Source organism: Cutibacterium avidum ATCC 25577, assembly GCF_000227295.1.
GTDB classification, from domain to species: domain Bacteria; phylum Actinomycetota; class Actinomycetes; order Propionibacteriales; family Propionibacteriaceae; genus Cutibacterium; species Cutibacterium avidum.
In genome coordinates this window covers 274,628-330,597 of record NZ_JH165054.1, presented here as the reverse complement: position 1 = coordinate 330,597, position 55,970 = coordinate 274,628, and the positions used below count along the sequence as shown (strand labels likewise).

The window sequence follows — 55,970 nt, the reverse complement described above, 5'->3', positions numbered from 1 at the left end:
CCGAGACAGAGTCGCGCGCTGAATCTCACACGTGTAATTTGTGCATCGGCGCGGAACCCGCCGCGTCTGATCTCGAGGAGCTTCCCCCATGAACGAGATTCTGACTTTGTTTGCCGGAGGCGGTGACGACGAGCCGGAATGGCACGACAAGGCCTTGTGCGCTCAGACTGATCCGGAGGCATTCTTCCCTGAAAAGGGCGGATCCACCCGTGAAGCCAAGCGCATCTGCGAGTCCTGCGAGGTGCGTCAGGAGTGCTTGGAGTACGCCCTCGAGAACGACGAGAGATTTGGAATCTGGGGCGGGTTGTCCGAGATGGAGAGGCGTCGACTGCGCAAGCGGGCGTGACCATCCTGGCGGCACACCACGGTGGGGATGACGGCCCGTTAGAATTTCCTGTCTGCGCGGAGGTGTCGTCGGCGCGATTGGTATGTGTGATGATCAGTCGTGTACATATGACGTGCACGCCGAGCTCCATGACGTCGACGAACAGGTGGCCTGCCAGGTGAGTGACGAGAAGTACTCTGCGGAGACCGAGCCCGACGAGGGTCGTCGGCCTGACCTCGGCGATGCTCCACGCACTGCGGAGGGGCTCACGGACTGGACGATTCCCGTCATCCCATCGGTGCGTGTCGATCCGGGGGACTGGGCATGGGCGCATGAACGTCGTGAGCCTGCCGTCCCTGACATCACCGCTGACGAAGTCGCCGTCATCCTGCTCGTTCACCAAGCGGCAGATTGGTTGTCGCGAACTCTCAACGCCTTGCGTCGCAGCGACGAGAGGGCTGCGGTCCAGATCGCGGTTGACCTTGGTTCCACCGATGAATCCACGAACTTGTTGGAGGAGGCTGTCGGCGAGGGGCTGCTGGAAGAATGTGTCACGGCCAGCGCCGACACCACGCCTGGTCAGGGCGTCAACCTCGCCCTTGATCGTCTTCCCGACGATGTCACTCACGTTTGGATCTTGCATGACGACGTGGAGGTGGGTCGGGACTCCTTGAGTTCACTGCTCCATGAGGCTTCTCGCAAGCCTCACCCTGACGTCCTGTACCCGACCTTGCTCAAGCCGGCTCGGCACAATTACCCCGAGTTCATCGACGAGCAGGGCCAGAGCGTCAGTACTGGCGGTACTCGGGTTCTTCCCGTCGTTGACCGCGGTGACATTGACCAGAAGCAGGCTGATCCCGGCCCCGTCCTGGGGGGATCGACGGCTGGGATGTTCGTCCGGCTGGAGGCGTGGAGTCGGCTCCACGGATTTGATCCTGCCCTTCCGCTCTTCCGTGACGGCGTCGACTTCGGATGGCGTGCCAACGAGGCAGGCATGGTGGTGCGCACTGCGCCGACCTGCACCATCCATCACCGTCAGGCCGGTCGAGGGTGGCAACGTGAGTCGAATCTGGCCCCTCGCCCGGACGTCACCGACCGTCTCGCCGGCATGCGCATGGTCGCGGCCCGTACCGGTCACCCGACCCGCACCAGTTTCGCCTTGTTGCTGGCCAGCGTGTGGCGATTCATCGTTCTGCTGGTCGGCAAGGCCCCTTCCCGTGCTGCCGACGAGTGGCGAGCCGGCTGGCAGCTGTGGAAGACCCGTTCAGTCACCCGCGAGATGTCGCAGCGGTTGCAGGAATTCCATGCTCAGTGTGACCCCGACGATCTGGAGAACACCAATCGTCTGCTGCCCAGCCGACGCAGTGTGTGGGCTCGAGCCGTCGACCGTTACGCCGGGGATCTCTCCGACCGGATGCATCCGTGGCGAAACGAGGACGGAACGACGATCGACGATCTCACCGGCGACGATTTCACCGCCCGTGACCATCGCTTCGTCGTCAACCCGTACACCGTGATGGTCGGGCTCATGGTGCTCTGCGGGCTCATCGCCTGCCGGGGCCTCTATGGGCCGGGCAGTGTGACCTCGACGTGGTTGGCTCCGGCTCCGCATGGGCTGTCCGGTGCCTGGCACCGGTGGCTCACCGCTGTTCCGGGCGTGAGGGGAGCGAATGCCCCGTGGCTTGCCTGGCCGGCCTTCGGCTCGGTCCTGACGATTGGCGAGCCAGAAGTCCTCGTCCGCATCCTGCTCGTCCTGGCGCCGCTGCTCACAGCGGTGTCGGCACATCGTCTCTTCCGTCGCGTCATGGGCGTCGGCGTGACGACCGTGCTGCTCTCCAGCTTCTGGGGACTGTTGCCGATTCTCACCGGAGGTCTGGCACGCGGTTCGGTGACGGCCGTGGCACTGGGCGTCATCCTTCCCCACATGGCATTGCATACTTGGCGTCTGGTGAACTCCGAGACGATTGACGTCGCCGAGCTGCGTGGTGCTGGTATCGGTACCCGTCAGGTTGGGGGCGTCTCTTCCGCAGGTGGCCTGGCCCTGTGGTCAGCTCTGGCGATCAGTTTGGTCCCGGCGCTGTGGATCTACCCGCTGGCGGTTGCTGTAGGCATCCTCATGACCCGGCCGCGCCGTCCGCTGCTGGCAGCTATCGTCGCGGTGGGGCCGCTCCTGGTCATCTCGCCGTGGATTCCACGGCTGTTCAGCGAGCCCGGACGGATGGTGACTGGGGCCGAGCCGCTGTTGAGCCCCGTCGTCGAGACGCGGGCCGGGTTGTGGCTGTTGGTCGGACGCTCGATCGTCCCGGGCACGGCTCCTACCGCGTTCACCCTGATCGCTATGATCCCGTTGTGGATCGCCGCGTTGTGGGCGGTGTGGCGCCTCGTCATCGACCGGTCGGCCTCCATCGGATCCCTTACCGGACATCCGAGTGGCCGGGTGCTTGCCCTCATCCTCGTCTATTTGGTGTGCCTCACCCTTGCCGGTGTCGGATCGCGCGTCCTGGTTGACGTCTGGGGTGTGCAGGTTCATCCGGCCATTGAGCCGTGGCAGCTCGTAGGCGTCGGCGTCCTGCTCATGCTCATCGCAGCAGCACGCCAGTCCGCCCTGCTCAAGCGGGCTGAGGTTGATCATCATCCCGCTGACGAGTCGCCGACCTTGGGAGAGCTCCTCGTCGGTATTGGTAACCGGTGGTTGCCCTGGGTGATGGCAGTCTCCGTCGCCGCAGGTGGCGTCTGGTGGTTGGTCGGTGGCGCTCGTGGCCCGATGTCCACCACTGACGAGATGCGTCCCGCCTATGTCACTGCGGTGGAGGGCTCGCCGCGCCAGACTCGCACCCTCATGGTGAATGTGCATGGCAGCGATGCCCGCTGGGACCTCGTCGATGCCGAGAACCCGAGCTGGGGAAGTGGCGAGCGCCCCGCCATTTCCTCGGACAGCCGGATCGCCAATCCAGCTTCTGACCTTGCTCTGGCAGTGGCGACAGGTGCTGTCCCTGACGACCTCGCAAGCCGGCTGTCCGCACTGGGAATTGGCCATCTGTGGCTGCGTGGGGCAGGAGCCGACGTTGTGGCCCAGGTAGGCAATACGGCTGGTCTGACAGCCGCTATCACTGATCCGACGACGACCGTCTGGACGGTGGATGGGCAGCCGTCCAGGGCCGTCGTCGGCGCGCCCGGGGGAGACCAGGAGCCAGTGGTCGGGAAGGTCACCACGTCAGGCACCCTGACGATCCTCGAACCCCGTGACGACCGCTGGAAGGTCGAGGTGGGTGGCACGAAGCTTCAGCCGGCTGCTCAGCACGAGATCGGGGTGTCCTACCAGGTCGGCTCGGCTCGTGGCGACCTGACCTGGTCGATGCCGACCCAGGGATGGGCCTGCGCGATTGAGGTGGTGGCTCTGGTCGTGTTGATGCTGGTCGCCGGCCCCCAGTACGCCCAGCGCAACCGTGTCGCCGCCCCGCGCCGTTCCGTCCCTGCCCGTCGCCGGAAGGCGCGCCGTAACCATCGTCAGGAGGAATCATGAGCGATCGTCCACGCCGCGCCCTCACCGATGACGAGGAGCCCGAGGAGATCTTCGAGGCCGAGCCCGGCGAGGCTGGTCCTGCCCGACGAGCTGTGGATGCTGAGGATGCCGGCGACCAGCCGGTGGTTCGTGCTGCCCGGGCCATGGATCCTGACGACGTCGCCACTCCGGATGAGGACGACCTTGACGGAACCGACGGCGATCCGTCGACAGCATCAGCGGTTGAGAGGCCGACCATTGACGACAAGGCAGGACACCACTGGAAGGGTCCGGTCTGGGTGGTGACCTTGGCCGTGGCAGCCGTGGCAATCTCATTGTTGACGACGGCGATTCCGGAGTCCCGACGCACGGCTCCGGCGGCTCAGTTCGTCTCGTCCGGGCGAACCCTCGTGTGCCCGCCCTCCCAGGGGAAGGCCAGTCTCGCCGCTGGCTCCGTGGGCGGCAGTCTGCACGTCGGCACGTCCGCGGACAAGCTGTCCGAGACCTCGGTTCCTGCCGTGACGAAGATCGACAACTCGGCTGGATTCGTTCGTTCTATGGCAGGGCAGCATCCTCCGACGGGATCGGTCCTGTCTGCCGACCATGGCATGACGACGTGGGTTCCTTGCGTAGGGACTGCCACCGATGGTGCGGTGAGCCTCACCAATCCGTCTGCCTCCGATCTCGTGGTCGTCAACGCGGATACTCGGGTGGCGACTGTCGACGTCACCTTGTTGGGTTCCAAGGGAGAAATTGACACCGCCGGCATGCGTGGCATTCGGGTGTCTCCCGGCCAGACCAAGGTGCTGCCACTGTCAGTGTGGAACAACGACACCACCCCTGTCACCGCGTTGATCGGCTCCAGGGAGGGGAGAGTCGTCGTCGGCGCCCGTACCTGGGCTCCCAAGGGCCGCGAGACGATCGCGATGGCCCCAGCCTCCAAGACTGTCTACTTGCCAGCGGTCCCGGCGAAGGTGTCCACCGCAACCCTCGTCATCTCCAACCCCGGCACGACCCGGTTGGGTGTGTCCGTGACGGCACTGGCGGGGCACGGTCCGTTCACCCCTGACGGTGCTGACGAGATCGACATCGATCCGCGTTCGACGATTCAGGTCGATCTGTCAAAGGCGTTGGCGGGAGAAGCCGTCGGCCTCAAGCTGTCGGCCCATGATCCGCTGGTGGCCAGGTTGTTCGTGCAGGGAAAGCACGGCACCACCGATTACGCCCTCGTCGGACCCGGCTCGTCCAGCAAGGTGCTCGAACAGACCCTTGGCGCCGGCGGCACCCTCGAGCTGTCGAACCCTGGTGGGGAAGCCGTGACGTTCACAGGCACTCTGACAGCTGACGGCGGGAAGAAGACCGCGGTCAATGGGACGGTTCCGGCAGGATCCACCTGGTCAGGGAAGGTTCCAGCAGCAGGTCACCTGCACGTCGTCGGGTCGGCTCCACTCGTCGGCGGTGTGGTGTCTGGCAGCGGCCTGGCCGTCTTGCCGTTGGACGCCATCGCCACGTCGACGAACGGACGCCGCGCCACCGTCGACCCGCTGCTGCGCTGACAACAGTTGGCCTCAACCGTCGATATCCGGGTCGATCTTCTCCACCGGAAGGCCGGTCAAGGCCGACAACTGCTCGACCAAGGTGCGATGGACGAGGATGGCCAGTCCACGCCGACTGGCAGTCCTCAGTTCGAGGGGACGTCGGTAGATGACGACCCGGGCAGGGGAGTCGTCACTGCCGTCGACCGCCGACGACAGCGGAACCCGTTCCTCGGTCCAGTCCGGCATCGTGGGGACGTCCTCCGCCCCTACGACGACGTTGTCGAGAATCCCCGGACACGACCGCTGCACCTGGCGGACGGCTTCGGCCAGGCAGGCCGTGAAGAACTCAGCATCGTTGGGGTCGATGCGGTCGATACGCCCGCCATAGGCACGCGGCAGGACGACTGGCCCACGCTGCCCACGACCATGACGGTTTCGACGCTTGGACATGACACCACTGTATTGCGGATGTACCAATGGTGCGATCAGACGAGTCCGGGCCACCCCCTCCGCAGGTGCAGGTCACATGTCCCTGGTGCGCACACGCTCGCGCAGCCCCGACCGTATGTGTCGGTACCCGCGTGGCACCACAGGGAAAACAGGACTGTGGCGTACCGTGCCCTGGGTGAGAGAGTGCATTCGACCCGGATGTTCCCGACCGGCAGTCGCGACGCTGACCTACGTGTATGCCGAGCGCACCGCGGTCCTCGGCCCTTTGGGACCCAGCCGTGAGCCCGGCGCCTACGACATGTGCGCGGAGCACGCCGAAGCCCTCTCAGCCCCGGTGGGATGGGAAGTCATCCGACTCCCGGGCATCGATGATCCTGCGCCGGCACCGCCGGTGGACGACCTCATGGCCCTTGCTGCGGCTGTTCGCGAGGTGGGAATGCTGGAAGACGAGGTTGTCCCCGAGCCAGACCCCGCCTCGGTCCATGTCCTGGGTCGTCGTGGTCACCTGTCGGTGATCACGGACGCCAGCCACGACGTGCGAAGCCACTAGGATGACGGTCATGCCTGATCTACCGCTGGCCCCTGAGGCACTCGACCTCTCACCGGCATTCCTGGAGGTGGCAGCCTGCCCGGCGTGCCACTCCCGGTTCGCACTCGACTTCGACAGTGGGGAGCTGGTCTGTTCCTCGCCGTCCTGCGGGCTGGCCTTCCTGGTGCGCGACGGTGTGCCTGATCTTCGCCTTGACGCCGCCCGTCAGCGCGGGGCGACGAGGACCGCTGACGCGCAGGACGCCGAGGTCTTCGAGCCCACCCGTCGTCATGAGCTGAGACCTCGGTGACTTTCGACGACTCACGTCTCGACGCGCCGCTCGACCCTCTGACCGAGGGGGTCTTGCGACATCTGGCGAGCACCGGTGCACGTGTCCGTCGCGACTCGGCCAGCCTCGACGAGGTGCGTCGAACCGTCGGTGAATGGGGACAGCCCAGGGGGGTTCTCGTCGTCGGTCCGGAAGCCCGTCTGGTGCGCTCAGTTCTGGAGCCGGTGTGCCCGGTCCCCCTCGTCGCGTGGCCGTTCCGTCGTTTACCGGCATGGGTGGGTCCCCTGGATCTCGTGGCCGTCCTCGACGCCGATGGACGATGCGCTACCCAGGTGGCAGAGGCGCGCCGTCGCGGTAGCGCCATCATCCTGGCCTCCACCGGGGACAGCGAATCTTGGCGCGCTGCCGGTAACCATGGCACTGCCCGCATTCAGATGGTCTCTGAGGATCCCATCTCAGCCGCAGTTTCCGCACTGGCAGTGCTGGGCGATCTGGGGCTCGGTCCTGCCGTCGATCCCGGCCAGGTCGCTCGGGTGGCAGACATGGTGGCCGAATCGGCCTCACCGCATCGCGATCTGGCGGTCAACCAGGCCAAGGACCTGGCCTGTGCCCTGGCTGACGCCGAACCTCTGACCTGGGGCGGATCGGTGCTGGCCGCACGCGCTTCTCGTCGCCTGGCCGAGTTGATGCGTCGGGCCACGGGTCGAATCGCGCTGTCGGCTGACGCCGCCGCGCTGCGTCCCATCATTGAATCCGCTCCCAGACGAGATCCCTTTTCCGATCCTGACCTCGATGGTGAATCGCGTCGACCGGTACTTGTCGTCATGGATGACGCCGAGACCGAGCACGAGGTCACTCGTCGGAAGTTGGAGCAACTGTGTGCCATCCACGACGTGAGGGTGCGCAGCGTCACCCTGCCGTTGGGTATTGATGAGAGGTCCTCCTCGATGGACCGTTACGTTGCCCTCCTGCTGCAGGGAAGTTTCGCCACCGTTTACCTGGCCCTTGGGCTGGACCGTCTGGAGGAGATGTCATGAGTCAGTCCCACGTGGCTGGGGGGCCGGACGAGGCCGAGAAGCCGGAGAAGGAGGGCGGAGGTCGCAAGGCAATCATTGCCGCTGCCTCTGCCAACCTCGCGATCGCGGTGACGAAGGCCCTCGCATGGGCCCTGACTGGCGCATCCTCGATGCTTGCCGAGGCCATTCATTCGGTGGCCGACACCACTAACCAGGTCGTCCTCATGGTCGGAGGCAAGGCTGCCCACAAGAAGGCCGACGAGGACCACCCATTCGGTTACGAGAGGGCCCGTTACCTGTCCGGCTTCATCGTCGCCGTGGTCATCTTCAGCGTCGGTGGACTGTTCGCCCTGTACTCGTCGTACCAGAAGATCAGCGACACCCTCGCCGGCAAGCCTGAAGAGCTGCTCGACTCCCAGTGGTGGTGGGTGCCGCTGGTCGTGACCATCATCTCGGCATGTGCTGAGGGAGCCAGCCTGCACACCGCTCTCAAGGAGAGCAAGCCAGATCGCGATGGCATGACGATCCTGCAGTACATCCGCAAGGCCAAGGCCCCGGAGCTGCCAGTGGTCATGATGGAGGACGCGGCTGCCGTTCTCGGTCTGCTCTTCGCATTCCTCGGTGTCGGCCTCACGATCCTGACGCACAACCCGATCTTCGACGGCATCGGCTCAGCGTGTATTGGCGTCCTGTTGATCGTCGTCGCAGCCATTCTCTCGCGAGAGATGAAGTCCCTGCTGGAAGGGGAGTCGGCAACTCCGGAGTCACGCAAGGCCATTCACGACGCGCTCGTGGGCACTGACGGCGTCGACTCGGTCATCTACATGAAGACGGTCCACCTGGGTCCAGACACCATCCTGCTGGCTGCCAAGATCGCCGTCGACCCGGGCGACTCCGCACTCGAGGTGGCACGCATCATCGACAATGCGGAGGTGGCCGTCCGTGCTGCGGAACCGCTTGTCGGCCCGCTCTTCCTCGAACCTGACATTCGGTACGGCGATCGTCGCATCGGGGAGGACGAGAAGCGTCCGGAGGATCAGGTATGAGCAAGCCTGTCCTGGTGCTCAACGGCCCGAACCTGGGACGATTGGGTCGCCGTGAACCCCAGATCTATGGGACGACGACTCACGGTGACCTGGCGGCCCGGCTGATCGAGTACGGCCGCGAGCTCGGGCTCGACGTCGAGGTGCGTCAGACCGACTCCGAGGAGCGGATGATCGGGTGGATACATCAAGCTGCTGACGATCGCATCCCGGTCGTCATCAATCCGGCTGCCTGGAGCCACTACAACATCGCAATTGCTGATGCCCTGGCCCAGGTGGAGGCACCCTGCATCGAGGTGCACATTTCGAACATCGCCACCCGGGAGGAGTTCCGTCACCACAGCGTGGTCTCGGCGCATGTCACCGGGACGATTGCCGGCCTCGGGCTGAAGGGCTACGAGTTGGCCCTCGCCTGGTTGGCGACGGTCTGACGCCGACTCGCTCTCTCCGACGTGACCGAACCTGTGTGACGATGGTGCGGGGGACTCAGCGTTTCATCGACTCGAAGATCTCCTTGCACTCCGGGCAGACGGGGAATTTGTCCGGATTGCGGGAGGGCACCCACACCTTGCCGCACAGGGCGACGACAGGGGTCCCGTTGACCATGGCGTCGGTGAGCTTGGCCTTCGGGACGTAGTGGGAGAAGCGCTCGGCGTCACCGTCATCAAAGGATGGACGAGTCTTCTCCTCGACCGCCGTACTGGAACCTGGTGCCACCTGTGTGCTCATGGTGGACCAGTGTACGTGGCAGACATCATGCCTGACCACGGAGGACGACGAGTCCAGCTGGCAGCGGACGTAATTAGCATCATGGGCCCATCGTGGGAGAATGGACCGGTGACGAATGCGACTCCTCCCCCCATGGGCTGGTACCCCGACCCTGCCGGAAGTGATCAGGAGCGGTATTGGGACGGCGAACGATGGACCCGCAATCTGCGGAATTCGCCCGAACCCGAACCGCGTCATGTCACCGGTCATGTGCCTGAGACGCTGGCCCCGGTCTCACGGGTGCCCTCGTCCCCGCGTCAGACGACCACTGCGCCGCGGCACGGAGACGTGACGGCGCCGCGCAGCAAGTGGGGCACCACCGCTGACGGTGTGCCCCTGGCCGGGTGGTGGTGGCGAGCCTTGTCGACCGTCATCGATTTCGTCCTGGTGTGGGCCGTTGTCGGCGTCACCATGCACGAGAAGATCGCCAGCATCATGGCCAGCTACCAGGCGTTCCTCGACGAATCGATGCGCAGGATCAGCGCGGGGGCGAGTCCGTCTGACGTCATCACCACGCAGTCGCTGAGTGATGCAGGGTTCGTCTACGACATGACGAATCTTGTTGGTGCCGTCATCATCGCCCAGGCGATCTACCAGTTCATCATGCTGGCGACCTGCGCCGGTTCGGTTGGCCAGCTTGTCTGCGGGCTGCGCGTCGTGACCACCAATCAGGGCCAGGACCATCGCCGACTGGTGTGGTGGCGTGCTCTTGTCCGTGCCACGGCCTGGGCTTGTGTGGAGATTGGCAACCAGGTCATTGTGTTGTTGACTCCGTTCAGTTATCTCATGCCGCTGTGGCAGCGGTCTCGCCAGACCATCCACGACGCCATTGCCGGCACTCAGGTGGTTCGTCCGGTTCGCCAGCTCGACGCCGAGTGAGTTTTGTCCAGACGGGGCGACGATGTCGTCCCCACATTCCGTCCGCATTGATCCCGCCCCCACTCTGGGGCACCGAAAGGCCGTCATGTCCTTGACAGATCCCCACTTGACGACCCTGGCCGATTACTTCGGCATCGCTCGTGACTACCACGACTGGAAGGGCCAGTACATCGAGGTTGAGGAGGCGACCGTCATCGCCGTCCTTGCCGGGCTCGGGATCGATGCGTCGACCCCGGAGCTGGCCGAACAGGCATGCCGAGAGGTCGCCAACCGCACCTGGCGTCGCGTCCTGCCCGGAATCGTCGTGCTGCGCGAGGGCCAGGAAGGACGCGTCGACGTCCACGTCAATGCCGGGGAGTGGGTCGATGTTCACATCATCTGTGAGGACGGTCATCATCGCGAGTGTTGGCAGGTCGACAACTGGACCCCGGATCGCCAGGTCGAGGGGCGCTGGATCGGTGAGGCCACCTTCGGCATCCCGGCTGACCTTCCGCTGGGTTACCACACCATCGTCGCGACGACGGCTGATCACCGCGCCACGTCGACCCTGGTGGTTTCCCCGAACTGGCTCGGTCTGCCGAGGTCAATGGGTTCGTCCCGGGTCTGGGGCCATGCGGTGCAGCTGTACTCCACGCGGTCTCGGGGGTCGTGGGGAATGGGCGATCTGGCGGATCTGGCGGATCTGTCCACCTGGGCGGCAACCCAGGGTGCGGACTACATGCTCGTCAACCCATTGCATGCCAGCCAGGTTGTCTCCCCGATCGAGCCCTCACCGTATCTGCCCTGCAGCCGTCTCTTCCTCAACCCGCTGTACGTGCGCCCTGAGATCATTCCTGAGTTCGCAGACCTCGGCTCCTACGAGTGTTCCAAGGCCCGCTCCGCCCAGGCTCATGCGGCCGCGACCACTGAGACGATCGACCGTGACCGTTCCTGGGCGTCCAAGCTGCCGGTCCTCGAGGCCGTCCACGCCCTCGGTCTGGAAGGGTCGCGAGAGCTGTCCTACCAGGCCTTCCGCAGGCTGCGCGGCACCCGTCTGATCGATCTGGCCACCTGGTGTGCGCTGACCGAGGTCTACGGCAATGACTGGCACGAATGGCCCGAAGGGTTCCAACGTCCCAGCAACCGAGCCGTCTCGGAGTTCGTGCGCGCTCACGAGGATCGCGTCGACTTCTTCATGTGGCTGCAGTGGATTGCTGACCAACAGCTCTCGGCCGCCCAGTCGGCCGGACGTGACGCCGGGATGTCCCTGGGCCTCATCTGTGACCTGGCCGTCGGCGTCTCGGGTGCCGGAGCAGATGCGTGGATGCTCGGGAAACTCTTTGCCGACGGTGTCTCCGTCGGCTCCCCGCCTGATGCCTTCAACCAGGCCGGTCAGGAGTGGGGTCAGCCGCCGATGCGTCCGGACATGTTGGCCGACATGGCCTACCAGCCCTTCCGTGAGATGGTGCGGGCGGCCCTGCGACATGCGGGCGGTATCCGTATCGACCACATCCTTGGCCTGTTCCGGCTGTGGTGGGTCCCAGCCGGTCTTGGCCCGTGCATGGGAACGTACATCCGGTACGACCACGAGGCCATGGTCGGTATCCTGGCCCTGGAGGCCTACCGTGCCGGCGCCCTCGTCGTGGGCGAGGACCTGGGCACCGTCGAGCCGTGGGTGCGCACGTATCTGCGTGAGCGGGGGATCATGGGTACCTCGGTGCTGTGGTTCGAGAATGGCGAGGACGGCCATCCGCTGGCTCCCGAGCAGTGGCGTGAGTACGCCATGAGTTCGGTGACCACTCATGACCTCCCGCCCACCACCGGCTACCTCGCTGGTGACCATGTCGAGGTGCGTAACGAGCTCGGACTGCTCACAGAGTCCTTGGAGCACGAGCGGGCCGAGGCAGCCCGTCAGACGGAGACCTGGATCGGCATCCTGCGGGCGCGTGGAGTGTTGGAGGGGGACGATCCCTCGGAGGAAGAGATCGTGGTGGCGATGCACCGCATGCTCACCCAGACGCCGGCTAAGGTCCTCAACGCCACCCTCACCGATGCCGTGGGGGATCGACGTACCCAGAACCTGCCCGGCACGACCAATGAGTACCCGAACTGGCGGGTGCCTCTCAGTCATCCGGATGGCTCGCCGATGTGGCTCGAGGAGGTCTTCACCGATGAGAGGGCCGCGCGACTGTCTAGGGTCATGAACGAGAAGTGATCGGCTGACTTTGGTCGTAGGAGATGTGAAACCGGGGTCCGACGCCTGATGGCATCGGACCCCGAATGCTTGATCACGGGTCGACAACCCGTGCCAGTCGCTCAGTCGGCAACGGCCTTCTTGAGGGTGCTGGAGGCCGAGATCTTGACGGCCTTGTGAGCGGGGATGGTCATGGACTCGCCGGTGCGGGGGTTGCGGCCATTGCGAGCGGGACGCTCGACGGCCTCGGCGGTGAACAGACCGGGAAGCTGCACCTTCTCGCCCTTGGCCAGGGCGCCGGTGATGACGTCGGTGAGAGCCTTGACGGCCTCGTTGGTCTGGGCCTCGGTGAGCGAGGCCTGCTTGGCGACAGCCTTGATGAGCTCGGACTTGGTCATGGGGTCTCCTCAGATGGACTGTGTTCGGTTTTCGGCTTCTTGCCGTTTCCCTACTCAAAGACATTAGCGGGTGTCGGTCCTCAGTCAAGCCCAGATGCGCTTCAACAGCGGGTTTTCCACCCATTTCGGACCAGTGTTTACCCGGTTGTCACATTTCGAGTAGTTGGAGCGGCCGGTTGAGCCAGTGCCGGAATACTCAGGACAACGAGGCGCCGAGAACGGTATCGGCGCCGTCATCTCCCTGCTTCACCATGATGGTCGGAATGGCCTGGTCGCCGCGGGAGATACGTCGTCCGGAGATCGGCAGCTCGGCGATGGCAGCCTGGTGACGCTTACGTGCGGCCTCGAGAGGCTCACGGCCCACGACTTCGCCATCGACGACGAGGGGGACGATGAGGTTGCGGTCGTCAGCGTCGGCGGTCGGCTGCTGGCCCACCCCGACGACCTCGGCGGTGGCGGTACCACCTGAACCGATGCGTCGCACCGCGTACTTGCGTCCTCCCACGGTGTTCTTGTGAGACGACTTCTTGGCCACCGGCAACAGCTCGGCGTCCGGAGCGTTCGAGATCGCGCGGGCGACCAGCTTGTAGACGAAGGAGCAGGTCGGCGCTCCCGAGCCCGTCACGAGGGAGGTTCCGACGCCGAAGCCATCGACGGGGGCGCCACGCAGGGCGGCAATCTGCCACTCGTCAAGGTCGCTGGTGACGATGACGCGGGTGTTGGTGGCACCGAGGTCATCGAGCAGATCGCGGACCTGGCGGGCGGCGATGGACAGGTCGCCGGAGTCGATGCGGACCGCGCCGAGGCGTCCTTCGGTGAGGCGGACGGCCGTGCGCACGGCGTTCTCGATGTCGTAGGTGTCGACCAGCAGGGTGGTCTTCTCTCCGTAGGCGGCCAGCTGGGCACGGAAGGCGTCCTCCTCGGTGTCGTGGAGAAGGGTGAAGGCGTGGGCGGCGGTGCCGGAGGTGGGGACGCCGTAGCGGATGCCGGCAGCGAGGTTCGAGGTCGGGCCGAATCCAGCGATCCAGGCAGCGCGAGCAGCGGTGACGGCGGATTCCTCATGGGTACGACGAGAGCCCATCTCGATGATGGAGCGGCCCTCGGCCATCATGACCATGCGGGAGGCCGCCGATGCGATCGCGGAGTCATGGTTGTAGATGCTCAGCAGCAGTGTCTCGAGAACACAGGCCTCGGCAAAGGTGCCCTCGACGGTGAGGAGCGGCGATCCCGGGAAGTAAAGATCGCCCTCAGCGTAACCATGGATGGATCCGGTGAAACGGTAGTTCGACAGCCACTCGGCCATGTGCGGGCCGACGACCCCGGTCTTCTCCAGGAAGGAGACTTCTTCGTCGGTGAAGTGGAAGTCTTCCACCGCATCGAGGACACGCCCAGTGCCGGCGACGACGCCGTAGCGGCGGCCCTCGGGGAGACGCCGTGGGAACAGTTCGAAGACGCAGCGGCGGTCAGCGGTTCCCGATGCCATGGCAGCCTCGACCATGGTCAGCTCGTAATGGTCGGTGAACATTGCGGTCGACATGGGCCACAGTTTAGGGGGGATGGGGCGCCCTCGTCGGTGGGGTTGTGTGTCCTCGCCTGGTGACAGAATGGGCACATGTCTGCAGCCACCGTGGAACCCATTGCACGGACCGACCGTCTCACCGATGAGGAATCGACGTGGACGACGGTCGTCTGGGACGATCCGGTGAACCTCATGGACTACGTGACGATGGTGTTCATGAGGTATTTCGGCTACCCCCGCGAGAAGGCCGAGCAGCTCATGATCCAGGTCCACAACCATGGCCGGGCCACAGTGGCCGAGGGGTCAAAGGAGGAGATGGAGATCGCGGTGCACGCCATGCACGGCTACGGACTGCAGGCCTCGGTCGAAAAGGGCGGACGGGAATGAGGATCGAGGGCACCCGGGATCGGTGGGTCTGGTACTTGGAGCGTCGCGAGACCATCGGCATCGAGATCGCCCTGGGCCGCTACGTCGAGGCCTTGTCGCGGTTACGCACCGCTCCCGCCCATCGCACCTCGGGCGGAGATCCGTTCGTCTTCTGGGAGAGCCAGTTCTCCGGTCCCCAGGAGGACGACGAGGTGCGTCGGGCCATCCTGCCGAGCGCCTATCGCGACGATGACGCTGCTGACGCCCAGTTCCACGCCAGCCATGACGCCGAGGAGGTCGCCGCGCGTTGGGGAGATGCCCAGGCATTGCGGACTGATCTGGAGACCTTGCACCGAACTGGCCGTATCTCCATGAATCCGGAGACGACGCAGCGGTGGCTTCGTACTGTCAATGTGCTGCGGGGGATGATGGCGGCCAGGTTGGGTATCACTGACCAGATCACCGCTGAGGAGGTCGCCCGGGTCGCTCGGGAGGAGCTGGAGGCCGAGGAGGAGTGCGTTTACGAATGGCTCGGCTTCATTGTCGAGGTGCTCGTCGAGGTGGAGCTGTCGGAATAGGGGTCACACCTCTCGGACACTCACCGGCTCGCGCAACCTCAGGCTGAGCTGACGTTCCAACCTCTGGTGCAAGGTGATGATAGCTGCCGGACAACCCCGGCAGGCACCTTTCATGGCCACGTCGACAGTGCGCTGTCCGCGGTGGACCGTGACGTCGACCAACTCGATCGACCCACCGTGCATGGTGGCCACGGCACCGACGGGACCTGCGATGAGTTCGTCGGCGCACCGTCTCAGGGTCAGTACCTCGTCAAGGGCCTGGGCGTCAGGCCCACCGACCCAGTCGTCAGTTCGTTCGAGGGCGACGGTCAGCCCCGTCCGGAAGCCGGCGCCGATGCGCCCCCAATCGCCGTCGAGGGCGGTCGCGATGACGGCGCCAACCGTCACCTCGACGCGCACTCGATCCAGGAACTCGTCCAGACCTGGCGCACTCACCAGTTCGCCGGCGAAGGGCAGGCTCACACCAGAGATCATCCAACGCAGGGTCGCGGGGTCAGCCGTTGCCTCCGGGTGGACGGCCATGGAAGGTCGGGACGCAAGATTCATCAGATCACCAGATTCGTCACGAGACGCCCGATGAAGGCCATGATCCACGCCAGTGCGAACATGTATCCGAAGGCGATCGACGGCCACTTCCAGCCTCCGGTCTCCCGTTTCATGATCGCCACCGTCGACATGCACTGCAGGGCGTAGGCGAAGAAGAGGAGGAGAGCGACGACGGTCGCCGAGGTGAAGACCTTCTCACCTTGGTGCTCACCGTGCGTCCACGTCCAGCGGTCGAGTTGCTCGGCCACCTCGACGTCGTCCTCGGGATCAGTGGCCGAGGCCATCTGGCCCAGGGTGGAGACGGCCACCTCGCGGGCAGCCAGCGAGCCGATGAGGGAGACGTCAATGCGCCAGTCGAATCCCAGCGGTTCGAAGACCGGCTCGACGGCCTTGCCGACCCCCGCAGCCATGGAGTGATCCATGGTGTAGGCCGCCACCGCGACGTCGTCGCGCGGATCGACGCCGGCCTTGGACAGCTCGGCGTCAGAGCGCATCGGGAAGGTCGTCAGTGCCCAGATGACGATGGTCGTCAGCATGATGATGGTGCCGGCCTTGCGCAGGAAGGCCTTGGTCGGCTCCCACATCGCGATGCCCACCGAGCGCAGGGTGGGAATCCGGTAGGGCGGCATCTCCATGTAGAAGGGCAGCAGGACGCCCGACCGGTCGGTGATCTTCTTGACGACCCACGCCGCCGCCATCGCCGAGACCGCGCCGAGGAGGTAGAGCAGGAACATGGCCACGCCTCGACCGGAGAACGGGCCCATTCGGGTGGCCTCGGGGACGAGCATGCCCACGAGGAGCACGTAGACAGGCAGGCGCGCTGAGCATGTGGCCAGCGGGACGCCGAGCATCGTCGCGATACGGTCCTTGGCCGAGGGAATGGTCCTCGTGGCCATGATGCCTGGAATGGCGCAGGCGAAGGAGGACAACATCGCCACGAAGGCTCGTCCTTCCAACCCGGCACGGCTCATGACCTTGTCCATGAGGAACGCCGCCCGCGACATGTAGCCCACCGCGTCGAGCAGGGCCAACAGCAGGAACATCAGCAGGATCTGTGGCACGAAGACCAGCACCGAACCGACGCCGCCGATGATTCCGTCTCCCAGCAGACCGGCGAGGATGGGGTTGGAGACGTGGGTGTCGACTTCACCACCGAGCCACCCGAAGAACTCGTCGATGGCGTCCTGGAAGGGGGCTGCCCACGTGAACAGCGCCTGGAAGAACATGAACATCACCAGGAAGAAGACGATCGTTCCCCACACCGGGTGCAGCAGCACCTTGTCAATGCGCTCGGTTCGGGAGTCAGGGTGGGGGTCCTGGTAGCCGATGCTGGCCAGGATGGAATCGACCCAGCCGGCCAGTTCCTCGGCGTCGGTGGGCGGCAGGACGGGGGGACGGCTCCAGGTCTGCCACTCGCTGATGAGGTGGCGCAGTTCCCCGATGCCGATGCCACGATTGGCGACCACGGACACCACCGGCACGCCCAATGCCTGGGACAGGGCGGTGGTGTCGAGGCTGCCGCCACGGCGTCGCAGCTCGTCAGTCATGGTGACGACGACGGCGGTGGGCAGATTGCGTTGCAGAGTTTCGGCGAGGAGCAGCAGCGAGCGCCGCAATGCCGTCGCGTCGGTCACGACGAGGACGCCGTCGGGCGATTGCACGCCTTCGAGGGAGGAGTCCAAGGCTTCGGCGACAACGGCCTCGTCAGGGGAGATGGGGTTGAGGGAATAGGCGCCGGGGAGGTCCTCGATGCCGTATTCAACGTTGCCGATCCGGCAGACGCCGGTAGTGCGAGCGACGGTGACCCCGGGGTAGTTGCCAGTTTTGGCGTGCAGGCCGGTGAGTTGGTTGAAGATCGACGTCTTGCCGCCGTTGGGTGAGCCGACCAGGTACAGGCTCGGGGAGCCCTTCGTTGGCTCCGCTGTCGGGGCGGCGTGGCAGGACGTTGCGGTGGGTGTGGGCATCAGGAAACCTCGAATGGACGCACGCTGAGGTGCGCAAGATGAATGGGGAAGGTCACGCGGCGACAGCGGCGACGCACGGCTGAGCAGTCGGCTGCGGCTGGGGTATCGGGCGGACCATGATCATGTCGGCCTGGGCGCGTCGCAGGCACATCTGGACGTCGCAGACGTGGAAGACCATGGGGCCGCCGAAGGGTGCTTGACGGACCTTGGTGATCTCACGGCCTCGTCCGAAACCGAGCATGCGGAGTCGGTGTGAGATGTGATCGGCGCAGTCGGTGGCGATGTCCTCGATAGTCGCGCTCTGCCCAGTCGGCAGTGAACTGAGCGGTACGACGACGGCGTTGTTCGCGATGCTGCGGTTCATGTGCCTCGTCATGGTGCTCCTCCTCGATGGTCATGGCGACGCCGGAATCCCGACGCACGATTAGAGAATAGCCAAGCCTTACCTCATTGTCATCACTGGGGGTCGTTTTCGTCATGCCAGCGTCAGCAAAACCGTGCGCATGGCCGGTTTCCGGCGAGGGCGCGGTAGTCTTGCCAGCCGTGACCGAACCTGACCTCGACGTTGTCGACGCCCCGATCGGCATCTTCGACTCTGGATTCGGAGGGCTGACGGTGGCGCGATCCGTCGTTGACCTCATGCCCAACGAGGACATCGTCTATCTGGGTGACACGGACCGCGCTCCCTACGGCGAGAAGACGATTGCCGAGGTGCGTCGCTACGCCCTGCAATGCCTCGACCGTCTCGTCGCCCACGGCGTGAAAGCCCTCCTCATCGCCTGTAATACGGCGTCGTCGGCAGTGCTGAGGGATGCCAGGGAGCGCTATGACGTCCCGGTTGTCGACGTCATCATGCCGGCTGCTCGCCGTGCCAGTTCAGCCACCCGGAACGGTCGTATCGGCGTCATCTGTACCGAGGCCACGGCTCGATCCTTGTCGTACGAGGACGCGCTGGCGGCGGTGCCTGGCATCACCTTGACGACCCAGGCCTGTCCGAAGTTCGTCCCCTACGTCGAGGAGGGGGTCACCAGCGGACGGGAGTTGGAGGCCATCGCGCGGGACTACCTGGAGCCGATCCGGGAGGCCGGTTGCGACACCCTCATCCTGGGCTGTACCCACTACCCGCTGCTGGCTGGGCTCATTTCCTATGTCCTGGGCGACGACGTCACCCTCATCTCCTCCTCCCACCAGTGTGCGCGGGCCTCCTATTCCTTGATGGCGGACTCGGGGTTGCTGCACTCCGAGCCTCGCGAGTCCATCCGCTACTTCCTGACGACGGGCAACGCGGAGCGCTTCGAGAGATTGGGACGACGGCTCATGGAGGGTTTCGTCCACGACGTGCAGTCGGTGCACGCTGACCGACATCCTCTCGGGGACCGTGCGGTCGTGCGCGACTGAGTGACGCCGCTGAGCGACCTGGGGAGCGTACCGTGTCATAGCCCTGATTCGTGTCAGTCCCTCCCACTACCCTTGGCAGCGTGAGTGAGACTTCTCGAATTGATGGACGCCGCCTGGACCAGTTGCGGGACGTCAGGATCGAACGCGGTTGGTTGACCCAGGCTGAGGGATCGGTGCTGGTGAGTTTCGGACGCACCACCGTGCTGTGCAATGCCTCGGTCACCGAAGGGGTGCCGCGCTGGCGCAAGGGATCCGGACTCGGCTGGGTGACCGCTGAGTACGAGATGCTGCCGCGCGCCACCAACGAGCGCTCCGGCCGCGAGTCCCGCAAGGGCAAGATCGGCGGGCGTACCCACGAGATCTCCCGTTTGGTCGGGCGGTCTTTGCGCGCTGTCGTCGACGACAAGGCGCTGGGTGAGAACACCATCATCCTCGACTGCGACGTGTTGCAGGCCGACGGAGGTACGCGCACCGCCTCGATCACCGGCGCCTACGTCGCCCTCGTCGACGCCGTCAACTGGCTGCGTGAGCGTGGCGGCCTCGTCTGGGAGCCCATCACAGGTTCGGTGCAGGCCATCTCGGTTGGCGTCGTCGGTGGCACCCCGATGCTCGACCTGGCCTACGAGGAGGATTCCCGGGCCGACACCGACATGAACGTCGTCATGAGCGGCGACGGGGGCTTCGTCGAGATCCAGGGAACCGCGGAGGGAGCCCCCTTCAACCGTGGCCTCCTCAATGAGCTGCTTGATCTGGCTGCCGGCGGCTGCGCCTCGCTCAAGGCTGCACAGTCTGAGGCCCTCGGGGTGACGCTGTGAGCAGGGTTGTGCTGGCGTCCAACAACGCCAAGAAACTGGTCGAACTGCGGCGTACCTTCGAGGCGGCCGGGACTGACGTCGAGATCGTCGGTCTGTCGGAGGTCAGTGATGCTGCGGCTCCCGAGGAGACCGGCGCCACCTTCGTCGAGAACGCCCTCATCAAGGCCCGAGCTGCTGCCCGTGACACCGGTCTGCCAGCTCTCGCCGATGACTCGGGTCTCGAGGTGGATGCCCTCAACCGGATGCCGGGCATCCGTTCGGCGCGCTGGTCGGGACGCGAGGCGACCGACGAGCGCAATCTCCAGTTGCTGCTCGACCAGACCTTCGACCTTCCCCACGAGCGTCGTCGTGGTCGGTTCGTGTGCGCGATGGCGTTCGTGGACCCTGATGGCACCGAGATCACCAAGGTCGCCACGATGGAGGGGCGGATCATCTCCGAGGCGCGCGGGGAGAACGGGTTCGGTTACGATCCGATGTTCGTGCCTGATGCTCAGCCCGGTGACCTCACCAGCGCTGAGATGTCCGCTGAGGTCAAGGACGCCATCAGTCACCGTGGACAGGCCGTTCGCGCGATCGTCCCGGCCATCGTCACTCACCTGGAAGGGCGCTGACGTGCAGGTTTACCTCGACTTGTTGCGACGGATCCTCGACGAGGGCGTGCGTCGTGAGGACCGTACCGGCACCGGGACCCTGAGTGTCTTCGGCCATCAGATGGCCTTCGACCTGCGTGAGGGCTTCCCGCTGGTGACGACGAAGAAGATCTACACCCGTAGCGTGTTCGGGGAGCTGTTGTGGTTCCTGCGCGGGGACACCAATATCGGCTGGCTGCACGAGAACAACATCCATATCTGGGATGAATGGGCCGACGAGAATGGCGACCTGGGACCGGTTTACGGTCACCAGTGGCGTTCCTGGCCCGACGCCGACGGCGGCACGATCGACCAGATCGCCAAGGTCATCGAGCAGATCCGCACCAACCCGTGGTCGCGTCGTCACATCGTCTCGGCGTGGAATGTGGCCGAGGTCGACGAGATGGCCCTGCCGCCCTGTCACACCTTGTTCCAGTTCTATGTCACTCCTGACGAGAACGGGGATCCGGAATGGCTGAGCTGCCAGCTGTATCAGCGTTCCGGTGACACCTTCCTCGGTGTGCCGTTCAACATTGCGTCCTACGCACTGCTCACCCGTCTGGTGGCCTCGGTGACGGGATTGAAGCCGCTGAAGTTCGTCCACACCTTGGGTGACGCCCACCTCTATCTCAATCACCTCGATCAGGTGCACGAGCAGCTCGAGCGTGAGCCGCGACAGCTTCCTCAGCTGACCGTCAATCCGGAGATTCGTGACATCGACGGGTTCGAGCTGTCGGACATCACCTTGACCGGGTACGACCCCTGTCCGGCCCTTCCCGCCCCGATTGCCGTCTGAGCACGGCCGGATTGCAGGATTCGAAGTACCAGGAGGGATGATGAAGGTCGTCGCCATCGCAGCGGTCGCCGACAACGGCGTCATCGGGTCCGGCCAGGACATGCTCTGGCACATCAGCGAGGACTTCCGCCGCTTCAAGAGGGTGACGATGGGCCACACCCTGGTGTTCGGGCGGCGCACCTTTGAACAGATCGGCAAGCTCCCGGGACGGCGTCACATCATCTGCACTCGTGACCAGCAGTGGTCTGCCGATGGCGTCGACGTCGCAGCCAGCCCGCGTGAAGCCGTCGGAATGGCTCGTGACGCCGGCGAGGAGATCTGCTTCATTGCCGGGGGAGGGCAGATCTACGCTGATGCCCTCGACCTGTGCGACGAGCTCGACATCACCGAGGTCCACCAGAGACCGGAGGGTTCGGCACGATTCCCCCACATCGATCGGCGGGTGTGGGTCGAGACCCGACGTGAGCCCCGTGACGGGTTCGACTTCGTCGGGTATCGGCGCCGGGCATGAGATCGACGGCGTCGATCCTCCACCTGGACATGGATGCCTTCTTCGCCTCGGTGGAGCAACGGGACAAGCCCTCCCTGGTCGGCAAGGCCGTGATCGTCGGTGGGGTCGGTGGTAGGGGAGTCGTGGCGACGGCCTCCTACGAGGCCCGTAAATTCGGCGTCCACTCCGCCATGGCAGGGGCACAGGCTCGACGTCTGGCTCCCCATGCTGCCTTTCTCTCGGGACGATTCCAGGCATACCGGGAGTCCTCCAAGGTCGTTATGGCAACCCTGCGAGAACTGTCGCCCCTCGTCGAGCCGCTGAGCCTCGATGAGGCTTTCGTCGATCTGGAGTCGGGAGGGATCGACGTCGAGGATCTTGACGCGCTGCACCAGGTTGCTGTCGATCTCCGCGCCCGAGTCTTCGAGCGCACCGAGGGACTGAGTTGCTCGGTGGGGATCGGCTCGAGCAAGTTCATGGCCAAGGTTGCCTCCGAGATGGCCAAGCCGAAGCGCGGTCACAGTGACCAGATCGCCCTCGTCGCCCCCGGGACCGAGGTCGACACCATTGCTCCCCTACCAGTGCGGGCGATTCCCGGAGTCGGACCAGTCACTGCGGAAAGGCTGGACAAGCTCGGCCTGCGCACCATCGCTGATGTCCGTGCTGCTCGGGAGTCGGAGCTCGTCCATGAGTTGGGCCATGCGTCGGGGACGAGCCTTGTTGCCTTGTCACGGGCCTGGGATGACCGGCCGGTGGTCGCGAGCCGGATCGCCAAGTCGATCTCGGTGGAGGACACCTTCGAGCACGATCTCACCAATCGCGAGGAGTGTCGCCATATCGTCGAGCGCCATGCCGTCCTGGTGTGCGGGCGACTCAAGAAGTCCGGGCATTTCGCCCGCACCGTCACTCTCAAGGCGAAGATGGCGGACTTCCAGGTGTGGTCGCGGTCGGTGACCCTGACTGGCGCCACTGACTCGCCCGAGAGGATTACCCATCTGGCAGTGCGGATGCTCGATTCCCTCGACCTGCGTGAGGGGGTTCGGTTGCTGGGAGTCGGTGTCTCCAACTTCACGACCTCAGCCCAGGAAGAACTCTTCATCATCGACGACGACGGACATCTGCTCGATGAACCCGAGGTGACCGAGGATGTCACGCCTGTCCAACCCGGGCCCTTCGGCCGGCGGCGATCCTTCGACGGCAGGCGTTGGCCGCCGGGCGCCGACGTGGTTCACGATGAGTACGGTCGGGGCTGGGTGTGGGGATCGGGCCACGGCGTCGTCACGTGCCGGTTCGAGCACCGCGGCAGCCCGATCGGCAGAGTGCGGTCGGTTCCCGAGGACGACGCGGCTCTGCACCCGGCACACCCTCTGGGTCTGGCATGGCAGCCGGAGGACCGGGAGAGGCCCTCATCGGAGGATGAGCCTTCCCAGTGATCTCGCGGGGTGGATGCCCACAGGCCCGAATCCCGTGGTGAATGTCTGTGCCGATGCGCGTTTGATGCGCGTTTCCTGGGGTGGGTGTGGCATCTGTCGAAATGGGGTGTATCTTTTTCTCTGTCAGCCCAATGGGTGGGTTGATGCCCAGGTGATGTGGGGAAGTCGGTGGGAATCCGGCGCTGTCCCGCAACCGTGACCGCATCTCGTGTGTGGAAGTCGGAGTACCAGATCACCGTGGAGATTGGTTTCTGGTTCCGTCGAGGGTTACGGATCGTCACCGACGCTTGCTACGCCTGTGCTGCCCGCGGCTCCTCTCGGAACGCTCCAAGATTGAGGAGTAGCCATGGCAGTAGGAGCAAGGACGACGTGCAAGCGTGTGGTGGGCCCGGTGGTGGCCGCTGCACTGATGGTAGGCGCAGTGGGGGTGACGGCGGCCCCCGCCCAGGCAGCTCAGACGTCTGGGCCCGCCGATTATGCCTCCCAAGCCCAGAAGGCGGCCGACTACATCGATAGTCACCGGGCTGATCTGGTGAAGGGCGGTTTGGGTTCGCAGTTGGATGGGGCTCTGGCGTTGGTGGCGGCGGGCAGGAAGGATTCGCCTACCGTTGCCAAGGTCAAGGACACCATCAAGGCCCAAGGGCCGAGTTACTGCACTAGGGCGAATGTGGGTGGGTGTGCGAAGGTGACGATCACCTTGCTGGCTCTTGGTGAGTCGACCACCTATGACGGGTTCGACTATGCCAATCCGGTGACCTCGGCGTCGAAGTTCAATGAGTATGCGACGAATCAGGCGCTCGACATGATCGCTCTGGAGCGGTTGGGCAAACCGATTCCCAAGGCTTTGTTCGACAAGGTGACCGACGATGCGACCACGACTCCCAAGTGGGAGGATCCGGACACCGATGGTCTCACGCTCACGGCCCTGTCTCATGTGAAGGCTACTTCGGAGCAGCAGGGGAAGATCACGGCTGCCAAGGCGGCGCTTGTCAAGCGTCTTGACGCCGCTAGGCAGAATGATGGCTGGGGTTTCAAGGGCAAGGGCCCGAATGTGAACACCACTGCGTGGGTGGCACCAGGACTGTACCGGGCTGGAGATGCGGATCACAAGGCGCAGGCTGTGTCCGGCCAGACGTGGCTCGTTAAGCAGCAGAAGGACGATGGATCTTTCCCCGCATCGTATTCGCCGATGATGGCGACGACGCAGGCGGTTCCGGCGCTACGCGGTCTGCAGTCCTATGACAATGTGGGTGCCAACCAGGCCAAGACGGTGCAGATTCACTGATAGGTAGTAGCCCGAGTCATCTGTGACCAGATGCATATGTGGTGGGTATAACCCCCTGGGGCTATACCCACCACGGTTCATTCCTTTTCAGTCAAGGGGCTTGTGGACTTGAGTTGTTGGCATGGGAGAAGCTTGATGGATCGGCGGCGTTGGTGGGCGCTGGTGACGGCTGTTGTCGTGCTGTTGACCGGTGTGGTGTGTGGTGTGGCGCCACAGTCGGCGGTGGCGGGGCCTGACGGTAATCGGGTTGTGGGTGATGGGGGCAGGCAGGTCCAGGGCGATTCCCTCTCGGAAGTACTCCCAGGTACGTGGCGGGATGGGTGGTGCCGGAGTGGTGAGAAGGGGTTCTCGGTCGTCATTGACTATTCCGGTGTCTCAGAGTCGCTTCGCGGCTGGTTGACGGTGGCGCATACCAAGGAGTTTGGCCCTACTGCTGCTGATGGTTGGATTGTGCGCTGTCATCAGGGATTGTGGAACTATAACCCTAAAAAGCAGTACCGGCTGTTCTACTACGACGCTGTCAAGTCGGTGGGGATATCTACTGACTTGACCTCTGACTATGTAACCCCTAGAGGGATGACCCCAGGAGAAAACGACTATGACAATGCAAAGACGCAGATTCTGGGCGTGAAGCCGGTTAGGAATACCAAGCTAAAACCTCATACGTCTTTTGATCAGAACGTCTATACATGGACTGACATGTTGTGGATTCGTCCGGACATCACGGGGAGCCTTTCAGGTGGGTTTCCGCCAGATCGTTCACCGGCTGATGGGCCGTGGCCTTCACAGTCAAACAATCGAATTCTTCCCGCCTACACTGGTGCCCTAAATGAACATGCAGATCATATTCCGGCTGGTACGGTCGCATATCTCTCCTACGGAATAAAGGCAGATTGTACAGATATAAGCAGCCATGTGTGTTTGGGGGATGCAGCGTTGCATCCCAAGAATCATCAGGATCCGCAGACACATCAGCCGTGTCCGGGGTGGACGTTGACGCCGCAGTTCTCGGATGGGACTGTGAATGGGTGTGTGCCGAAGAATCCTCGGCCGCGGCCTTCTACTCCCACGGGTGGTCCCACGCGGGATCCGGGGTCGGGGAACGGGCCGCATCCGCACAGGCCGCGGCATACTCACAAGCCGACTCCCTCTCCCAAATCGCATCCTGCCCTGCACCATGATGGTTCGAACGGGCGTGGTGGTTCGGCTGGGGCTGGTCATGGTGCTGTCCGGCGTGGGGAGGTTCATGCGGGTGACCGGGTGAGCTCGCAGGTGCGCAGGGCTGCGCGTACACCGTCCCCATTGGCTTCTTCGTCCGCGTCGCCGTCTGCCACACCCTCGCCGTCCGTCTCGCCATCGACGTCGTCGTCTGTCACCCCGTCTCCGTCGACTTCTCCGTCGGTTTCGGCTGGTGTGGTGGTGTCGCCGTCTCCTGGTGATGGCCGGGTGTGGGGTTCTGAGCAGCAGGGTCCCTCGGCTTCTGGTGGTACTCGTCGTGTGCCTGGCTGGGTGTGGGGTGCCGGTGCGGGTGTGTTGCTGGTTACCGGTGTCGTGGCGTGGTGGATGACACGGGGTAGGCGCCGGGATCGTGAGGACGACGAGGTTGGTACCGATCTGTTCGAGTGAGGCGTCCGCACGGCGGGGCGCGTGTGTTCATGAAGGCTGCCACACGTGAAGGACACGTGTGGGTGAGAAAGGTGAAGGATCGATGGGACAGGCGATGATGAGGTGGGTGACGGGGGGTCTGGCTGCTGTGATGGCGGCTGGCGGTCTCGTCGTGCCGGCATGGGCCGATGATGATGTGGAGCAGATTCCGACGGCGTCGGCGGATCAGTGGCATCCGGGGTGGTGTGCCAAGGATGAGGAGGGTTATTCGGTTCTTATCGATATGGCGGCGTTGGATCCGAAGGACCGGGGGGATTTGAATCCGGCCACGACCACGTACACCGATGCGCATGTCAAGGATGGCTGGTTTGTGCGCTGTCACAAGGGTTTGGAGCCGGTCAAGTACGCCAAGGGTCATGATTTCAACTTTGAGATGGAGCCGGCGAACTGGGCGGCGAGTGTGGGTATTCCGGGGACGGTGGATCCGAATGGGTGGGCCAGTTTCTTGGGGATCAATTTCTACAGTGATAAGACTACGGCCTCGGGTGTGACGGTGGTGCCTGGTAAAGATGGCAAGCTGCCGTTATGGCCGGAGAAGGTTCACAATGATGAGGATTATCCGGGAAAGCCGGCGGATGTGGGTTGGCGCCCGTTGCCCGAGAAGCCTGTCAAGGGAATGGCTGTGGCCATTGCTCTTTACCCTGATGGGCACACAGACGATCCGGAGAATCCCGGGGCGGAGTTCTATTTCGCTGGCGACAACCCGAACCGGCCCGAGCACCGGCCCCAGTACGCCGATGCTCCCGCACCGACTCCGACCCCTACACCGAGTTCCGATCCGACTGTGAGTCCCACGCCTACCCTGACGCCACTGCCCACCCCGGACACGAAACCCAGTAGGACCACCACCCCTGCTCCGAATGCGTCTGTGAATCCCCCCGATTCGACGGTGCGGCCGGTGGATGGCCGAGATGGTCGCGATGACGCGAAGATACCTGCAGCCCCGGGGCCAGATGGCGGGTCACTGGCTGCTCCCGCACTGCCCGCCACCGGAGCCTGACCAGGCGACGGTGGTTGGGGCACCCGTAAACGTGTCATCTGTTGTGAAAGGAAGAGATGCAATGATGACAGAGAAGAAGATGGGAATGTCGACGATGAGCCGACGGATCGCTGGTCCGTTGGTCGCGGTGCTGCTTGCCGCTGGTGCCGTGACCGGAACGGGGGCGGCCCAGGCGGCTGGGCCAGCCTCCGGGCCGGGATGGCATGACGGAGCCTGCGCTGCCAATGAGGGGCAGACGGTGGTGGTGGATCATAGTGCCGACATGAGCCAGAAGCCGATCATTCCGGACAATTGGAAGGCCAAGCCGGGGATTCTGGTGCGGTGCAATGTGGGTGGCCAGTGGGCTGATTCACATGGTGATCCTCGAGTGGAGCCGCTCACGGCCGTCGGGATTACATTTAAGGTTGATGACGTTTCAGGTTTGGTCACCATAGTCAATGGTATTCATGACGTGGGTCAGAAACAGGCATATTGGATGTATTCCTCGGCCAACAAGGTCAACAAGAACTGGGATCTGTGGGCACCGCCAAAAGAAGGCGTTGACACGTGGGTGGGCGTCACCTTGGGCGGAAACAGAATTCCATCGATCAATCCCCCTGTCAAGAAGTAAGTGAGTGACGGAAGGGGATCGGCGAGGTCTGGGGGTCTCGCCGATCCCCTTCCGTCATGCCGGTCGTGTGCGACTGGGACTATGGAGAAGGACCAATGGTGAAGGTTCGCAGGACGATGTGCCTGGCAGCTGTCGTGGTGGTTGTCGGTGTGGTTTCATGGCCGGTGGTGGCCCAGGCCGACGATGGCGTCTCGGCCCAACTGTGTTCGGATCCGAACTATGAGTGCACCGTGAGCGTGTATGGAGGTGATGCACGGGAGGTGTCCGGGTCTGGAGTCGACGTGACCGGGAGGCCGGGCACCCGGGTGCGGTTGGCGGCCTACTACGTGCGCACCGACGACCACGGCAAGCTGATCAAGCTGGAACGCTTCGTCGTGGGTGACAAGCCGGTGGTTGTGGGCGAGACCGGGATTGTGGGTACCAGACTTGGTTTCCCGACGGTTCAGGATAGTCCGAAAAAGATTCCCAGCGCATGGATCTTCGTGGGGCCCGATGACGTGACCATGGACAACCTCGACAAGGCGGCAGGCAGCTTTGTGCCCTACGGGACGCTGAAACCCACCGTGCTGGGGGACGGCTGGGGACTGGAGAAACCCGTGGGACAGACGATCGGGGTACGCACCGTCGGGTCGATGCTGACGGGGGCGTACCAGATCGAGTACCAGAACGATGCAGGGCACTGGGTGAACGTGACCAAGGCCCAGAAAACTAATCCTGATGATCCTTTTTGCAGTGGCAGCCTTGGGGTGGTGGCGCGTTTCGATAGCCCCGACACGGCCCAGGTGTGTATGGACGACCCCTCCAAGCCGGTCGACATCGGCTACCAGCTGCCACGCGGGATGAAGCATCACCGCTACAAGATGCGGATGACCTCCTATGGCGGTGACGGGTTGATCGTGGTCCACAGCTGGGACGTCGTTCCCTCGGACCACCCCGTGCAGGCCCCCTACAAGGGCACGTTCCGCGAACCGCGCCACAGGGGCGCGTCGAGTCTGGCAGAAGCCGAGGAGAGGCATCCGAGCAACCGAATCCTGCAGGGGGCCGTTGGTGCAGGAGCCGTGGTGGCCGCAGCGGCGATGGCCGGTGCCGGATGGCGAGGACGCCGATCATGAGAGGACGAGCATGAAACGCGTGCATCCCCTGACGGCCCTGCTGTGGGTCGTCTCGCTGGTGGCCGTGGCGTGGATGGCAGATCAACTCGTGGTGTCACTGACGGCTCTGGTGGCGCTGTGCGTGGTCGCGGCGGTGGCAGGTGGTCCCCGACGAGCCGTGTGGCGGCCTGTCCGCGAGATCTGCGTGGTGCTGGTCGTCATCTGGGCACTGCTCCTGGCCGGTGTGCTGGGTCATGTGACGACCACCGGCGGCATCGTGGTGACGTTGCCGTCCATCCTGATCGGCAGCCAGCAGATCGGAGGTGTCGTCCACGTCGGCCCGACGCTGAACGCCGCCAATCATGCCGTGCAGGCGTGTGTGGCAGTGGTTGCCGGGGCGGTGCTGGTGCAGTTGCGTCCCGCCCACGACTGGCTCGACCTGGCCATGTGCTGGTTGGGCCGGGGAGCGCGGGTGATGGCACCAGGGATGTGCATGGCAGAGGGCGTCTCGGTGGCGGTGGCCGATCGGGTCCGGCTGCGCCGCGACGGCCTGCGCACCTCGCGTCTGCAGGCCCTGGTCGACGGCATTGATCGTGGCCGCGAGATCGAGGATCGATGGGAGGAGGCCCGGCTTGTGAGATCGCCACGGTCCTGGTGCCGGGTGCTGGCGGTGGCTGGCACACTCGCCGTGCTGCTGGCGTGCGTCCGCCAGACCATGACGGGCTGGACGCTGTGGCACGGTGCCGCCGTGGACCCCTACTGGGAGCGTGCCCTGATGATCGTTGCCGGTCTGTGGGCACTGGTCGGTTTGGTGGTGCTCATGGTGCACGGGCTGCCCGGGGTGGGGCGGCTGCGTCTGGTGGACGTCGCCCTCGTCCTCGCGGCCATCGCAACGCTCGTGGCATGGCTGGTCCGAGATCGCACGGGGGATGATGCTGCGTTGACGACGCCCAGCGGGATGCCCGTCGTGCTGTGTGTCGCCGTGGTGCTCGGTGCGGTCGCCGTGACGGTCACCTTCAACGCTGGAGGTCGACGTGCTCGAGGTTGAGTTGATGTGTGTGGATGTCTCGCGGGTCGGCCGGATCCTGGACGACGTCAGTGTGTGGGCAGGGCAGGGAATCACCCTTGTCGCGGGCCGCAGTGGCTGCGGGTCGACGACCCTGCTGCGTCTCGTCGCAGGCTACCGGGATCGACAGGTGGTGCGCCGACGTGGCGTGGTCCGACTGTCTGGGCGACGGATCGACCAGATGAGTCGTGCCGAACTGCGTCCCCTCATGACGATGGTGGGGCACCGTCCGCTGGGAGGCAATATCGACCCCGCGAACCTCACGGCCCATGACGTCGAGCTGCGCAGCATCATCGAGGAGCTGGGGCTCACCCGGTGGTGTGGCACACCGGCGGCACGGATGCCGGCCTGCGTGGCGGCCCGCATGGCACTGGTCGAGGGCATCGCCTCCGAGGCACCGGTGCTGCTGCTGGACCAGGTGTTGGCACCCATGACGTCGGTGTGGCGGTCTCGTGCCGCCTCCTGCATCGCCCGTGCAGCCCGGGCGGGTCGGATCGTTGTGTGGGCCGAGCATGCCCTGGAACACGCCCTGGGAGTCGCCGACAGTGTCGTGGAGATCGTCGACGGGCACGTCCAGCAGACGGCTGCCCCGTCGTGGTCGTCCAGCCAGCTGCCACCGACGCCCCTGCAACAGATGGCTGGACGGTCGGGCGAGCAGTTCTTCACCGATCCGGCCCAGGCCCACGACCACTTCGCTGCGGCGGCGGTCACCGCAATGTCGTTTCCCCACCCGCAGCAGTCCGAGGGGCCGATACTCGCCCGCGTGGACCCGGCAGACCTGCGGCTGTCCGGCGGGCTGGTCGACGTGCGTGCCGGGCAGGTGCTGGGAGTCGTGTCCCACGACCCGGTTCAGGCGCATCGGGTGGCACGCCGTCTGGCTGCCACGGTGAATCCGTCTGGTCCCGGCGATCGTCTGTTGCACACCCTGCTGCGTCAGACGAGTGTGCGGCGGGCCTGCGACCTGGTCGACCGTCGATCCGATCGCTCGGTCGGGGCGAGCATGGAGCTGGCCGACGAGGTGCTGGGGCCGGTGGGTGCGCGTCGCGGCGTCGAGCACGGCGAGGGCCAACAACGTCTGCTGGCCGACGTGTTGGCGTGCGCAGATGGTGAGGTCGTGCTGTGGATCGACCCGGGATGGGCGGTCGACGCCGCCAGCGGTGATCGTCTGGTGAAGGCGGTGCGGCAACGGGGGGCGGCCGTGATCATGGCGTGTCGGGACATTGACCTGGTGGCCCGATGGTGCGATCGGGTGCTGGTCGTCGATGAACATGAGGTCGTGGCCGACGGACGCCCCGGCTCCGTGGTGGACGATCTTCCCTGCCCACCTCAGGTGGCCCAGGTGTTTCCTGGCTGCCACGTTGTCAGAACAGCCGATCTGACCTTGGTCCCGGGGGCTGGTTCGGGGAAGGGCTGGGCCCATGCGCAACTGGTGTAGTGGAATCGTCACGGCGATACTGGCCGTGGCGACCGGGGTGTGGCTCGCCATCCCGCTCATCGACTCGATGCGAGCGGGGACCCGACAGCAGGCCACCGTCGAGGCCCAGGCGATGGCCTTGTTCCTCACGGCAGGTCTCGTGCTGCTGGCGGTGTGTCGATGGATCGATGACGGCCGTCGGGTCTGGCGGGTCGGGCTGCTGGTGTGCCTCGTCGTGGTGAACTCGCTGGTGCGGGTGACGATGTCGCCGCGGGTGTTCGGCGTGGAGCCGGTGTTCATCCTGCCCTTCCTGGTCGGGGTGTCTGCCGGGCCGTCGGCAGGATTCTTCGTGGGAGCCGGATCATGTCTGGTCTCCAGCATGCTGGTGGGCACGGTCGACGCGCCGCTGCCCGGACAGATGCTGGCGTGGGGGTTCACCGGGCTCATCGGCTCGGTGTTGGTGCGGGTGCCGACCAGACCGGCATGGTTGCTCTCGTGGCCACTGGCCGTGCTGTGCGGCCCCGTGCTGGGCGTGATGCTCAACCTCATCGGATGGCCCACCGACGAGGCCGGTACCGTCGGGCAGAACACGTCCGACGCCTTCGTGACCGGCCTGTCGAGCACGAAGACGATCCAACGGCTTGTGCGCTACTCGGTGCGCACCTCAATGGGGATCGACCTCACCCGTGGCGTGTGCACCCTGCTCGGCGTCATCATCATCGGCGCACCGACGATCCGGGCGCTGCGCACCGCCTGGGGCAGTCCCGACCGGCGCACCGACGAGGCCCCGACAAGCCGCAGCACACCGATCAGTTCCGAGGCAGTCGAGCGACGAGAACAGGCAAGGACAAGGACGAAGGCATGGTTCACGGACCAGGAGGACACAGCGTGAGCGCAGAGACGACCAGAAACATGGCGAAGGCGGGCTGGACGGCAGGAAACCGTCCCCGCCGCGGCGAACCTGACAGACGTGGCGAGTTCGGCGGACACGGTGGGCTCGGAGGAAACGGCACGCCCGTCGCGAGGGGCGAGTCCAGCACGACGGGGTCGAGGATCGATCCTGCAGAGGTGGACCGGGCACGTCGTCTCGTCAAGACGATCTCGCGAGCCTTCGACTCCAAGGTCGTGGGTCAGGAGGCATTGCGCACGGCACTGCTCGTTGGACTCATCGGCGGGGGTCACGTGCTGCTGGAATCGGTGCCGGGCCTGGCCAAGACGCTGGCAGCCTCCACCCTGGCCTCCACCGTCGATGCCAGCTTCTCGCGCGTGCAGTGCACCCCCGACCTGCTGCCCAGCGACATCATCGGCACCCAGGTGTTCAACCCCGGCAGCAGCACGTTCACCACCGAGCTGGGCCCGGTGCATGCCAACGTCGTGCTGCTGGACGAGATCAACAGGTCCAGCGCCAAGACGCAGGCCGCCATGCTCGAGGCCATGCAGGAGAGGCAGGCGACGATCGGGGGCAAGACGTACCCCATGCCCGACCCGTTCCTGGTGCTGGCGACCCAGAACCCCATCGACGAGGAGGGCACCTACGTCCTGCCCCAGGCGCAGATGGACCGTTTCCTGCTCAAGGTGATCGTCGACTACCCCTTGCCCGCCGACGAGGTGGAGATGCTGCGCCGCCTCAAGTCCGGCGCACTCGAGTCACGCACCGTGTCGGCAGTGGTGAGTCGCGACGACGTGCTGTGGCTGCAGGGTCTGTCGCGACGTGTCCACGTGGATGAGTCCCTGCTGCACTACATCGTCCAGATCGTCCATGCGACCCGGCATGCCGGCGAGTATCTTCCCCAGGAGCAGGCCCGCTACCTGGAGTACGGTGCCAGCCCACGTGCCACGATCGCATTCGTCGAGGCAGCCTGTGCCCATGCACTCATGCACGGACGTGACCACGTGATCCCCGACGACGTGCGGGCGATGCGCCACATGATCCTTCGTCACCGACTCATCCTCACCTTCGAGGCCGTCGCCACCCAGGTGCCCGTCGAGGAGATCATCGACGGCATCTTCGGCGCCGTGCCCACCCCCTGACCATGGCGTACCTCACAGCTGTCCAAGGACGCCTGGGGCTGTACCCGAGGCGTCTGGTCATGGGTCTGCTCGACGGCCAGTACGCGTCGATGACCACCGGGCGCAGCATGGACTTCGACGACCTGCGCTCCTACGTGCCCGGCGACGACGTCAAGGACATCGACTGGAAGTCCTCGGCACGTTCCGGGGAGCTGCTCATCAAGAGTTACCGGGCCGAGCGCAGGCACACCCTCGCGTTCGTCGTGCCGAGCGGTGGATCACTGGCCAGTGCCGCCACACTCACCCATTCCAAGATCGACGTGGTGCTTGCCACCATCGGGGTGCTGGCATGGGTGGCGTGCCACCAGGGCGACTACGTCACGGTCATCGCCCCGGGCAAGGACGGTCCGAGCGTGGCGCGACCGTCGTACCGGGACACACAGATCGAGCACATGCTCGCCGGACTCGACGCCGGATGCCGCCTGGAGACACCCGATCCCGATCTGGTGGAGCTGCTCGACCTGACCGCCTCGGGGCTGCGCCGTCGTTGCATCGTCGTTGTCGTGCTGGACGACTGGGATCCCCGTCCTGCAGACGTGGATGCCCTGGCGAGTCTGTGCGCCCGCCACGAGGTGCTCGCCATCGAGGTGTCCGACCTCGACCTCACCGATCCGGCCCTGGCCACCGTGCCCACCCGGGACCAGGCAACCGGTCAACCCGTCCCGGGATTCGTGGCCCGGGATCGGCAGGTGCGTGAGCAGGCCGTGGCCGCCCAGCAGGAGCGGGCCAGACGTCGCGGCCGCACCTTGGACCGGCTCGGCATCATCCACGAGTCCGTTGCCGACGTGGACGACTCGGTTGCCGCGATCGTCCGACTCCTCGAGAGGATGCGTCATGCCTCCCGTCACTAGTGCCTCGCCAGGGCTGCTGTCCGCCCTGGACCTGTACCCGCCCGTCTCCCACGACTCGAAATGGTGGTGGGTGGTCCTTGGCTGCCTGGTCGCGACCGCAGCCGTGCTGTGGGGGTGTCGTCGCGTCCTGACGAGAATCGACGCCGCAGCCATGGCAGGAGGGCCGGCAACGCTGGAGACGATCCGTGCCACCGCATTGCGAGACCTTGATGCCGCCGAGGGCGCCTACCGACGTGGCGAGCCAGACCGTACCGTGTGTCGAGGCATCAGCATGGCCCTGCGCAGGTTCGCCGCGCTCGCCTGTGGCAGCGACCTGGACTACGAGGGGTTGGACGAACTCTCCCGTCATGCCGAGGAGGATCCGCGGCTGGAACCGGTCGTCGCGGTCGTTGAACGGTGCTATGCGGTGGAGTTCGACCCGAGGGGCCACGGCGTCGATACTGACGAATTGCTGGCCGATGCCGTGAGGACGGTGCGCTCATGGACCTGATGTGGTGGTGGATGTGGCCGATCGTCGTCGTCGCGGCCGCTGTGACGGTCCTCATCGGGTTGGTGCTGCGCCGTCACGAGGGCGTCGAGCGGCTTGCAGTGGCGCATGCCGACCGACTGCGTGCCCTTCCTGCTTACCGGGACCACGCCCGGCGGCGAGTGCGATGTCTGGTGATAGCGGTGGTGTGTTGGGGAGTGGCCGTCTGCGGAGCCGGCCTGGTGGCCGCCAGATTGCAGGGGATCGACGATGATGATCGTCAGATACGCACCCGTGACGTCATGCTGTGCCTTGACGTGTCGGGTTCGATGGAGGGGGTGGACCGTCAGGTCATCAACACCTACATCCAGCTGGCCGACCACATCAGCGATGACCGGATCGGATTCGTCATGTTCGATTCCTCGTCGGTGACGGTGTTCCCCCTCACTCATGACCGTGACAGTGTCAAGGCCGGGCTGGAACAGGCCGGAGAACGGCTCGGTCGGGCAGATCTTGATCCGGGGGTGCGATACGGCCCAGGCGGCTCGCTGGTCGGCGACGGCCTGGCTTCCTGCATCAGCAGATTCGACCAGCTTGACCAGCCCCGTTCTCGAAGCATCGTGCTCGCCACCGACAACATGGTTGCCGGGTCTTCGGTCTACACCGTGCCCCAGGCCGTCGACTTGGCTGTGAAACGCCACATCATGGTTTTCGGCATCGTGCCCGCCAATGACGATCCCGACTACCGGGCGGCTCGTGACGAGCTGCACCAGCAGGCGTTGCGTACCCACGGCCAGACCTTGACGATCCCCTCCGATGGGCAGGCCGACACGGCAGACGTCGCCCACCGCATCCAGGCCCAGGCCAAGAGAGCAGTCATGGCCATGGCCAGCCATCGCTCCTACGACATGCCCTGGCCCGGGGCCCTCATGATCGGCGTTGGGGGACTGGGGGCCATGATCGCTCGACGACGGGAGGAACGATGAGCTGGCATCCTCACCCCATCGCGGTGGCACTCGCTGTCATCATGCTCATCGTCGCCGTGTGGTTCGGTGTGCAGGGCCGCCACACTCGCGGCAGGACCGCCACCACGATCCTGGACATCCTGCTGGCCGTGCTCGTCGGGCTCATCGGCCTGCACCCGGTGGTGGGCGAGTCCGGTCGTCAAAGTTCAAGCGTGGACGCCGACATCGTCATCATGGTCGACACAACTACCTCGATGGCGGCCCGCGACAACGGGAACAAGACGCGTCTCTCCGGGGCCATTCGCGACATCGCGCAGCTCGCCTCGGTCTTCAGGGGTGCCCGGTTCACCCTCGTCACCTTCGACAACGAGGCCCGGGTGGCGGTGGCCTCGACCACCGACACCGGCACGATCGTCTCCGCAGCGAACTCCCTCACCTGGCGTGAGGACACCAAGGGCACCGGCACCGACATCGGTGTGGGGGTGCCCACCGCCGTCGACGCCCTGCGGAAGGCCCGAGAATCGGCGCCTCAGGCCACCAGGATGGTCTTCTACCTGGGCGACGGGGAACAGACGGCCACCAAGGCCCCCGGCTCCTTCGCAGCACTCAAACCTCTGGTGACCAACGGTGCCGTCTACGGCTACGGCACCGCCAAGGGGGCACCGATGGCCCGCTCGGCCTTCGACTCCAACGACGTCACCTACCACGGTCGCAAGGCCATCTCCCACGCTGACCACACCACGCTGACCAGCGCCGCTCGTCAGGCGGGTCTGTCGTTCGCCGCTCGGTCACCTGGCAGGACGCTCACCCCGCCCCAGATATCGCTGAACCGCACCACCCATGAGGAGCAGGTGAACGCGGGTACGGACCTGGCGTGGATCCTCGGCCTCGTCGCTGCGGCCGACGTCGCCGTCCAGCTGACCATGAGCGCTCGCCAACTGCGCCGGGCACGAAAGGACGTCCTATGAGAGGCCCTCGCCACACACGTCAGACCGATCCGCGACGCTCCTGGCGAGAGGTGATGAGCCAGAGCCGGGCTCGCCGGGCACGCCGGCTCACCGTCGGGGTGACGGCGCTGCTCGTCGCCGTTCTCGTGCTCACCGCGTGCCGACTCGCCGCCACCTTGGTGTGTGACCGGCTCGGCAGCGGGGCCTTCACCTCCCAGCAGTACGACCAGGCCGAGCGCTACTTCGGGGCGAACATGAGGTTCAACGTCACCGAACCGTGGATCGCCAGCTACGACCGCGGAACGAGCCGGGCTGCTGAGAGCAAATACGCCGACGCCGAGAAGGATCTCCGTACCGCCCTCGAGCTGGCACCGGAAGGGCAGAGGTGCCGGGTGGGCATGAACTTGGTGTGGACCATGGAGGAGTCGACCACGATGCAGAACCTCAACCGTGGCACGGCCAAGGCCGGCACGTTGAGGGAGGCCAAGCACATTGCGCAACGGCTCAGGTGCCAGGGCAGAACCACTGCACCCCAGTCCCACACCCGGCAGACCTCAGCTGATCAGAAGACCGAGCAGTCCACCACCATGAAACGCCTTGACCAGGAAATGGATCAGGCACAGCAGGGCTCACAGTCCCAGGAAAAAGAGCCACCCAAGACGAAGGATTCCGAGCAGCAACGGCAGAAACGTCTGTTCGCAAGGAACCAGCAGGCTCTCAACGAGCAACGCCGTAGCAGCCAGGACCAGAACGGATCGCCCCAGCATGCTCCGAGCGCGTCCACGCCCCGGACGGCCGGTGGAGTCCCCGATAGAAAGGGTTGGTGAGATCTGCGGCGTCGCCAGAGCGTAGCCCCTTCTCTTGAACGGTGCTCATCAGAATCATTCTGTGTCTTGGCGGGGTTGCCTCCGGCGTGCCCACCACACCCCTGCACCCAAGGCGATGACCGCCACTATCACGCCGATGGTGGTGAGAGGACCCGATCCGTGCCCCCGTTCGGGAGGCATGGCGGGTGGTTTGCGAGCGGTGGTGATCTGTCGAGGAGGGACCCCTTTCCCGGTGCCCCATCTCCACCCCTCGACGGAGCCTGCGACAGGGTGATACTGCGCTGCCCCCTTCGAGGAGAACGTCCACCGATCCGAGGGGGAGGTGGCGTGCCAGTACGACCAGAATTGACGAGTGGACTTGTCATAGCCGCCATGCGAGCAGGCGTCCTCGGGACGGCCCTGGAGCTCGCAGACGAGGCCGGGCTGGGATGGCGGCTGGCGAACATCGACGCCGATCTGGTGCAGGGCATCCATGCCGTCGGAGGGTCGCTGCGCGCACCCCGCAGTGAGGGGTTCGTCGGGCATGTCCACGACCACCCACACTCCATTGTGAGCGGTGCAGTCGGCCGCCGTCGTTGGCGCTGAAGCTGACGGAGTTGGTTGTCCGAAGGCAGCCGGAGCCGGTATCCAGCAGGCCATCACAGTGGCCAACGCGATGACGGTACGAGATATCGCGGAAGCGCAAGAGTTTGTGTGAACTCGACGAAAACACATCATGGATCCAATATCTCCCAACACATCGTGACCAGGTGAATCCGGGGTGCGCTGGAACCCTGGTGTCACGATGATGAGAGGGGCCTTGCGCTCTGCTGTTGCGGTGTCGGGTCGGAAAAGATCGGCACTGGCCACTGCTCCGTCCTTACCGGGGATCATGAGGCCTTGGACACTGATGTGGCCGCCGCCAGTCTGGACGAGGCTTGATCCGACAGCTCCAACCACGATGAGTAGGAGACAGATAAGGACATGTACCGCTGATCGTGATCGTCGCATCGCGGTTGCTGAGTGCATCATTGCTCCTTGTTGTTGGTTCCTGTGGGCACGGACTGCACAGGAGGCGGCAGTGCCATCGAAAGCGGCGTCGCCAGCTGAGGCAATGTTAGTATTGTTTCTGTCAACGTCGATGACGTAGTTAAAGTTTCATAACGGTGATGGGTTGACGAAGGAGTCATCATGACAGCTGTGCTGGCGGTGTGTGCACTGCTCGTGACGGTTGCGGCCGGTTGGTTGCTGGTCAAGAGATACAAGCCAGTGCTGGTTTTGCTTGGAGCCGGACTGTTGCTGCTGCTCATCAGGGTGATTCTCAGGCCTTCGGTTCCGCTGCTGGAAGGCAAGGAGAGTTCTGGCAGCGTCTGGTTCGACATCGTCGGGATGATCGAATCCATCGCGAAGGATCAGCTCACTGGCGTTGGACTCATCATCATGGCTGCCGGTGGTTTCTCGGCATACATGAATCGGGTGGGGGCCACGGAAGCGCTTGTCCGACTCGTCATCACCCCGATCACCAAGCTGAAGCAGCCCTACCTCATCCTCGTGCTGGCCTACGTCATCGGACAGCTCTTGTTCATGGTCATTCCGAGCGCCGCCGGTCTGGCCATGCTGCTGGTTGTCGTCATGATGCCGATCATCGTTGCGGCTGGCGTGAGCCCGGCGGCCGGTGCCGCCGTCATTGCGACGACGAGTGCCATGCCCATCGGACCGGCCACTGGAACCGAGATCCTGGCCGCCCACACAGTCGGTCTCTCTCCTGCGGTGTACTTCGTCAAGCATCAGCTGCCCGTGGCAATTCCGACAATCATCGCGGTTGCCATCACCCATTTCTTCGTCCAGCGCCGTCTGGATCGCAAGGGTGAGGACGAGGCCGGAGAACGCAGTGATGAGCACAAGTCCTCGGGCCGCGTGGCGCCGACGTGGTACGCCCTCTTCCTGCTCCTGCCGATCATCCTGTTGGTCGTCTTCAGTCCGCTTGCTGTCAAATCCATCCAGCTCTCGACGGTGTCAGCGTTCCTGCTGGTGTGGGTGCTTGCCGTCATCGTCGAGCTCATTCGTAACCATGACCGTTCTGCAGTGCTGACCGACGCGAACACCATGTTCGTCGGCATGGGCAACATGTTCGCCAAGGTGGTGTCCCTCATCATCACGGCGCAGCTCTTCGCCGAGGGCCTCAAGCAGGCCGGCGTCATCAAGTTGCTCGTCAGTGGGGCCGAGGGGATCGGTCTGCCGTTGTGGGGAATGGCGATCTTGTTCACCCTGGTCGTCGGTCTGGTGACCTTCCTGACGGGTTCTGGCGTCGGGTCCTTCACGTCCTTCGCATCGCTGGCTTCCGGTATCGCCAGCGGCTTGTCAGGCAACGCGACGAACCTCGTGACACCGATGCAGTTCGCCGGTGGCTTGTTCCGCTCGGTGTCGCCCATCTCGGGTGTGGTCATCACGGTGGCTGGAGCTGCCGGGATCTCCCCGATGGCCGTCGTGAGGCGGACTGCGCTCCCGACGCTCGTCGGTTTCATCGTCATGATGGCCTCAAGTCTCATCCTCATCTGATCCACGGGTAATATTCATGGCTGCTAGGGCTGCGTCGGCGGTCCTAGCATGCTCTCAACCGCGGAGGAGATGACGATGGCTGAGTCGACGGGCTCGGCGTGCGACGGCCTGTACGCCCGGTTGGGGGAGTTGCAGGCGATGACGCCGACTGATGCTGTCATTGCTCAGTATTTTGAAGATTCATTTCCCCATCTGGCTCTGGAGAACCTCGACGAGATCAGTGCTGCGACAGGTGCGTCAACTGCGTCCGTGACCCGTTTTGTTCGCAAACTCGGGTACGCCAGTTTCCGTGACTTCTCACGCAGCCTCCGCGACGAAGTGGCCGTCAATTTCGATCTTCCCAGCGATCGCACCACGAATGGCCCCACCATCAATGAGCCCGGGGCGATGTGGCGCTCCAAGATGGATGCTGCTCGTCGCAGCATCGACGTCGGCCTCAATTCCATGGACGGGGAAGCTTTCGACCGCGTCGTCGAGGTACTTCGCGACGATTCACGCCCGCTCTACCTCGTTGCGGCTGCCAGCGGCCATCCGCTGCTCGATTACTTCCAGATGTTGGTGCGTTACTACCGTCGCGAGGTCGTCCTGTTGGAATCGACGGATCGGATGGCCCATCAGCTCATCGATCTTCCCGACGACGCCATCCTGCTGGCCTCGGTATTTGACCGGCATTCGCGGATGGTTGAGTCGGTCCTGCGGATGTTCCATCAGCGTGACATGACGACGATCCTGTTGACGAACCGTTCGTCGACCCCGATGCGTCGTTACGCAGATCATGTCCTGCTGGTCGCATCGGAATCCTCGACGGCCTTCCGCTCCCGGGCCTGCTATCTCATCCTGTTGGAGTCGCTGGTGGCCGCCTTGGCCCCTGCAGACCCAGAGATGGAACGCTCGCGGGTCGAGAGGATGCAGGAGCTCTTCGACGAGCTGGGAGTCTTCATCACTCCGTGACACCGGTTCCAGTGTGCGGCTGACCAGCAGCAACACGCCGTGACAGTTCCGCAGACAGACCGGTGTACGACGACGGGTCGGACAACTCGTCAAGGTCGATGCCATCAAGTTTTTCGGCGATCTCCGGTCGGGCATCGACGAACTCGCGCAGGCTGGTTCCGGCAGCTCGATAAGCGGCTGAGAATTCCTGGAGGAGGTCGTGTGCTCCTTCGTGACCCAACCGCGATGCAAGCTCCATCATGATTCCCTCGCTGACGAGCAGAACTCCTTCGCGACGGGCATTGACGTCGAGCTGGCCGGCGTTGAACTCGAGCACGTCGAGGAGTTCGAGGAGCTTCTGTCCTGCTCCGTCGACCGCCGCGAGGATGCGGGGGATGGCGTCGCGTTCGACCTCGAGCTGACGATGGTCTCGCTCAAAGTCGCCAGGGGGGTTGGTGAGGACGGTCGCGGCGGCACCAGCAGCCATACGAGCGGCTGCCGTGATTTTCATCGTGGAGAAAGGGTTGCGCTTCTGCGGCATGGTGCTCGACCCGGACAGATGGGGGTCGAGGGCCTCAGCGGCTTCCTGGAAGTCGGTGCGCTGCATGTCGTAGAGGTCCTCGGCGATCTTCGCGAGGGTCTGGGCGTGGATGGCAAGGTTACATGCCAGCTCGGTGAGTCCGTCGCGGGAAGCGTGCCAGGCGATGAGCTCGCACACCAGACCCAGCTCCTTTGCGACTCCCATGGCGACGGTGGTGCCGTGTTCCCCCATCGAGGCATAGGTTCCAGCAGCTCCCGAGAACTGCACCAGGAGACAACGTTGCCGGGTTTCGGTGAGACGATCACGGGAACGTTCGAGATCGGCGGCCCAGCGGGCGAACCGCATTCCGAGGGTGGTGGGGACGGCATGCTGACCATTGGTGCGTGCCACCATGAGGGTCTTGGCATGGACGCCGGCAAGGTCACGGATACGCGCCAGGAGCTTGTCGGTGCAGTCGTCGATGAGGTCCAGGGAGTCCCGGATCTGGAGGCCGCGGGCAGTGTCAAGGATGTCCTGGGTGGTGGCACCGTAGTGGACCCAGGGACGGCGGTCGTCGTCAAGGGCGGAGCGCAGCGCGTCGAGGCCAAGAGCGAAGGGATTGCCCGTCCCCCCGCCGAAGATCTGCTCCATGGCGGCATCGGTGGCCTGAGCTTGCTCGGTGATACGAGCCCCGGTTCCCTCCGGGATCATGCCGATCGCGGTCTGGACTCGAGCCAGTGCAGCCTCGACGTCATACCAGCTCTGCACTGTCGATCGTTCTGACCAGATCTCGTCCATCTGGGCTGTGACGTAGCCACGGCGGGTGATCTGGTTGTCGAAGGCTCCGAACGCCATTGTTTGCCACCTTTAATAACTAGCTGGGGTTGAAAGTTATTTTACAACGATGACGGGATGGGGGCATGCGGTTCGTCGTCATTGGTGCGTTGCGCTGGCCGACGTGGGAGGTCCATGGGCTGTCTCAGCCCTGGTGGAATGAATCGACGGTTACTTTCGCCCCTGCCAACGAGACGCCGGTACGTCTCTGCCGTGGTGACGACGACGATGTTCGTCACACGGTGCCGGAGAAGGGACTCGAACCCTCACACCACAAGGCACAGGAACCTAAATCCTGCGTGTCTACCAATTCCACCACTCCGGCATAGGGGGGCGTCGCGGCCCCCGGGCCACCGCAGGCCCTCGGTCTTCCCGAATCAGCAGTCGATCTTGAGCTCCCTGCAGAGCTTGTCGACATGGCCCTTGGCCCGAACATTGTACTGGGCTTCAATGATCCTGCACGAACCGTCCGCACCGACATCGACGACGAAGGTGGAACGGATGACCCCAACGATCTCCTTACCGTAGACGTTCTTGGCTCCGTAAGCGCCGTAAGCCTTCATGACGTCCTTGTCCTCGTCGGAGAGCAGGGTCAACGTCAAGGACTCCTTGGCGACGAATTTCTGGAGCTTGGCAACCGGGTCGGGCGAGATGCCCAGTATCTCGTAGCCGGCGCCCTCGAAGTCGTCCAGATGGGCCGTGAAATCGACGGCCTGAGTGGTACACCCAGGCGTCATGGCTGCGGGGTAGAAGTACACGATGACTTGCTTGCCAGCGAAGTCGGAAAGGGTGATCTGATTGCCGTCAGCGGCGGGCAGAGTGAAATCAGGGGCCGCATTACCGGGCTCAAGACGGGTGCTCATGGCCTCAACGATATAGGCTGTTGCCAGACCAGCGCCGCGCCTACGTCGGCGCAAAGCGCAGACACGGCACCAGGAGGGGTCACATGGCTGATAGCAAGTCGAAGGCGAAGGACGAGCGCTCCGCTGATGAGATCAGGCGGGACATTGCAGCGACTCGTGCTCGTCTGGCGGCCGGGGTGGAGGGCCTCGTGGAGGAGGTGCATCCGGCCACCCTCAAGCGCGAGGCCACCGATCGCGCCCGTGACTACGTGCAGGGCGAATTCGAGCAGGTCAAGGGCCAGGTCAAGGGCGAGCACGGCTGGCGGATGGATCGTATCGGCATTGCCGGGGGTGCGCTCGCTGCCGGCATCGTCGGCATCATCGTGCTGCGCGCGATCGTCGGTCGCGCCACCGGAACCACTGCTCGCCGCAAGCTCGAGAAGTTGCAGCTCTCCGAGGCCAAGCGGGTTCGCAAGGAGGCTAAGCAGCGTCGCAAGGACGATGCCAAGGCTGCCAAGAAGAACGCCAAGCTCGGTAAGAAGAATGCCAAGAAGTACGGCAAGCTCGACACCGATGACTCGTCGGTGAGTAACCTTGCGGAGAAGATGCTGAAGCAGGCTGCTGTGCTGCGTGCACAGGCCGCTGCCGAGCGTGAGGAGGGTGCTGCCTGATCGGATCGGTTCGGCATGAGCTGATCGACCGCACCGATCCAGTATCAATTCGGCCCCGGTCCGTCGTGGACCGGGGCCGAACTATGTTGTGTCCGGCAGGTATCACTTGAGACCACCGGCAGCCAGACCAGCGACGATCCGGCGCTGGAAGACCAGCACCATGATGACCAGCGGCACCGTCATGATGACGCCGGCGGCCATCTGGGAACCGAACGGGGTGTTGAACTGGGAAGCACCGGTGAACTTCGACAGCAGCACCGTGGCAGGTTCCATCTTCGGGTCGTTGATCATCGTGACGGCGACGAGGAACTCGTTCCACGCACCGATGAAGACGATGATCGCCGTGGTGAAGATGCCGGGGGCAGCCAGCGGCAGGATGATTTTGCGGAATGCTTGGGCGGGGGAGCAGCCATCGATCATCGCGGCTTGCTCCAGCTCGTCGGGCATCTGCTTGAAGAACGTCGTCAGGTTCCACACGGCCAGAGGCAGTGAGAAGGACAGATCGGGGATGATCATGGCTTGGTAGGTGTTGATCCAGTGCCATGCCGAGAAGTTCTTCAGCAACGGGACGATGATGGCCACCAGTGGGAACATCGACGTCGCAATGATGAGGATGAGGAATCCGCCCTTGCCACGAAAGTCCAGCCGTGCGAGGGCGTAGGAGGCGAAGGTGGCGATGAGCAGGGCAATGATCGTCACCGAGATCGAGACGATGAGCGAGTTCCCCAGCCCGCGCAGGAAGTTGTTGTTTGGCTGGAAGACGGCCTGGTAGTTTTCCAGCGACGGGTGAGCTGGCCACCACGTGTTGTCGAAGATCTCGTTGTCAGGACGCAGCGAGGACACGACCATCCAGTAGAAGGGTGCCAGGCAGTAGACGACGATGAGGACGATGCCGATGACCGGCAGTACCTTGACCCAGGCGTTCTTGTGGTGGGTCTCCTGATCGATGGCTCCCGGTGCAGTTGCAGTAGCGGTGCTCATGACGACACCTCCTTGCCACTCGAAGCTGCGGCTTGTGCAGCGTTGGCCTTCTCCCGGGCACGACGTCCACCAGGGCGTCCGCCATTGACGAAGGTGGTGGCCTTCATCTTCTTGCGCTTGTGCTCGTCACCGACGAGATCGGCGCCGAGGATCTTGATGAAGGCAAATGCGATGATGAACACGTAGAGGAACAGGATGATCGCGTACGCTGCGGCCGCACCGTACCTCAGGTTCGAGGCCTCGTCCTGGACCAGCATCGACAGCGTCTCGACCGACTTCCTGCGCGGGCCGACGAGGATGAACGGCAGGTCGAACATGCGCAGGGCATCGAGGGTCCGGAACAGCACGGCGACGACCAAGGCCGGTTTGACCAATGGCAAGGTGATCGAGACAAATCTCTTCCAGGCATTGGCGCCATCGACCTTGGCGGCCTCGTAGACCTCGGTGGGAATTACCTGGAGACCTGCCAGTGTCAACAGACCGATGTACGGGGCGGTCTTCCAGACGTCGGCGATGATGATCGACCACTTGGCCGTCCAGTTGCCCGAGGCCCACATGATGTGCTGACCGAGGATGGCGTTGGCGACACCGTTCTGGTTGAAGATCCATCCCCACAAAATGGCGGAGACCGCTGTAGGGATGGCCCAGGGGACGAGGATGGCGGCTCGGACGACGCCTCGTCCAGCGATCGCCCGATGCATGATGAGCGCCATGATGACGCCCAGGACGGTCTCGAGAACGACCGTGACGACACCGAAGAGGGTGGTGTTCCAGAACGCGTTCCAGAATCGATCTCCGGAGCCGGTGAAGATGTCGGTGAAGTTCTTCATCCCGACGAACGGCTCGGTGTCGTTGACGAATCCAGTTTCGGGATCCAGACCGGGCTGGCCATAGAGGGCCTGCTTCACCGATTGGATGACTGGGATGACGATGACGATCGTCAGGGCGATGAGGGTTGGCGTGATGAGAGCCAAGGCCAGGTGTTCCTGGGCCCTGGCCCGAGAAGACCGGTTGTTGGTCTTCTCCACTGCTGCAGTGGTCATGTGAAGCTCCTTGTCCCCGGCGTTGTCCGCCGGGTGGTGCGAGCGATGTCATGGATACGGCGGGGTGAGTGACCCGCCCCGCCGTACTCATGCGGTTAGTTCTGCGTGACGATCAATTCTTGATGATCGTCTTCAGCTTGTCGGCCAGCTGCTTGGCAGCACTTTCGGCGTCCGTCTTGCCCTGGAGAGCTGGGTAGATGGCGTCCTGGATGGCCGCGGTGACATCACCGTAGGCGACGGCATGCGGACGGCCCTTGGCGCTGTCCAGAGAGGCCTTCAGGGTCGGCAGGTACGGGAGCTTCTTGACGTTCTCGTCCTTGGTGTACAACTCGCCGTAGATCGGTGCGTTGGACTGCTTCTCGAGGTTGTACTGCTCGGACTCCTGGTTGGTCCACCACTTGACGAACTTGAGGGCCGTGGCCTTGTTCTTGCAGTTGGTGGTGATGGCGCAGTTGTGGCCGCCCAGGGTCGGCATGTAGTCCTTGCCGTCGATGGAGGGCAGCGGGGCGACGCCGAACTTGTCGGGTCCGAGCTCCTTCATGTTGTTGCCGTACTGGTAAGGCCAGTTGCGCAGGAAGAGGACCTTGCCGGACTCGAAGCCGTTACGGCTGTCCTCTTCCTTCCACTCCAGGGCTGCGGTCGGGATGAGCTTGGACTTGAAGGCGTCGACGGCGGTCTGGATGCCCTTGATGGACTCGGGGGAGTCGACGGTCACCTTTCCGGAGTCGTCGACGATCGCACCACCACAGGTGTTGATGAATTCAGAGATGTTGCAGGTGAGGCCCTCGTACTTGGCCCACTGGCCGCCGAACCCACCGATGTCCTGCATGCCGGGGAGCTTGCGGACGGCCTCGGTGGCCTTCTTGACGTCTTCCCAGGTCTTGGGAACCTCGACCTTGGCCTTCTCGAGGAAGTCCTTGCGGTAGTACATGATCGAGGCGTCAGTGACATACGGAACGGCGAACTGCTTGCCGCGGTACGAACCGGTCTCCCACACCGAGTCAATGACGCCTTCGGGCTTCATGTCCTGCGGGATCTCCACGATCCATCGGTTGGCCGCGAACTCGGCAACCCACACCAGGTCGAGGCCAATGACGTCGTAGGCGGCAGAGTTCGTCTGAGCGGCGTTGATGAAGGACTGACGCTGCTGGTCGGCCTCCGAGGACAGCTCGATGAGAGTGACCTTCTCCTTGGGGTACTTCTTGTTCCACTCATCAATGCGCTTCTGGACCATTCCACCGGAGAAGTCCTTGCCCTGCACCCAGCTGATGGGGCCCTCACCAGTGAAGTCTGCCCCCTTGGCTGCGGGCTTGTTGGATCCGGAGTCCTTCGAGTCTCCGTTGGAACAAGCTGCCAAGGCACCGAACGCCAGTGCTCCGACGGAGCCCTGGATGAAGGCCCGGCGGGAGTGTGTGTAGTGCGTCATGTGACTTCTTCCTCCTTGAACTGGGCGATGTCGACAGCGACATCACGTACGCATCAGCGATTTCCTGCAGGTGCGATAGGTCACAACCTCAGACAGGATATTACACCGACTGTCCGGCATGTGTGCACGTCGTTTTGTGATGAACCTGAATGATTGTGCACGACAAGTGGGATTGAGGGGCGTTCCCTCCACCGGGGTGGTCAGAGCGGTGTTGGTAGATGACTGGATCAGTCTGAATCGTTGTGGAAGGAGGGTATTGCTCCGATCCGAGCGGTGTCCTGGGATTGCCGTTTGCTGGTGGCTGGACAATCTCTGACATCGGGAGAAGGTAGACTAGGGGCACAGAATGTGAACATGAAGGAAGCCGTTCCACCCTGTCTCCAGGATGAAACGGCTTCCGTTCCGGTGCGCCGCCAGGGACTCGAACCCTGAACCCGCTGATTAAGAGTCAGCTGCTCTGCCAATTGAGCTAGCAGCGCCGGCGAGAAAAAACATTAGCGGACTTCGGCCAAGATGCAAAACCGAGGTGACGAGTTCATGGCCGGCCGGTGCGTGCGGCATCGATTCGACGCTGTCTCAACGCCGTGATCTCGGGCAGGTCGAGGGGCTCCAAATGGTGTCCTAGAGCTATTTCGAGCACATGGTCGGCGAGTTGAGGGTTGCGTGCGAGAACCGGTCCGTGCGGGTAGGTGCCGATGACACGATCCTGCACGGCTCCTTCGTCGCGACGGTTGCCGTTGCCCCAACCAACCTCGACAGCAGCCAGCGGCTTGGCGTCAGAACCAAGTTCTGTCCAGCCGCCGTGGTTCTCGAAACCGGTGATCGAGCAGGTGTTCCCGTCGGGCTGGGTCCAGATGTGTAGAACCTCCCCGACGGCACGCTCCGGGCCGCGTCGGGTCTCGGCGTCGAGAAGCCCGAGCCCCGCAATGACCTCGTCGCGGGCTCCGATGGTGAAGGACTTGCCACAGATCTGGTAGCCGGCGCACACCGCGAAGAGCATTGCGCCGTCGTCGAGGGCGGTGAACAGTCCGCCATCGGCCTTGAGTTCTCGGACAGCGGTGATCTGGGCGGTGTCCTCGCCGCCTCCTAGCAGATAGATGGCCCCGTCAGTGGGCACCTTCTGGCCGGGCTCGACGGTGACGAGCTCGGCGTCGATACCGCGCCATTGCAGCCTCTTGGTGAGGACGACGGCATTGCCGTGGTCGCCGTAAATACCCAGCAGGGACTGGTACAGCAGGACGATCTTGGGACGGTCGGTGTTCATGCCAGTCCTCCGAGTCGGCGCAGTTTCTGGAAGGGGGTGTAGGTCGACAGCACGTCGATGGGATGGTCAGAGTCCCATTTGCCGGCCAGCAGTGGGGAGCTGAGGGCCTGGGCGAGACCCTCGATGACGACGTGCTTCACACCGGCGTATTGCAGCCTTACGGCCAGGTCGAGGGCACGCGGGCCGGTGCAGATGACGGTTCGTCCGACCAGCTGCTCGTAATCAACGTCCCACAGCCAGGAGACGTCCTTACCGTCGGCGGCCACCGCATCGATGGCGAGTACCAGCGGATCGGAGGTCGTCAGCGGCAGGGATTCGGTCCAGCCGGCGGGATTCTTCGACAGCAGTAGGCGGCAATGGGTGCCGCTGATGGTGCAGGTGGCATAGCGGCCGGCGGGGGACTCCACCGTGGCGATCCCGCGCAGCGCGTCCTCGGGCTGGATGCTCATGTGGATGGCCGCGGCAAGGGCACAGGTGGCGTTGGTGAGGTTGAAGGAACCGGGCACCTGGACATCGAGGTGGAATCGTCTCCCGGAGGCCTCGACGGCGTCGTGGTCCTCTACCCACCAGTCGGCAGCAGGCTGACTCAGCTCACATCCGGGGCAATCCCATCCGTCCTCGCCATGGGTGAGGACGGCGTCGCAGTTGGGACACAGCGTCGAGTCAGCGGTCCAGCGAGGCTTGGTGTCCACCCAGATGACCTGACGAGCCTTCTGGCACACCCACACGATGAGTGGGTCGCAGGCATTGGCGACCACTGTCGGGCCATGCTCGGCGGCCCCTTCCAGGGCAGCGCGCCAGTCGCGTCCCAGGAAGGTCAGTTCGTGGTTACGGTCGAGCTGGTCACGGCTGAAGTTGAGCAGGACCAGTACTTCCGGGTTGCCCATCGCGACGACGTCGGCGACGACTCTCTCGTCGGTCTCCAACACGGCGATGGTGGCGTCAGGGGCTTCTCCCAGGGCCGAGACGATGCCGTGATGCAGGTTGGCCCCATCGGCATTGGTGACGACGTTTCGTTGGCCGTCAGGAGTCCCAGCTTTCACCGCGGCGGTGAGGAAATGGGTCGTCGTGGTCTTGCCGTTGGTGCCGGTGACACTGGCGACGCGACGGTCTGCCAGCAGCTCGGGCAAGGCGCGGGGAGCCAACGTCATCGTCACCCGACCACGGATTGATGCTCCTGAGCCCCTCCCGGCCAGGCGAGAGGCTGTTGCAGCTGTCCTCCCGGCCAGCAGGGCCAGTTGCAGCCGCGGGGAGGTGCGGTGTCTTCCAGGTGACGAGGTCATGGTCCCAATCATGGCAGGAGGGGGGGACGGTCCTGGTGCGATTCGCCGACGACGAGGAGGTTTCTACGGTCTCCAAAAACTGGTTGACAAGGTTGTTCGTTGTTGTTCCAGATGGGTGTCGGGAAACCTGTCGGGCACGCGTGTCACGGTAATTCCCGTCAGCTACGAGGGGCTGACGAGTGCCGGACGAGGGGGTGCGTAATGGTTGACATCGAGGAGTTGGTGAGCCGTGGTGTCGATGGTCTGGAGGTTCCCAACGGACATGCCATCCACCCGTTGCTTCAGCCTCTTTTCCCCGGTGGACTCATGCCCGCGGTGTACCGGCTGGATGGTGCGTCCTCAGTCGGGCTGGGGCTTCTCACCCATGGCTGGTGTGGGGTGGTCGGACTTCCCGAACTCAGTGTCGAGGCAGCTCGGCAGTGGGGGGTGGAATTGTCGAGGTTGGTGCTCGTGCCCCATCCGGGGAACTGGCTTGAGACGGTGGCCACCCTCGTCGAGGGCCTTGACGTCGTTCTCGCCACGGCCCCACCACCATTGCCGATGGCGGCCAGCAGACGATTGACGGCCAGGCTGCGTTCTCGGGGCTCGACCTTGGTGGTGCTGGGACCGTGGCCCAACCCTGCTGCTCGAATTGACGTCCGCACCATGGGGTGGCAAGGGCTCGGCCAGGGGTATGGCTGTTTGTCGGCTCAGGAACTTGAGGTGACGGTGGTGAGGCATCACCACAACCATTCCGTGCGGCTCGTTCGTACCGGTACCGGGGTGCATCCTGCCGAGGAGGTGACTGATGTTTGCTGAACGGCTCAGTGCAGCCCCGGTTCGTGTCCTCATGGCAGTGATTCCCGGGTGGCGAATCGTGGCGGCGTCTCGACGTCAGTCTGGGGATGCCCCTCTTCTGGTCGTCGATCGCGGGGTCGTCGTCGACTGCTGTTCCCGAGCAGCCGAGGAAGGAGTGGTCCCTGGTTTGCGAGTGAGAGCTGCCCAGTTGCGCTGTCCAGACGCCGTTGTCGTGTCTCACGATCCTGCCTCTGAGGAGGTCCTCTTCGACGAGGTGGTTCGCGAGATTGAGAGGTCAGTGGCGCCTTCGGTCCACGTAGTGCGACCAGGGGTGGCCGCGGTGGCTGCTCGCGGAGTTGCTCGTTTTTATGGTGGGGAACGCGCCGCTGCGCAGCGCATGTCCGAGGTGCTGACTCGGATCGGGTACGCGGATGCGGGAATTTCGGTGGCGGACGGACTGTTCGCAGCAGAGGTGGCTGCCACCGATGTGGCCGGCCCCGAGAGTCATGACCCGAGGATCCTCAGTCCCGGGACGTCCAGGGACTTCCTGGCTCCCCGCGACGTCTCGGTTCTGGCGCGTACCGGACAAGCCGATGAGGCATTGGTTCGGACCTTGCGCCAGCTCGGTCTGACGACTGTTGGCTCCTTCGCCGGTCTGGACCGTCAACATGTCGTCCAGCGGTTCGCGGAGGTTGGTCAGCGCGCCCACGATTGGGCACGTGGCATGGACGCCGCTGTGCTGTCGGCACACCGGCCCGAGGACGACGACGCCATGGAAGTCGTCCTTGACGATCCGGAACCTTTCGGCGCACAGGTGGTGACCGTGGTGCGTCCTGTGGTGGAGGAGTTCATGGCAAATTTGGCAGCCGACGGCCGGGTATGTTCCCAGGCCCGCATTCTCATCCGAGCCACCACGGGATTGTCTGAGCGCACCTGGCGTCAACCGTGGCAGTTCAGCGGTGACGATCTGTTGGCTCGGCTGTCGCGTCAACTCGATGACCTTCCGCGTGGCATTGACGAGTTCGGTGCTGATGAGTTCTGCCAGTCTGGCGTTGAGGCGGTGCGGATCGTTCCCACCATCCATCGTGCGGGCGAGGCGGCCGAGGGATTGTTTGGGGCCAGGCCCGCCGAGCATCTCGTCCACGTCATCTCCCAGTTGCAGGAGAGGCTGGGCCCCGAAGGGGTCCTGGTGGGAGAAGTCGCCGGTGGTCGGATGCTCAAGGACCGACGCCGACTGGTTCCTTTCGGGACGGTTGCCGAGGACGCGCGTCCGGTGGATCGCCCCTGGCCGGGCCACCTCGACGGTCCAGCTCCCGGGATCGTGTATTCCCGTCCGCTGCCAGCCCGGCTGGAGACGACCGACGGCATGCCACTGACGACATCGTCCGACCTACCGTCGATCAGCCCGGGATGGTTTCACGACGGCACGTCGCGACGGCGCGTCATCGCATGGGCCGGGCCATGGCCGGTGCACCAAAGGTGGTGGAGCACCCCGGCCGTCTCCGTGGAGCGAGTGCAGCTGGTCACCGAGGACCAACAGGCGTGGGTGTTGGCGGGATCGGCTGACCGCTGGTGGGTCGAGGCTCGTTACGACGAGGCGTGATCGGGGTGAGTTACCACAATCCTCCGATTCCGTGGAGAGAGTTGGAAAGACGCATCTCGGGACGGCGTCCTCCCAATGGTCATCAGGACAGCCATGCTGATCAGACCGGCTATCGCCGCGTCCGTAAACCCTTTGACCGTCATCCCCTCCGACCCGAGGGGCCGGTGGTGCCCTATGCCGAGCTGCACTGTCACTCCTCCTACAGCTTCCTTGACGGTGCCTCCAGCCCGGAGGACCTCGTCACCCGGGCGGTGGAGTTGGGGTTGTCAGGGCTGGCCCTGACCGATCATGACGGCCTCTACGGAGTCGTCAGGATGGCTGAAGCGGCTGAAACCTGTGGCCTTCCCACCATCATCGGGTCGGAGTTGTCCATTGGAGTGCCGGAGCCTCAGAACGGGGTGGCTGATCCGGTGGGCAGCCACCTGCTCGTGCTGGCCAACGGTCCGGAGGGGTATCGCCGCTTGGCAGGCGCCCTCACCGACGCCTATCTGGCCGAGGGAGGGCAGAAAGGTCATCCGGTCCATGATCTTAATCATCTGGCCGAGGTGGCCGACGGGCACTGGACTGTCCTCACCGGGTGTCGCAAAGGAGCAGTGAGACAAGGGCTGGCCAGGGGAGTGCCGCAGGCCGAGGCCGAGCTTCATCACCTGATTGATCTCTTCGGCACTGACAACGTCCTGGTCGAGCTGACCGATCATCGCGCTCCCACCAATTCCCGTGACAACGACGTCCTCGCTGAGCTGGCGGGTCGTCACGGCCTGACAACAGTGGCGACGACAGCTGCCCACTACGCCAGTGCTGAACAGTTCGAGCTGGCCTGCGCTCTGTCAGCGGTGCGAGCTCGACGCAGTCTTGACGAGATGGACGGCTGGCTTCCTCCTGGCCCGGTGGCGAGGCTGCGTAGCGGGGTGGAGATGGCAGATCTGTTCAGCCGTCATCGAGATGCGGTGGACAACACTGTGGCGGTGGCTGAGAGGACGGCTTTTCAACTGAGGTCGGTGCGTCCGGGTCTGCCCGATCAGAAGGTGCCCGAAGGTCACACTCCCATCAGTTGGCTGCGTCATCTGGTGGAGGAGGGGCGTCAGGGCTGCTATGGGGACGATCCGGCGGCCAAGGACCGACTGGCCACGGAACTCGATCTCATCGAAGCCCGAGACTTTGCCGGCTACTTCCTCATCGTCTCCGACATCGTGGAGTCCGCCCGGTCCCGGGGGATCTTGTGTCAAGGACGTGGATCAGCAGCGGCCTCGGCGGTCTGTTACGTGCTGGGCATCACCGTCGTCGATCCGGTGTTTTACGGCTTGCCCTTCGAGCGGTTCCTGTCGGTGCTGCGCGAGGAGGAGCCTGACATCGATGTCGACTTCGACGCTCGACGTCGTGAGGAGGTCATCCAGTACGTCTACGCCAAGTACGGGCACCGCGACGCTGCCCAGGTGGCTGACGTCATCACCTATCGGCCGCGCAGTGCCATCCGGGACACGGCCAAAGCCCTCGGTTATTCCCAAGGGCAGCAGGACGCGTGGTCGCGTCAGATGGAGAGACGATCAGTGGTGCCGGGCTCCCGGAGCTCCGAGGGCCCCGAGATTCCTGCCGACGTCGTCGCCCTCGCCCAGCAGGTGATGGGGCTACCGCGTCACCTGGGCATCCACTCGGCCGGAATGGTGCTGACCCAGGAACCAGTGGAACGCATCTGTCCGATCGAGCCAGCCCGGATGCCTGGTCGCACGGTGCTGCAGTGGGATAAGGAGGACTGTGCCTGGATGGGGTTGGTGAAGTTCGACCTGCTGGGGTTGGGAATGCTCTCGGCACTGAGTATTTCCTTCGATCTCATCTCCCGGCACTGCGGACGCTCTTGGACCCTGGCGTCGATCCCGCGTAATGAGCCCGGGATCTACGACATGTTGTGCCGCGGTGACAGCATCGGTATCTTCCAGGTGGAGAGCCGGGCCCAGATCGGCACCTTGCCTCGGCTCAAGCCACGGTGTTTCTATGACTTGGCCGTGGAGATCGGACTCATCCGCCCTGGCCCGGTGCAGGGAGGGGCAGTGCATCCCTACATCAGACGACGCACGGGTGCTGAACCGATCACTTATCCCCACCCTCTGCTTGAACCAGTGCTCAAGCGCACCCTGGGGATCCCGCTCTTCCAGGAGCAGCTCATGCAAATGGCTACGACAGTCGGTAACTGCACGGCTGCTGACGCTGACCTGCTGCGTCGAGCGATGGGGTCCAAACGTGGGGTGGAGCGCATTGACTCCCTGCGTGCCAAGCTCTTCGAGGGGATGGCAGCCAATGGGATTGACGACGTCACTGCCCGGGACATCTATGCCCGCATCGAGTCTTTCGCAAATTTTGGATTTGCCGAGTCTCATGCCTTGAGCTTCGCCGGACTGGTCTATACCTCAGCCTGGGTCAAGCTGCATTACCCAGCGGCTTATCTTGCGGCCCTGCTGCGCAGCCAACCGATGGGGTTCTATTCCCCGGCGACTCTGGTGGCTGATGCTCGACGACATGGTGTGGTGACTCGACGTCCAGATCTGACGAAGTCGTCAGTAGGAGCTGACATGGAACTGCTGGGTTCCCGTGACGGTGGTGTCGAGACGGGGACGGACGACTGCCTTCATGACCACGAGGAGTCCGAGATCGGTCCTTTTGATCCCAGACGTGATGACGGTGGCCATCGTCGAGACACCTACTTCGCGGTGCGGTTGGGCCTCTCTGACGTCTCCGGCATCAGTGCCGAGACAGCCACCCGGATTATTGAAGAGCGGGACCGCGAACCTTTCACCAGCCTCGACGATCTCGCTCGTCGGGTTGAACTGAGTGAGGAAGAGGTGGAGGCCCTCGCCCTGGCCGGTGCTTTCGACGACCTGGTGGGTTCCAGACGCGGTGCTCTGTGGCAAATCGGTCAGATCGACGGTGTGGCACCGGGCCAGCTGGATGTTCAGGTGGCGACCCAACCGCCTTTGCTTCCCGAACCCACTCAGCTGGATCTCCTAGGTGACGATATCCGTGCCACCGGAATCAGCACAGCAGACCATCCTGTTCGCCACGTCGGGGGCGTCCTTGATCGACGAGGTGTGGTGCGAGTTGACCGGCTGGGTGACGTTGAGGCTGGACGACGTATAGAAGTTGCTGGAGTCGTTACCCATAGACAGAGACCTGGGACGGCTGGGGGAGTGACCTTCCTCAACTTGGAGGACGAAACCGGTCTGCTCAACGTCATCGTCACCCCGGGGGCATGGAGGCATCACCGACGTGTGGCCCGGACGTCGCGAGCCTTGGTGGTGCGGGGGATCCTGGAAAGAGGCGACGAGGGGGTGATGAGTTTGCAGGCAGATCGGTTGGAAGCACTTGACCTATCGGTATCCACGAGATCCCGCGACTTCCACTGAGCCGGTCCTGACAAGGGGTTATAACGACAGGGGCGGCCGAATTTGCATCGACGCTCAACCATGTGTAATGTTTCCCGAGCTGTCCGGGCTGCTTCAAGCGGTTCTCGGATGGCAACCGAACTGAATCCCAACTCAACGGATTTGACGGCGAGGAACGGCTTC

Annotated in this window: 53 protein-coding genes, 2 tRNA genes, 3 pseudogenes and 1 riboswitch; of the genes and pseudogenes, 38 read left to right on the top strand and 20 right to left on the bottom strand. The window is 64.2% G+C overall.

The window, feature by feature from the left end; all coding sequences use genetic code 11:
- The first annotated feature begins 88 nt into the window (after positions 1-88).
- The 3 genes from HMPREF9153_RS01455 (at position 89) to HMPREF9153_RS01445 (ending at position 5,383) form a co-directional block, all read left to right on the top strand.
- The gene (locus HMPREF9153_RS01455) at positions 89-346 is read left to right on the top strand and encodes a WhiB family transcriptional regulator (protein WP_004808866.1); all 258 of its coding nucleotides are present in this window, start codon (positions 89-91) and stop codon (positions 344-346) included.
- 157 nt (positions 347-503) lie between these two features.
- On the top strand, positions 504-3,848 hold the full coding sequence (locus HMPREF9153_RS01450) for a glycosyltransferase family 2 protein (protein WP_015582274.1): 3,345 nt from the start codon (positions 504-506) through the stop codon (positions 3,846-3,848).
- A complete protein-coding gene (locus HMPREF9153_RS01445; RefSeq protein WP_004808864.1) occupies positions 3,845-5,383 on the top strand; it encodes a DUF5719 family protein in 1,539 nt (512 codons plus the stop codon). The genes HMPREF9153_RS01450 and HMPREF9153_RS01445 overlap by 4 nt, the downstream gene beginning before the upstream one ends.
- A gap of 12 nt (positions 5,384-5,395) precedes the next feature.
- On the opposite strand, the gene HMPREF9153_RS01440 is transcribed toward HMPREF9153_RS01445, so the two are convergent.
- Positions 5,396-5,815: a metallopeptidase family protein gene (locus HMPREF9153_RS01440; RefSeq protein ID WP_004808863.1), complete on the bottom strand. Its 420-nt coding sequence runs from the start codon at positions 5,813-5,815 to the stop codon at positions 5,396-5,398.
- 115 nt (positions 5,816-5,930) lie between these two features.
- Here HMPREF9153_RS01440 and HMPREF9153_RS11700 point away from each other — a divergent pair, with 115 nt between their 5' ends.
- From HMPREF9153_RS11700 to aroQ, 5 genes are read left to right on the top strand one after another with little or no spacing between them, the layout of a single operon-like run.
- Positions 5,931-6,365 (top strand): DUF3499 domain-containing protein, encoded by a 435-nt coding sequence (locus tag HMPREF9153_RS11700; protein ID WP_080564885.1) that lies wholly within the window; start codon positions 5,931-5,933, stop codon positions 6,363-6,365.
- Between the two features lie 10 nt (positions 6,366-6,375).
- Positions 6,376-6,654, top strand: a complete 279-nt coding sequence (locus HMPREF9153_RS01430) for a Trm112 family protein (protein WP_036979923.1) — start codon at positions 6,376-6,378, stop codon at positions 6,652-6,654.
- Complete coding sequence (locus HMPREF9153_RS01425; RefSeq protein WP_004808860.1) at positions 6,651-7,670, top strand: phosphoheptose isomerase family protein; 1,020 nt, start codon at positions 6,651-6,653, stop codon at positions 7,668-7,670. The genes HMPREF9153_RS01430 and HMPREF9153_RS01425 overlap by 4 nt, the downstream gene beginning before the upstream one ends.
- Positions 7,667-8,695: a cation diffusion facilitator family transporter gene (locus HMPREF9153_RS01420; RefSeq protein WP_004808859.1), complete on the top strand. Its 1,029-nt coding sequence runs from the start codon at positions 7,667-7,669 to the stop codon at positions 8,693-8,695. Before HMPREF9153_RS01425 ends, HMPREF9153_RS01420 begins: the two co-directional genes overlap by 4 nt.
- Complete coding sequence (aroQ, locus tag HMPREF9153_RS01415; RefSeq protein ID WP_004808858.1) at positions 8,692-9,123, top strand: type II 3-dehydroquinate dehydratase; 432 nt, start codon at positions 8,692-8,694, stop codon at positions 9,121-9,123. The genes HMPREF9153_RS01420 and aroQ overlap by 4 nt, the downstream gene beginning before the upstream one ends.
- Before the next feature lie 55 nt (positions 9,124-9,178).
- On the opposite strand, the gene HMPREF9153_RS01410 is transcribed toward aroQ, so the two are convergent.
- Positions 9,179-9,421: a DUF3039 domain-containing protein gene (locus tag HMPREF9153_RS01410; RefSeq protein WP_004808857.1), complete on the bottom strand. Its 243-nt coding sequence runs from the start codon at positions 9,419-9,421 to the stop codon at positions 9,179-9,181.
- A gap of 108 nt (positions 9,422-9,529) precedes the next feature.
- Between HMPREF9153_RS01410 and HMPREF9153_RS01405 the strand changes: the two genes are divergently transcribed.
- The gene (locus HMPREF9153_RS01405) at positions 9,530-10,339 is read left to right on the top strand and encodes an RDD family protein (protein ID WP_004808856.1); all 810 of its coding nucleotides are present in this window, start codon (positions 9,530-9,532) and stop codon (positions 10,337-10,339) included.
- A gap of 85 nt (positions 10,340-10,424) precedes the next feature.
- Positions 10,425-12,533 (top strand): 4-alpha-glucanotransferase, encoded by a 2,109-nt coding sequence (gene malQ, locus HMPREF9153_RS01400; RefSeq protein WP_004808855.1) that lies wholly within the window; start codon positions 10,425-10,427, stop codon positions 12,531-12,533.
- Between the two features lie 101 nt (positions 12,534-12,634).
- On the opposite strand, the gene HMPREF9153_RS01395 is transcribed toward malQ, so the two are convergent.
- Positions 12,635-12,910 (bottom strand): HU family DNA-binding protein, encoded by a 276-nt coding sequence (locus HMPREF9153_RS01395; protein WP_004808854.1) that lies wholly within the window; start codon positions 12,908-12,910, stop codon positions 12,635-12,637.
- A 196-nt stretch (positions 12,911-13,106) separates the two neighbouring features.
- Positions 13,107-14,447, bottom strand: coding sequence for a nicotinate phosphoribosyltransferase (locus HMPREF9153_RS01390; protein ID WP_004808853.1), 1,341 nt, complete (start codon positions 14,445-14,447; stop codon positions 13,107-13,109).
- Between the two features lie 75 nt (positions 14,448-14,522).
- Here HMPREF9153_RS01390 and clpS point away from each other — a divergent pair, with 75 nt between their 5' ends.
- Together clpS and HMPREF9153_RS01380 are read left to right on the top strand one after the other, a co-directional pair.
- A complete protein-coding gene (gene clpS, locus HMPREF9153_RS01385) occupies positions 14,523-14,816 on the top strand; it encodes an ATP-dependent Clp protease adapter ClpS (RefSeq protein ID WP_004808852.1) in 294 nt (97 codons plus the stop codon).
- Positions 14,813-15,373 carry a DUF2017 family protein gene (locus HMPREF9153_RS01380; RefSeq protein WP_004808851.1) on the top strand — a complete coding sequence of 187 codons (561 nt, stop codon included), beginning with the start codon at positions 14,813-14,815 and terminating at the stop codon, positions 15,371-15,373. Before clpS ends, HMPREF9153_RS01380 begins: the two co-directional genes overlap by 4 nt.
- Before the next feature lie 3 nt (positions 15,374-15,376).
- On the opposite strand, the gene HMPREF9153_RS01375 is transcribed toward HMPREF9153_RS01380, so the two are convergent.
- From HMPREF9153_RS01375 to HMPREF9153_RS01365, 3 genes are read right to left on the bottom strand one after another with little or no spacing between them, the layout of a single operon-like run.
- The gene (locus HMPREF9153_RS01375) at positions 15,377-15,919 is read right to left on the bottom strand and encodes a NifU family protein (protein ID WP_036979528.1); all 543 of its coding nucleotides are present in this window, start codon (positions 15,917-15,919) and stop codon (positions 15,377-15,379) included.
- Entirely contained in the window at positions 15,919-17,883 is a 1,965-nt protein-coding gene (gene feoB / locus HMPREF9153_RS01370) for a ferrous iron transporter B (protein ID WP_004808849.1), read from the bottom strand. Before feoB ends, HMPREF9153_RS01375 begins: the two co-directional genes overlap by 1 nt.
- A 52-nt stretch (positions 17,884-17,935) precedes the next feature.
- Positions 17,936-18,247, bottom strand: a complete 312-nt coding sequence (locus HMPREF9153_RS01365; protein ID WP_015582287.1) for a FeoA family protein — start codon at positions 18,245-18,247, stop codon at positions 17,936-17,938.
- 179 nt (positions 18,248-18,426) lie between these two features.
- Between HMPREF9153_RS01365 and murI the strand changes: the two genes are divergently transcribed.
- The 7 genes from murI (at position 18,427) to HMPREF9153_RS01330 (ending at position 24,729) form a co-directional block, all read left to right on the top strand.
- A complete protein-coding gene (murI, locus tag HMPREF9153_RS01360) occupies positions 18,427-19,281 on the top strand; it encodes a glutamate racemase (protein ID WP_036979527.1) in 855 nt (284 codons plus the stop codon).
- 50 nt (positions 19,282-19,331) lie between these two features.
- Positions 19,332-20,096 carry a ribonuclease PH gene (rph, locus tag HMPREF9153_RS01355; protein ID WP_036979526.1) on the top strand — a complete coding sequence of 255 codons (765 nt, stop codon included), beginning with the start codon at positions 19,332-19,334 and terminating at the stop codon, positions 20,094-20,096.
- The gene (gene rdgB / locus HMPREF9153_RS01350; protein WP_004808845.1) at positions 20,093-20,707 is read left to right on the top strand and encodes an RdgB/HAM1 family non-canonical purine NTP pyrophosphatase; all 615 of its coding nucleotides are present in this window, start codon (positions 20,093-20,095) and stop codon (positions 20,705-20,707) included. Before rph ends, rdgB begins: the two co-directional genes overlap by 4 nt.
- A gap of 1 nt (position 20,708) precedes the next feature.
- A complete protein-coding gene (locus HMPREF9153_RS01345; protein ID WP_004808844.1) occupies positions 20,709-21,521 on the top strand; it encodes a thymidylate synthase in 813 nt (270 codons plus the stop codon).
- A gap of 40 nt (positions 21,522-21,561) precedes the next feature.
- A complete protein-coding gene (locus HMPREF9153_RS01340) occupies positions 21,562-22,032 on the top strand; it encodes a dihydrofolate reductase (protein ID WP_023031810.1) in 471 nt (156 codons plus the stop codon).
- Positions 22,029-23,444 carry a DNA polymerase IV gene (locus HMPREF9153_RS01335; protein ID WP_004808842.1) on the top strand — a complete coding sequence of 472 codons (1,416 nt, stop codon included), beginning with the start codon at positions 22,029-22,031 and terminating at the stop codon, positions 23,442-23,444. Before HMPREF9153_RS01340 ends, HMPREF9153_RS01335 begins: the two co-directional genes overlap by 4 nt.
- 107 nt (positions 23,445-23,551) lie before the next feature.
- Positions 23,552-23,694: riboswitch (cobalamin riboswitch) on the top strand.
- Between the two features lie 96 nt (positions 23,695-23,790).
- Positions 23,791-24,729, top strand: a complete 939-nt coding sequence (locus HMPREF9153_RS01330; RefSeq protein WP_071161837.1) for a prenyltransferase/squalene oxidase repeat-containing protein — start codon at positions 23,791-23,793, stop codon at positions 24,727-24,729.
- A gap of 1,244 nt (positions 24,730-25,973) precedes the next feature.
- Here the strand turns inward: HMPREF9153_RS01330 and HMPREF9153_RS12540 are convergent.
- The gene (locus tag HMPREF9153_RS12540) at positions 25,974-26,105 is read right to left on the bottom strand and encodes a hypothetical protein (protein ID WP_256998260.1); all 132 of its coding nucleotides are present in this window, start codon (positions 26,103-26,105) and stop codon (positions 25,974-25,976) included.
- 332 nt (positions 26,106-26,437) lie between these two features.
- Between HMPREF9153_RS12540 and HMPREF9153_RS01325 the strand changes: the two genes are divergently transcribed.
- From HMPREF9153_RS01325 to HMPREF9153_RS01270, 12 genes are all read left to right on the top strand, one after another.
- Positions 26,438-27,394 carry a hypothetical protein gene (locus HMPREF9153_RS01325; protein ID WP_004808839.1) on the top strand — a complete coding sequence of 319 codons (957 nt, stop codon included), beginning with the start codon at positions 26,438-26,440 and terminating at the stop codon, positions 27,392-27,394.
- 61 nt (positions 27,395-27,455) lie between these two features.
- Complete coding sequence (locus tag HMPREF9153_RS01320; protein ID WP_004808838.1) at positions 27,456-28,004, top strand: hypothetical protein; 549 nt, start codon at positions 27,456-27,458, stop codon at positions 28,002-28,004.
- Between the two features lie 326 nt (positions 28,005-28,330).
- Entirely contained in the window at positions 28,331-29,116 is a 786-nt protein-coding gene (locus tag HMPREF9153_RS11505; protein ID WP_238993135.1) for a hypothetical protein, read from the top strand.
- A gap of 10 nt (positions 29,117-29,126) precedes the next feature.
- Positions 29,127-30,143: a hypothetical protein gene (locus tag HMPREF9153_RS01310; protein ID WP_023031807.1), complete on the top strand. Its 1,017-nt coding sequence runs from the start codon at positions 29,127-29,129 to the stop codon at positions 30,141-30,143.
- Positions 30,130-31,596: an ATP-binding cassette domain-containing protein gene (locus HMPREF9153_RS11685; RefSeq protein WP_004808835.1), complete on the top strand. Its 1,467-nt coding sequence runs from the start codon at positions 30,130-30,132 to the stop codon at positions 31,594-31,596. Before HMPREF9153_RS01310 ends, HMPREF9153_RS11685 begins: the two co-directional genes overlap by 14 nt.
- Positions 31,580-32,467: an ECF transporter S component family protein gene (locus tag HMPREF9153_RS01300; RefSeq protein ID WP_004808834.1), complete on the top strand. Its 888-nt coding sequence runs from the start codon at positions 31,580-31,582 to the stop codon at positions 32,465-32,467. The genes HMPREF9153_RS11685 and HMPREF9153_RS01300 overlap by 17 nt, the downstream gene beginning before the upstream one ends.
- 20 nt (positions 32,468-32,487) lie before the next feature.
- Positions 32,488-33,606, top strand: coding sequence for an AAA family ATPase (locus HMPREF9153_RS01295; RefSeq protein ID WP_004808833.1), 1,119 nt, complete (start codon positions 32,488-32,490; stop codon positions 33,604-33,606).
- A 2-nt stretch (positions 33,607-33,608) separates the two neighbouring features.
- On the top strand, positions 33,609-34,496 hold the full coding sequence (locus tag HMPREF9153_RS01290; RefSeq protein ID WP_004808832.1) for a DUF58 domain-containing protein: 888 nt from the start codon (positions 33,609-33,611) through the stop codon (positions 34,494-34,496).
- Positions 34,480-34,986: a hypothetical protein gene (locus HMPREF9153_RS01285; RefSeq protein WP_004808831.1), complete on the top strand. Its 507-nt coding sequence runs from the start codon at positions 34,480-34,482 to the stop codon at positions 34,984-34,986. The genes HMPREF9153_RS01290 and HMPREF9153_RS01285 overlap by 17 nt, the downstream gene beginning before the upstream one ends.
- A complete protein-coding gene (locus HMPREF9153_RS01280; protein WP_004808830.1) occupies positions 34,977-35,948 on the top strand; it encodes a vWA domain-containing protein in 972 nt (323 codons plus the stop codon). Before HMPREF9153_RS01285 ends, HMPREF9153_RS01280 begins: the two co-directional genes overlap by 10 nt.
- Positions 35,945-36,895, top strand: coding sequence for a vWA domain-containing protein (locus tag HMPREF9153_RS01275; RefSeq protein ID WP_004808829.1), 951 nt, complete (start codon positions 35,945-35,947; stop codon positions 36,893-36,895). Before HMPREF9153_RS01280 ends, HMPREF9153_RS01275 begins: the two co-directional genes overlap by 4 nt.
- Complete coding sequence (locus HMPREF9153_RS01270; protein ID WP_023031804.1) at positions 36,892-37,701, top strand: hypothetical protein; 810 nt, start codon at positions 36,892-36,894, stop codon at positions 37,699-37,701. Before HMPREF9153_RS01275 ends, HMPREF9153_RS01270 begins: the two co-directional genes overlap by 4 nt.
- Positions 37,702-37,755: 54 nt before the next feature.
- Here the strand turns inward: HMPREF9153_RS01270 and HMPREF9153_RS13005 are convergent.
- Positions 37,756-37,995: pseudogene (locus tag HMPREF9153_RS13005) on the bottom strand (hypothetical protein); the annotation flags it as partial.
- Between the two features lie 33 nt (positions 37,996-38,028).
- Between HMPREF9153_RS13005 and HMPREF9153_RS12375 the strand changes: the two are divergent.
- The gene (locus HMPREF9153_RS12375; RefSeq protein ID WP_174266623.1) at positions 38,029-38,286 is read left to right on the top strand and encodes a hypothetical protein; all 258 of its coding nucleotides are present in this window, start codon (positions 38,029-38,031) and stop codon (positions 38,284-38,286) included.
- Between the two features lie 165 nt (positions 38,287-38,451).
- Here HMPREF9153_RS12375 and HMPREF9153_RS12100 read toward each other — a convergent pair.
- Positions 38,452-38,709: pseudogene (locus HMPREF9153_RS12100) on the bottom strand (hypothetical protein); the annotation flags it as partial.
- Between the two features lie 162 nt (positions 38,710-38,871).
- Here HMPREF9153_RS12100 and dcuC point away from each other — a divergent pair.
- Positions 38,872-40,239 carry a C4-dicarboxylate transporter DcuC gene (dcuC, locus tag HMPREF9153_RS01260; protein ID WP_004808826.1) on the top strand — a complete coding sequence of 456 codons (1,368 nt, stop codon included), beginning with the start codon at positions 38,872-38,874 and terminating at the stop codon, positions 40,237-40,239.
- Between the two features lie 75 nt (positions 40,240-40,314).
- Positions 40,315-41,190 (top strand): MurR/RpiR family transcriptional regulator, encoded by an 876-nt coding sequence (locus tag HMPREF9153_RS01255; protein WP_015582309.1) that lies wholly within the window; start codon positions 40,315-40,317, stop codon positions 41,188-41,190.
- Here the strand turns inward: HMPREF9153_RS01255 and HMPREF9153_RS01250 are convergent.
- From HMPREF9153_RS01250 to bcp, 4 genes and pseudogenes are all read right to left on the bottom strand, one after another.
- Positions 41,180-42,340, bottom strand: coding sequence for a lyase family protein (locus HMPREF9153_RS01250; protein ID WP_238993161.1), 1,161 nt, complete (start codon positions 42,338-42,340; stop codon positions 41,180-41,182). The genes HMPREF9153_RS01255 and HMPREF9153_RS01250 overlap by 11 nt on opposite strands.
- A 6-nt stretch (positions 42,341-42,346) precedes the next feature.
- Positions 42,347-42,544: pseudogene (locus tag HMPREF9153_RS12535) on the bottom strand (lyase family protein); the annotation flags it as partial.
- A gap of 222 nt (positions 42,545-42,766) precedes the next feature.
- Positions 42,767-42,848 (bottom strand) — tRNA-Leu (locus tag HMPREF9153_RS01245).
- A 52-nt stretch (positions 42,849-42,900) separates the two neighbouring features.
- Positions 42,901-43,386, bottom strand: a complete 486-nt coding sequence (gene bcp / locus HMPREF9153_RS01240) for a thioredoxin-dependent thiol peroxidase (protein WP_004808823.1) — start codon at positions 43,384-43,386, stop codon at positions 42,901-42,903.
- 83 nt (positions 43,387-43,469) lie between these two features.
- Between bcp and HMPREF9153_RS01235 the strand changes: the two genes are divergently transcribed.
- Complete coding sequence (locus HMPREF9153_RS01235) at positions 43,470-44,036, top strand: DUF3618 domain-containing protein (RefSeq protein WP_004808822.1); 567 nt, start codon at positions 43,470-43,472, stop codon at positions 44,034-44,036.
- Between the two features lie 102 nt (positions 44,037-44,138).
- Here the strand turns inward: HMPREF9153_RS01235 and HMPREF9153_RS01230 are convergent, their stop codons facing one another.
- The 6 genes from HMPREF9153_RS01230 to HMPREF9153_RS01205 all read right to left on the bottom strand — a co-directional run bounded on the left by HMPREF9153_RS01230 (position 44,139) and on the right by HMPREF9153_RS01205 (position 49,901).
- The gene (locus tag HMPREF9153_RS01230) at positions 44,139-45,017 is read right to left on the bottom strand and encodes a carbohydrate ABC transporter permease (RefSeq protein WP_004808821.1); all 879 of its coding nucleotides are present in this window, start codon (positions 45,015-45,017) and stop codon (positions 44,139-44,141) included.
- Positions 45,014-46,060, bottom strand: a complete 1,047-nt coding sequence (locus HMPREF9153_RS01225) for a carbohydrate ABC transporter permease (RefSeq protein ID WP_004808820.1) — start codon at positions 46,058-46,060, stop codon at positions 45,014-45,016. Before HMPREF9153_RS01225 ends, HMPREF9153_RS01230 begins: the two co-directional genes overlap by 4 nt.
- A gap of 112 nt (positions 46,061-46,172) precedes the next feature.
- Positions 46,173-47,486 carry an ABC transporter substrate-binding protein gene (locus HMPREF9153_RS01220; protein ID WP_004808819.1) on the bottom strand — a complete coding sequence of 438 codons (1,314 nt, stop codon included), beginning with the start codon at positions 47,484-47,486 and terminating at the stop codon, positions 46,173-46,175.
- A 406-nt stretch (positions 47,487-47,892) separates the two neighbouring features.
- Positions 47,893-47,965 (bottom strand) — tRNA-Lys (locus HMPREF9153_RS01215).
- Positions 47,966-48,021: 56 nt separating this feature from the next.
- On the bottom strand, positions 48,022-48,750 hold the full coding sequence (locus tag HMPREF9153_RS01210) for a type 1 glutamine amidotransferase (protein ID WP_004808817.1): 729 nt from the start codon (positions 48,748-48,750) through the stop codon (positions 48,022-48,024).
- The gene (locus HMPREF9153_RS01205) at positions 48,747-49,901 is read right to left on the bottom strand and encodes a Mur ligase family protein (protein WP_036979524.1); all 1,155 of its coding nucleotides are present in this window, start codon (positions 49,899-49,901) and stop codon (positions 48,747-48,749) included. The genes HMPREF9153_RS01210 and HMPREF9153_RS01205 overlap by 4 nt, the downstream gene beginning before the upstream one ends.
- Before the next feature lie 333 nt (positions 49,902-50,234).
- Between HMPREF9153_RS01205 and imuA' the strand changes: the two genes are divergently transcribed.
- From imuA' to HMPREF9153_RS01190, 3 genes are read left to right on the top strand one after another with little or no spacing between them, the layout of a single operon-like run.
- Positions 50,235-50,831: a DnaE2-dependent mutagenesis accessory factor ImuA' gene (gene imuA' / locus HMPREF9153_RS01200; protein ID WP_004808815.1), complete on the top strand. Its 597-nt coding sequence runs from the start codon at positions 50,235-50,237 to the stop codon at positions 50,829-50,831.
- Positions 50,821-52,413, top strand: coding sequence for a Y-family DNA polymerase (locus HMPREF9153_RS01195; RefSeq protein WP_004808814.1), 1,593 nt, complete (start codon positions 50,821-50,823; stop codon positions 52,411-52,413). The genes imuA' and HMPREF9153_RS01195 overlap by 11 nt, the downstream gene beginning before the upstream one ends.
- A gap of 5 nt (positions 52,414-52,418) precedes the next feature.
- Positions 52,419-55,808 (top strand): error-prone DNA polymerase, encoded by a 3,390-nt coding sequence (locus HMPREF9153_RS01190; RefSeq protein WP_169311827.1) that lies wholly within the window; start codon positions 52,419-52,421, stop codon positions 55,806-55,808.
- Positions 55,809-55,970: the final 162 nt, after the last annotated feature.

Coding starts and splice junctions, on each gene's coding strand:
- HMPREF9153_RS01455 (WP_004808866.1), top strand. CDS start 89: ATGAACGAGATTCTGACTTTGTTTGCCGGAGGCGGTGACGACGAGCCG.
- HMPREF9153_RS01445 (WP_004808864.1), top strand. CDS start 3,845: ATGAGCGATCGTCCACGCCGCGCCCTCACCGATGACGAGGAGCCCGAG.
- HMPREF9153_RS01440 (WP_004808863.1), bottom strand. CDS start 5,815: ATGTCCAAGCGTCGAAACCGTCATGGTCGTGGGCAGCGTGGGCCAGTC.
- HMPREF9153_RS11700 (WP_080564885.1), top strand. CDS start 5,931: ATGTGTCGGTACCCGCGTGGCACCACAGGGAAAACAGGACTGTGGCGT.
- HMPREF9153_RS01430 (WP_036979923.1), top strand. CDS start 6,376: ATGCCTGATCTACCGCTGGCCCCTGAGGCACTCGACCTCTCACCGGCA.
- HMPREF9153_RS01420 (WP_004808859.1), top strand. CDS start 7,667: ATGAGTCAGTCCCACGTGGCTGGGGGGCCGGACGAGGCCGAGAAGCCG.
- aroQ (WP_004808858.1), top strand. CDS start 8,692: ATGAGCAAGCCTGTCCTGGTGCTCAACGGCCCGAACCTGGGACGATTG.
- HMPREF9153_RS01410 (WP_004808857.1), bottom strand. CDS start 9,421: ATGAGCACACAGGTGGCACCAGGTTCCAGTACGGCGGTCGAGGAGAAG.
- malQ (WP_004808855.1), top strand. CDS start 10,425: ATGTCCTTGACAGATCCCCACTTGACGACCCTGGCCGATTACTTCGGC.
- HMPREF9153_RS01395 (WP_004808854.1), bottom strand. CDS start 12,910: ATGACCAAGTCCGAGCTCATCAAGGCTGTCGCCAAGCAGGCCTCGCTC.
- HMPREF9153_RS01390 (WP_004808853.1), bottom strand. CDS start 14,447: ATGTCGACCGCAATGTTCACCGACCATTACGAGCTGACCATGGTCGAG.
- clpS (WP_004808852.1), top strand. CDS start 14,523: ATGTCTGCAGCCACCGTGGAACCCATTGCACGGACCGACCGTCTCACC.
- HMPREF9153_RS01380 (WP_004808851.1), top strand. CDS start 14,813: ATGAGGATCGAGGGCACCCGGGATCGGTGGGTCTGGTACTTGGAGCGT.
- HMPREF9153_RS01375 (WP_036979528.1), bottom strand. CDS start 15,919: ATGAATCTTGCGTCCCGACCTTCCATGGCCGTCCACCCGGAGGCAACG.
- feoB (WP_004808849.1), bottom strand. CDS start 17,883: ATGCCCACACCCACCGCAACGTCCTGCCACGCCGCCCCGACAGCGGAG.
- HMPREF9153_RS01365 (WP_015582287.1), bottom strand. CDS start 18,247: ATGAACCGCAGCATCGCGAACAACGCCGTCGTCGTACCGCTCAGTTCA.
- HMPREF9153_RS01340 (WP_023031810.1), top strand. CDS start 21,562: ATGAAGGTCGTCGCCATCGCAGCGGTCGCCGACAACGGCGTCATCGGG.
- HMPREF9153_RS01335 (WP_004808842.1), top strand. CDS start 22,029: ATGAGATCGACGGCGTCGATCCTCCACCTGGACATGGATGCCTTCTTC.
- HMPREF9153_RS01330 (WP_071161837.1), top strand. CDS start 23,791: ATGGCAGTAGGAGCAAGGACGACGTGCAAGCGTGTGGTGGGCCCGGTG.
- HMPREF9153_RS01325 (WP_004808839.1), top strand. CDS start 26,438: ATGGGACAGGCGATGATGAGGTGGGTGACGGGGGGTCTGGCTGCTGTG.
- HMPREF9153_RS01320 (WP_004808838.1), top strand. CDS start 27,456: ATGATGACAGAGAAGAAGATGGGAATGTCGACGATGAGCCGACGGATC.
- HMPREF9153_RS01310 (WP_023031807.1), top strand. CDS start 29,127: ATGAAACGCGTGCATCCCCTGACGGCCCTGCTGTGGGTCGTCTCGCTG.
- HMPREF9153_RS01300 (WP_004808834.1), top strand. CDS start 31,580: ATGCGCAACTGGTGTAGTGGAATCGTCACGGCGATACTGGCCGTGGCG.
- HMPREF9153_RS01295 (WP_004808833.1), top strand. CDS start 32,488: ATGGCGAAGGCGGGCTGGACGGCAGGAAACCGTCCCCGCCGCGGCGAA.
- HMPREF9153_RS01290 (WP_004808832.1), top strand. CDS start 33,609: ATGGCGTACCTCACAGCTGTCCAAGGACGCCTGGGGCTGTACCCGAGG.
- HMPREF9153_RS01285 (WP_004808831.1), top strand. CDS start 34,480: ATGCCTCCCGTCACTAGTGCCTCGCCAGGGCTGCTGTCCGCCCTGGAC.
- HMPREF9153_RS01280 (WP_004808830.1), top strand. CDS start 34,977: ATGGACCTGATGTGGTGGTGGATGTGGCCGATCGTCGTCGTCGCGGCC.
- HMPREF9153_RS01275 (WP_004808829.1), top strand. CDS start 35,945: ATGAGCTGGCATCCTCACCCCATCGCGGTGGCACTCGCTGTCATCATG.
- HMPREF9153_RS01270 (WP_023031804.1), top strand. CDS start 36,892: ATGAGAGGCCCTCGCCACACACGTCAGACCGATCCGCGACGCTCCTGG.
- dcuC (WP_004808826.1), top strand. CDS start 38,872: ATGACAGCTGTGCTGGCGGTGTGTGCACTGCTCGTGACGGTTGCGGCC.
- HMPREF9153_RS01255 (WP_015582309.1), top strand. CDS start 40,315: ATGGCTGAGTCGACGGGCTCGGCGTGCGACGGCCTGTACGCCCGGTTG.
- HMPREF9153_RS01250 (WP_238993161.1), bottom strand. CDS start 42,340: ATGGAGCAGATCTTCGGCGGGGGGACGGGCAATCCCTTCGCTCTTGGC.
- bcp (WP_004808823.1), bottom strand. CDS start 43,386: ATGAGCACCCGTCTTGAGCCCGGTAATGCGGCCCCTGATTTCACTCTG.
- HMPREF9153_RS01235 (WP_004808822.1), top strand. CDS start 43,470: ATGGCTGATAGCAAGTCGAAGGCGAAGGACGAGCGCTCCGCTGATGAG.
- HMPREF9153_RS01230 (WP_004808821.1), bottom strand. CDS start 45,017: ATGAGCACCGCTACTGCAACTGCACCGGGAGCCATCGATCAGGAGACC.
- HMPREF9153_RS01225 (WP_004808820.1), bottom strand. CDS start 46,060: ATGACCACTGCAGCAGTGGAGAAGACCAACAACCGGTCTTCTCGGGCC.
- HMPREF9153_RS01220 (WP_004808819.1), bottom strand. CDS start 47,486: ATGACGCACTACACACACTCCCGCCGGGCCTTCATCCAGGGCTCCGTC.
- HMPREF9153_RS01210 (WP_004808817.1), bottom strand. CDS start 48,750: ATGAACACCGACCGTCCCAAGATCGTCCTGCTGTACCAGTCCCTGCTG.
- HMPREF9153_RS01205 (WP_036979524.1), bottom strand. CDS start 49,901: ATGACGTTGGCTCCCCGCGCCTTGCCCGAGCTGCTGGCAGACCGTCGC.
- imuA' (WP_004808815.1), top strand. CDS start 50,235: ATGGTTGACATCGAGGAGTTGGTGAGCCGTGGTGTCGATGGTCTGGAG.
- HMPREF9153_RS01195 (WP_004808814.1), top strand. CDS start 50,821: ATGTTTGCTGAACGGCTCAGTGCAGCCCCGGTTCGTGTCCTCATGGCA.